Genomic DNA, 55,785 nt, shown 5'->3' on the forward strand with positions numbered 1-55,785 from the left:
GGCGTAGGCGGCGCAGACCGAGGCGAGCCCGAAGGCGGCCGCGCCCGTCAGGAGCAGCTTGCGGCGGCCGATCCGGTCGCCGAGCGAGCCCATGGTGATCAGCAGTCCGGCGAGGGCGAAGGCGTAGCTGTCGAAGATCCACAGCTGCTGGGTGGCGCTCGGGTCGAGCTCTCGGGTGATCGCCGGGATGGCGAAGTAGAGGACGGAGACGTCCATCGAGACCAGGAGCAGGGGCAGCAGGAGGACGGTGAAGGCGATCCATTCCCGGCGGCCGGCGAGAGGTGCGGCGGAGTTCGTCATGAGCAGCAATGTACAAGCGTCCTAAACGCTTGTCTAGTACGGCCGTATGGAACTGCCGTCTAGGACGGTTGTCTTGGTACGGTGAGGGCATGGGACACCGCGAAGATCTGCTCGAAGGCGCCAAGAAGTGCCTGGCCGAGAAGGGTTTCGCGCGGACGACCGCGCGCGACATCGTCAACGCCTCCGGCGCGAACCTGGCGTCGATCGGCTACCACTACGGCTCGAAGGACGCCCTGCTCTCACAGGCGTTCATCTCGATGGCCGAGGAGTGGGGCGACTCCTTCAAACCGGACGTCACGGGTGAGGGAGGCTCGCTGGAGCGCTTCCACTCGGTCTGGGACGGCATGATCGGACAGCGCGATCAGGCGGCCCCCATGTGGGCGGCCAGCATGGAGATCGCGATGAACCGAGACCGGCTGCCGGAGCTGCGGGAGATGGTCGTGGCCTCGGAGGGCGAGGGGCGCAAGGGGCTGACCGAGATGTTCACGGGCATCCCCGAGGAGCAGCTCGCAGAGCGGGACGTCCGGACCCTGGGCGGGCTGTACCAGGTGCTGGTCGCCGGGATGATGGTGCAGTGGCTGTACAACCCCGAGAACGCCGTCACCGCCGAGGAGTTGACCGAGGGCATGCGCCGCGCCGCGCAGATGATGGTGAACGGCAAGGACGCAGACGCCGATGCCGGCGCCCCCGCCTGAGCCGTCACCTCGTTCAGCCGTACAGGCGGGCCGCCTTGAGGGCCATGTGGAGCAACAGCCGGTCCTCGCCCTCGTCCAGGTCCAGGCCGGTCAGCTGCTCCACCCGGGCGAGCCGGTAGTACAGGGTCTGGCGGTGGATGCCCAGGGCCGCCGCCGCCCGCCCCGCCTGGCCCGCGCAGTCCAGGAACAGCTCGGCGGTACGGGCGAGTTCCCGGTGCGCGGGCCCCAGCAGGACCCGGGTCGCGGGGTCGCCCGCGGGGTCGCCCGCCGGATCGGCGGCCGCCAGGGCCGCCAGCATCCGGTACGGGCCGATCGCCGACCAGTGGGCCACCGGACCGAACCGGGGCTGCGCCGCGGCCGCCTGAGCCGCCGCCGAAGCCTGGGACCAGGCGTCGGCCAGCGCCGCCAGCCCCCTGCGGGGCTCCGCGATCCCGGCGGTCGCCGCGCCGCCCGCCAGCAGCCGGGCCGCGACGCCCTCGGCGGGGGCGAGCACCTCCGCCGAGCGGAGCCTGACCAGTACGGCGAGTGCCTGGCCGGCCTTCCGCTCCGGCCGGGCTCCGAGGTCCCCGGCCGGAGCGGAATCGGCCGCCGACCCGCTCCCCGCCCCGCGCCCGGGCCGGCTGACCGTGCACACGGCGGCCGTGCCCGGCACCGACGCCGGGGCCTCGCCGGACCACGGCTCCACGCACACCACCGCGTGCAGCCCCTCCGCCCCCGGGCCCAGCGCCACCCGGAGCGCGGCCACCGCCATGTCCTGCTGCCAGCCCCGTCCGGCCGTGAGCACCTCCCGGAACTCCCGGGACAGGTCGGCCCCCGCCTTCGCCTCCTCGGCGAGCAGGATCCCGATGCGCTCGGCCACCTCCATGGCGGCCGCCAAGGCGTCCGGCCCGGGGCCGGGCTCCTGGTCGAGGAGCCACACGTACCCCTGCACGATCCCGCGGTAGCGCACCGGCAGGCAGATCCGCCCCCGGAAGACCCCCGCGTCGGGCGCCGCCGGGATCCGGACCGGCCCGGTCGCCCGCGCGATCCCGAACCCCTCGAACCAGGCCCGCACGGCCGCCGTCGACTGCCGGGTCAGGATCGAGCGGGTGCGGACGGGGTCCATCGCGAGATCGTCGTCGCTGTCGTGCGCGCCGAAGGCGATGAGGCGGAAATCCCGGTTCTCCAGGGTCGCCGGGGCGCCGAGGAGCGCCGAGATCTCATCCACCAGGTCCTGGTAATCGCCCTTCACCCGGACATTCTCCCACCCGGAAAGCCGGTCTTCAGACAGATGTATGAGATCGGGGACACGGATGCGTGACAGCTGTCGATGGCAGAGGATCAAAGCGATCCTTAGGTTTCACGGTGGTTTTACTTGCGTTTTCTTTACGGCCCCGCCCACCCCCCGCGCGGACCGTATGCCTGCTTCTGCCACCTGTTGGAGGTGCCCCGTGCTGGGTCCCGCGATCCTCGCCGCTTCGCGCAGCGACAAGATGCGCCGAATCGTCTCTGCCGCCCCGGTGACCAAGCCCGTGGTGAACCGGTTCATCCCCGGCGAGACGGTCGACCAGGTCATCCCGATCGTCGTGGACCTCACGGAGAAGGGCCTGGAGCTCACGCTCGACGTGGTGGGCGAGGACATCACCACGGTGGAGCAGTCCCACGCCGCGCGTGACGCCTACCTCGAGCTCATCGAGCACCTGGCCGGCCTGGGCCTCGGCGAGAAGGCCGAGATGTCGGTCAAGCTGTCGATGTTCGGCCAGGCGCTGGAGGGCGGCCACGAGCTCGCGCTCGCCAACGTCCGCCCGGTCGTCGAGGCCGCCGCCGCCATCGGCACCACCGTCACGCTGGACGCCGAGGACCACACCACCCTCGACTCGATGTTCGCCATCCACGAGGAGCTGCGCCGGGACTTCCCGCAGACCGGCTGCGTGATCCAGGCGTACCTCTTCCGCACCGAGGCCGACGCCCGCCGCCTGGCCGCCGCCGGCAGCCGCGTCCGCATCGTGAAGGGCGCCTACAAGGAGCCCGCCGAGGTCGCGTACCAGGACAAGGCCGAGATCGACAAGGCGTACGTCCGCATCCTGAAGACGCTGATGGAGGGCGAGGGCTACCCGATGATCGGGTCGCACGACCCGCGCCTGATCGCCATCGCGCAGGAGCTCGCCCGCAAGGCCGGGCGCAAGCTGGACGAGTACGAGTTCCAGATGCTGTACGGCATCCGCAGCGAGGAGCACCTGCGGCTCGCCGCCGAGGGCCACCGCATGCGCGTCTACACCGCGTACGGGACGGACTGGTACGGCTACTTCATGCGGCGCCTCGCCGAGAAGCCGGCCAACCTCCTGTTCTTCCTCCGCTCGATGATCACCAAGAACTAGCCCAGAACCAGGTCAAGGAGTTACCAGCCCCATGGATGCTGTGACCCAGGTCCCCGTGCCGGTCAACGAGCCGGTCCACTCGTACGCCCCCGGCACCCCGGAGCGCGCGCGCCTCGAAACGCAGCTGAAGCAGCTGTCCGAGAACCCGATCGACCTGCCCATGACGATCAACGGCGTCAAGCGGATGGGCGGCGGCGAGCGCTTCGACGTCGTGCAGCCGCACGACCACAAGTCGGTCATCGGCACGTACGCGAACGCCACCCAGGCCGACGCCCAGGAGGCTGTCGACGCCGCCCTGGCCGCCGCCCCGGCCTGGCGCTCGATGTCCTTCGACGACCGCGCCGCGATCATCCTGCGCGCCGCCGAGCTGCTGTCCGGCCCGTGGCGCGAGAAGCTGGCCGCCTCCACCATGCTGGGCCAGTCGAAGACCGCGCAGCAGGCCGAGATCGACACCCCGTGCGAGCTCGTCGACTTCTGGCGCTTCAACGTCCACTTCGCCCGCCAGATCCTGGCCGAGCAGCCGGTCGCGAACTCCGCCGGCGTGTGGAACCGCAGCGACCACCGCCCGCTCGAGGGCTTCGTCTACGCGATCACGCCGTTCAACTTCACGGCGATCGCCGGCAACCTGCCGACCGCCCCCGCCCTCATGGGCAACGTGGTCGTGTGGAAGCCGTCCCCGACGCAGACCCACTCCGCGGTCCTCCTGATGGAGCTCCTGGAGGAGGCCGGCCTGCCGAAGGGCGTCATCAACCTGGTGACGGGCGACGGCATCGCCGTCTCCGAGGTGGCCCTGAACCACCCCGAGCTGGCCGGCATCCACTTCACCGGCTCGACCAAGACCTTCCAGTACCTGTGGAAGACGGTCGGCAACAACATCGAGAACTACAAGTCCTACCCGCGCCTGGTCGGCGAGACCGGCGGCAAGGACTTCGTCGTCGCGCACCCGTCCGCGGACCGCGCCGTCCTGAAGACCGCCCTGACCCGCGGCTCCTTCGAGTTCCAGGGCCAGAAGTGCTCGGCGTCCTCGCGCGCCTACGTCCCGGCCTCGATCTGGAACGACGGCTTCAAGGAGGCCTTCGCGGCCGAGGTCGACGGCATCACCATGGGTGACGTCCGCGACCTGACCAACTTCATCGGCGCCGTCATCGACGAGCGGTCGTTCGCCAAGAACAAGGCCGCGATCGACCGTGCGATCGCCGACCCGACCTGCGAGATCATCGCCGGCGGCACGTACGACGACTCGGAGGGCTACTTCGTCCGCCCGACCGTCATCGCGTGCACCGACCCGGAGAACGAGGTCTTCACGACCGAGTACTTCGGCCCGATCCTGGCCATTCACGTCTACGAGGACGCCGAGTTCGACGCGATGCTGGCCCAGATGGAGTCCGTCTCGGCGTACGCGCTGACCGGCTCGATCATCGCCGGTGACCGCTACGCGGCCGCCGACGCGATGGAGAAGCTCCGCTTCGCGGCGGGCAACTTCTACATCAACGACAAGTCGACCGGCGCCGTGGTCGGCCAGCAGCCCTTCGGCGGCGGCCGTGCCTCGGGTACGAACGACAAGGCGGGCGCCGCGTCGAACCTGATGCGCTGGACCTCGACGCGCTCCATCAAGGAGACGCTGGTCGCGCCGACGGACTACGCGTACCCGCACATGGGCTGATCCCGGCCCCCTTCTGAACCCCGCCCCCGTTCCGGTACCCCCAAGTCCGGATCGGGGGCGGTCCCAGTTCCACCCCCGTTCGGTCAGGGGATCAGGACCACCTTGCCGAGATTGCGCCGCTCCTCGATCAGCGCGTGCGCACGGGCCGCCTCGGCCAGCGGGATCTCCCCGTGCACGGCGGGGCGCAGCGAGCCGTCCGCGTACGCCTCCCACAGCTCGCGCCGCCAGCCCTCGAAGACCTCGGGCCGGCCCTGTGCGACGGCCCGGATCTGGAAGCCGGTCACCGAGGCGCCGCGCACCAGCAGCTCGTACGCCTCCACCGTGCCGCCGCCCGAGCCGTACGCGACCAGCCGGCCGCCCGTGGCCAGGGCCCGCACGGCGGGGCCGAGCAGTTCGCCGCCGACCCCGTCGAGGACCACGTCGTACGGGTCGCCCCAGGCGGCCGGGTCCTCGTAGAGGACCACCTCGTCGGCGCCGAGGCCGCGTACGAAGGCGGCTTTCTCGGGACGGGAGACGGCGGCGACCAGCCGCCCCGCCCCGCCCGCCCGGGCCAGTTGGAGCGCGAGGCTGCCGACCCCGCTCGCGGCGGCCGTGACCAGCACGGACTCCCCGGGCCGGATCTGCCCGGCCTCCCGGACGCCCTGGGCGACGAGCCCGCTGCGCACGAGCGCGACGGCGTCCGCGGAGCCGGCCCCGTCGGGGACGGCGGAGGCGAAGGGCGCCGCGAGGAGCGCGTACTCGGCGTACCCGTGGCCGAAGCACAGCCCGGTGACCCGGTCGCCGATCGCGAAGCCCCGCACGCCCTCGCCGAGAGCCGCGACCGTCCCCGCGACCTCCCCGCCGAGCGGTGTCGCCCCGGCGCCCTCCCGCACCTTGCGCACGACGGGCAGCGTGACCCCGACGGCCTCCACGGCGACGAGCAGCTCCCCGGGGCCGGGCGCGGGCACGGCCGCCTCCTCGGCGAACAACACGTCGGGGCCGCCGTTGACTTCGTGGCGGATGCGCAGCACAGGACCTCCCGGACCGGGCGTATTCGTTGGGAGTCCCAACGATATACGAGATCGTGGGGACTCCCAACGAATTGCTAGGCTGGGTCCATGACCTCGGCCCTCGCACACATCCAGACCCTCCCGAGCTGGCTCGTCGGGCGGGTCGCGGCGCGCGGCCGCGCCCTGGTCGCCGAGGCGCTCGCCGCGGAGGGCCTGAAGCTCGCGCACCACGCGGTGCTGGCGGCCACCGACGAGTACGGCCCGGTGGCCCAGGCCGAACTCGGCCGCCGGCTCGGGATCGACCCCAAGGACCTGGTCGGGCTCCTCAACCACCTCGAAGGCGCCGGCCTCCTCCTGCGCACGCCGGACCCGGCGGACCGCCGCAAGAACGCCGTCACCCTCACCCCGGCGGGCGAGGCCGCCCTCACCCGGTGCGCCGCCCTGGCCGAAACGGCGAACGCCGCGTTCCTCTCCCCCCTGACCCCGGCGGAACGCGAACAGCTGACCGCCCTCCTGACCCGCATCCACGAGACCGCGGCCGGGTCTAGACCTCGGTCATGACCTGGTCGAGGGATTTGCGGGTCAGGTCCGGGACCTCGCAGTCGTCGGACGGGTAGCCGATGGGGATGACCGCGAAGGCCTTCTCGTTCTCCGGGCGGTGCAGCACGTGGGAGAGGAAGCGCATCGGGCTCGGGGTGTGGACCAGCGCCGCGAGGCCGCTGAGATGGAGCGCGGTCAGGAGCATGCCGACCGCGATGCCGACCGATTCGTCCACGTAGTAGTGCTTGCGCCTGGCGCCGTCCGGGCCGAGCCAGTAGCGCTGCTGGAAGACGACGAGCAGGGCGGGGGCGTCGGTGAGGTGGGTCTTGACCGCGTCCGTGCCCAGCGGGCGCAGGGCGGCGAGCCACTCGTCGCCGAGGCGGCCGTCGTAGGACAGCTGCTCCTCCTGCTCGGCGGCCGCGCGGATCTGCCGGCGCACCGCCGGGTCCTTGACCAGGACGAAGGTCCACGGCTGCTGGTGGGCCCCGGAGGGGGCGGTCGCGGCGCAGGCGACCGCGTCGCGTACGACCTGCTCGGGCACGGGGTCGGGGGAGAAGTGCCGCACGGTGCGCCGTGCGTCCATCCGCCCGCGCAGCTCCGCGGCCCGCGCGAGCGATTGGGCGCCCGGCATCCGCGCGGGCCGGTAGGCGGCGGGGCGGTACGGCTCGCCGTGGGTCGGGGTCCACTGCTGTTCGGTCTCGGGCGGCATGGACCGATCCTCACGCGGGGACCGGGACCGCGCCAGGACCCGTTCCGGTCGTCCTCGCGCATTTCCGGCCTTTCCCGGGACCGTTGATAGCTTCGCCGTATGGACGTACTGCTGAAGCACACCTCCCAGCTCGGGAACGGCGAGCTCGACGAGGTGCGGGAGCTGCTCGACACGGCCTTCGGCGGGGACTTCGCCGACGAGGACTTCGAGCACGCGCTCGGCGGCATGCACGCCCTCGTCCGCGAGGGCGGGGAGATCGTCGCGCACGGGAGCGTGGTGCAGCGGCGGGTCCTCCACCGGGGCCGGGCGCTGCGGACCGGATACGTCGAGGCCGTCGCCGTACGGCCGGACCGGCGCGGCCGGGGCCTCGGCGGGCGGGTCATGGACGCGCTGGAGGGCGTCATCGGGCGGGCCTACGCACTCGGGGCGCTGTCGGCCTCCGAGGACGGGGCCCGGCTGTACGCGGCGCGCGGATGGGCCGTGTGGGGCGGGCGGATCGGGGCGCTCTCACCCGCCGGGCCGGTGCGGCTGCCCGACGAGGAGGGGTCGACGTACGTGTGGCTCCCGCCCGGCGGGGTCCTGGAGGATCCCGCCGGGCGGCTCGACTTCGACTGGCGTGACGGGGACGTGCTGTAGACCGTCAGCCCGAGATGCTCGGCGCGCCCGTCTCGATGTGTCCCGTGTAGCGGCGCGACCAGGTGCCGTCGTTGTCCGCGAGGATCGTGAAGTCGTACCAGCCGTTGTTGTACGCGACCGCGTTGAAGTAGTCCTCGCGCGAGGAGTTCGCCGGGACGGTGTACGTCCACGGGCCGTCCGAGCGGTACGCGTTCGAGCGGATCGTGAAGGTGACCGGCGCGGCCGAGGTGTTCGTCATCTTGAAGTAGACCGCCGTCTTGCCCGTGCCGGGCTCCACCGCGAAGCGGGCCGCCGCCTCGATCGCCTTGCCCGCCTTCGACGCGTCGCCGATGAAGCGGCGCAGGAAGCGGTTCGGGCCGTACATCGAGATGTCGTACTTGCCCGAGCCGCTGCCGAGCCCGATGTTGAAGTAGTCCGTCGCCGTCGCGCCCGCGTCGACCGTGTACTGCCAGGCCGCGGTGTCCCGGTACTGGTGCGGGTGGATCGAGAAGTGCGCCGCCTGCTGCGCCTGCGCGCCCTGGTTGGTCATCGAGAACCAGGCCAGGATCTTGCCGGCCGCCCCGAACTCGAACCGGTCCAGGTTGCCGTTCACCTGGTACGGAAGGGCCCGCGCCGGACGGGTGCCGGCTTCCTGGGCCGGGAGCGCGTTGTCCTGCGGCGCCGGGTTGGGGAGCGGGCCGCAGGTCGACTGGCCGATGACCTTCGCGGTCGAGGGCAGCCCGGCCGGCACCCCGTACACCGGGCGCGCGAAGTCGAAGACGCCGGTCAGGTCGCCGGTCACCTTGCGGCGCCAGGCGCTGATGTTCGGGCAGCTCGCCGGGGTGCCGAGGGCCGCCGTCCACTTCTCCATGAAGCGCAGCACCGAGGTGTGGTCGAAGACCTCCGAGCTCACCCAGCCGCCGCGCGTCCACGGGGACATGACGATCATCGGTACGCGGAAGCCGAGGCCGATCGGGGTGCCGTCGATGTACTCGCCCGGGGTGCCGGGCGGGGCGACGGGCGGCGGGACGTGGTCGAAGAACCCGTCGTTCTCGTCGTAGTTGAGGAAGAGGACGGTGGAGTCGAAGACCTCGGGGTTCGCGGACAGTGCCCGGTAGACCAGGTCCACGAAGTGCGCGCCGTCGCCGGGCGGGGCGTACGGGTGCTCCGAGAAGGCCTCGTTCGCGACGACCCAGGAGACCTGCGGCAGGGTGCCCGCGACGACGTCCGCGCGGATGGCGGCCGCGATGTCGTCGGGGGTGGAGCCGGTGACCTTCGGGACGGAGCCCATGCCGCGGTCCCACAGCGGGTTGCCGGGCGCCGCGTCCGTGAACTTCTTGAAGTAGGCCAGACCGTTGTCGCCGTAGTTGTCCTGGGCGTTCTGGTAGACCTTCCAGCTCATGCCGGCCCGCTGGAGGGCCTCCGCGTACGTCTCCCAGGTCAGCCCGGACTCGTCGCCGCCGTCCTTGCTGCCCGCGTCGACCTTGCCGCTCCACAGGAAGGTGCGGTTGGGGCCGGTCGCGCTCAGCGTGGAGCAGAAGTACGCGTCGCAGACGGTGTAGTTGTCGGCGAGCCCGTAGTGGAAGGGTATGTCCCCGCGGTCGAGGTAGCCGAGGGTGCGGGTGTTGCCGACGCCGGTGACCCAGTTGTCCATGCGGCCCTTGTTCCAGGCGGCGTGCTGCGAGGTCCAGCTGTGCGGGAGGTCGCCGTTGCACTGGGCGAGGGTCTCGCCGTCGACACCGCCGGCAGCGGGGGTGGAGCTGAGCTTCCAGGGGTACTGGCGACCGCCCCAGTTGGGCTGGTTGAACGTGCCCCAGCCGCCCGGGATGTTGCCGGCGGCGCGGTCACCGAAGCCGCGGACACCCTTCAGCCTGCCGAAGTAGTGGTCGAAGCTGCGGTTCTCCTGCATCAGGATCACCACGTGCTTCACGTCGGTGATCGTGCCGGTCGCGGCGGCAGCGGCCGCCGACGTCGGCGCGATCGCCGGCAGGGCGGCCCCGGCCATCAGCCCGGCGCCGATTCCCACGAAACCTCTGCGGCTGATCGGTGTCACTGGCTACTCGCCTCCAACTCAAGTGCCCCGCTGGCACATTGACGGAAAGAGTGGCGGGCGCCGGGCCAAAGGTCTACATCCGTGCGGTAAGAAGTCGGTGAACATCCGGTTGGCTGGATTCAGTCCCCGAGACGGACCAGCATTTTGCCCAGATTGTCGCCTCGGAGCATGCCCAGGAAGGCGTCCACCGTGTGATCGATTCCCTGGACAACGGTGGTGTCGGTGCCGATCCGGCCGCTCTGCAGGTGCGGGACCAGGAAGTCTTCCATCTCCTCCTGCAAATTGGTGTGATTTCGAACCAATACCCCTTCAAGGCGCAGCGACTTGTGGACGACCTCGAAGAGGTTGCGCGGCGCCGCCGGCGAGCGGTCCCCGTTGTACATCGAGATCCCGCCGACCCAGGCGATCCGCCCGTACTCGCGCAGCACGTCGATCGCGCCCGCCAGGTGGTCCCCGCCGACGTTGTCCACGTACACGTCGATGCCGTCGGGCGCGGCCGCGGCGAGCTGCTCGCCGACCGGCCCGTCGTGGTAGTCGAACGCCGCGTCGAAGCCGAGCACGCCGGTCAGGTGGCGGACCTTGGCCGCCGAGCCCGCGCTGCCGATGATCCGGCCGGCGCCCAGCAGGCGCGCGATGTGCCCGGTGGCGGTGCCGACCCCGCCCGCCGCGGCCGAGACGAACAGGTCCTCGCCCTCGCGCAGCGCGGCGGTCCGGGTGAGGGCCGCGTACGCGGTCAGGCCGGTGCCGCCGAGGATGCTCAGGTACGCCTCCAGCGGGACGCCCGCGTGGCCGCGGAGCTTGCGGGTGCCGTTCGCGCCGAGGGTGACGAGGGCGTGCGTGCGCCATCCCTCGCGGTGGAAGACGAGGTCGCCCTCGCGCAGTCCCGGATCGCGGGAGGCCAGCACCCGGCCCACCGAGCGGCCCTCCAGCGGGGTGCCGAGCTCGAAGCCGCCCTCGCCGCCGTCCATCAGCCCGCGGTGGTACGGGTCCACCGAGAGCAGGAGGTTCTGCACCAGGGCGGTGCCCGGAGCGGGGGAGGGGACCGGGGTCTCGACGTACGCGAAATCGGTCGCGACGGGGAAGCCGGCGGGGCGGGCGGTCAGGTGGACGGCGTGAGCGGTGCGGTTCGTGGTCATGGCGAGGACGCTAGGAAGGAATCACCGGCCCGGGCAGGGGGTTGCGTTCATGGAAGCCGCACATCCATGAACACCGCTCATAGAACGAGGTGAGAGCCACTGTGGCCGAGCTCGCTCCGCACGAACTGCGGGTCCTGGTCGCCGTCGCCGAGACCGGCGGCTTCTCCGCCGCGGCCGCCCGGCTCGGCCTCACCCAGTCGGCCGTCTCGCACTCGGTGCGCGGCAGCGAGGCCAAGGTCGGCGCGGTCCTCTTCGAGCGCGGGCGCACCGGAGCCTCGCCCACCCCGGCGGGGGAGCGGGCGGTCGCCCTCGCCCGCCGGATCCTGCGCCTGTACGAGGTCCTCGGCGCGGAGGTGCGCGGCGCCGGCGGCCGGGCCGGGGACACCGCCGAGGGCGTGCTGCGCATCGCCGCGTTCCGCAGCGCGGCCCTGCACCTGCTGCCCCCGGCCCTGGAGCGGCTCACGGCCCGCCACCCCGGCATCCGCCCCGAGGTCCGGGTGGTGCGCGAGCTCGGCGCCGGCACGGCGGGGGAGGTGGCCGCCGGCCGCGCCGACCTGGGCATCGCGACGCTGAACGGGACCGGGACCGGGACCGGGACCGCGGCGCCGGGCGGGGGAGCGGCCGGCCTGCTGACCGGGGTGCTCCGGGAGGAGGCGTACGCCCTGGTCCACCCGGCCGGACACCCGGACCCGAAGGCGCTGCCCCTGCTGGACTGGGACGAGAACTGCGGCTCGTACACCCGCGACTGGTGGCGCGCCCAGGACTGGATCCCGCGCGCCACGGTCAAGGCGGAGGACGACGGGATGGTGCTGACCATGGTCGGGCGCGGGCTCGGCATGGCGATCCTGCCCGAGCTGTCGCTCCGGGAGGCCACGGACGCCGTGGACATCACCGGACTGGGCCCTTCGGGGCCGGTGAGACGCGTGGGATACGTCACCACGCCGGAATCCGCCTCGACTCTCGCTGTACGGGCTCTGATCAGGGAACTTCGCTCCGAGAAGGCCTGAATCGGAGCTCCGCGAAGGGGCCTTCCGAGGGCTTGCCCGTCTCAGATAGTAGGAAGCCCGACTAATTGCGGAGACATACAACGGGAGCTGCCCTAGCTTTGTAGAAGCCGAACGTCTCGCCGATCCGGCGAATGGCGGTCGAGAGCGCGCGCCCTTGGGCAGGCAACCCCTGCCGCGCACCGCTCCCCGCCTCTTCCGGCGCCTTGAAGGAACCCCTCATCCGTGGCCCCGCCACGCCGTGATCTCAAGGAGTCGATCACCATGACCGCATCCACCGCAGCCCGCCGCGTCCGCCACTCCTCCACCGCCGACGCCGACCGCAAGAACGCCGCGGCCGCCCTCCAGCGCGCCCTCGACCGCCGGGACAACGGCGGCTCGACCGGCCACTGAGCAGCCCCCGGCCCTCGGTCGGATTGGTCCACATGGTGGACGCAATATGACCGAGGGCTGGGACCGGGAGTACGGTTCCGACATGTCGACCAGCATCAATCTCGCAGTGATCCCCGGTGATGGCATCGGCCAGGAAGTCGTGGCTCAGGGCCTCAAGGTCCTTACCGCGGTCCTGCCCCAGGATGTGAAGCTGGAGACCAAGGAGTACGACCTCGGCGCCCGCCGCTGGCACCGCACCGGTGAGACCCTCCCGGACGCGGAGCTCGAAGCCCTCAAGCACCACGACGCGATCCTGCTGGGTGCCATCGGCGACCCGTCGGTCCCGTCCGGCGTGCTGGAGCGCGGCCTGCTGCTGAAGCTCCGCTTCGCCTTCGACCACTTCATCAACCTGCGTCCGTCGAAGCTCTTCCCCAACACGGCCACCCCGCTCGCCGGCCGTCCGGAGATCGACTTCGTCGTGGTCCGCGAGGGCACCGAGGGCCCGTACACCGGCAACGGCGGCAGCCTGCGCACCGGTACGCCCGCCGAGGTGGCCACCGAGGTCAGCATCAACACCGCGTACGGCGTGGAGCGCGTCGTCCGCGACGCGTACGAGCGGGCCAACTCCCGCCCCCGCAAGAAGCTGACGCTGGTCCACAAGAACAACGTCCTCGTGTACGCGGGCCACATGTGGAAGAACATCTTCGACACGGTCGGCCGGGAGTACCCCGAGGTCACCACCGACTACCTGCACGTCGACGCCGCGACGATCTTCTTCGTCACGCAGCCCGAGCGCTTCGACGTCATCGTCACGGACAACCTCTTCGGCGACATCCTCACCGACCTGGCCGCCGCCGTGACCGGCGGAATCGGCCTCGCCGCCTCCGGGAACATCAACCCGACCGGCACCTTCCCGTCCATGTTCGAGCCGGTCCACGGCTCTGCCCCGGACATCGCCGGCACCGGCAAGGCGGACCCGACCGCGACGATCCTGTCGGTCGCCCTCCTGCTGCGCCACCTCGGCCACGAGGACCGCGCCGCCCGCATCGAGGACGCGGTCTCCGCCGACCTCGCGGAGCGCGACGGCACCTTCCGCTCCACCGAGCAGATCGGCGACGCCCTCGCCGCCCGAGTAGCCGGCTGACCCGGCAGCTCCACCTCAGGAAGCCGCCGGGTCGCGCGCACGACGCACCCGGCGGCTTTTCCTGTGCGGTCCCGGGTGCCACCATCTCCCCTGGGCCGCATTCACTCCGCTTCACCCCTGCTTCTCCGAAGGCACCTCGCGCGCGATAATCGAACGCGAGACCGCGGAATGCGGGGAAGCTCGGACGTCCTGGTACGCCGTGAGCGCGGTCCGCCCTACGAAACCGGTGAAGGACAAGCACTCATGACGACGCCCACGATCGAGCTCAAGCCCTCCTCGAACCCGCTGTCCGATGCGGAGCGCGAGGCGATCCTGGCCAGCCCCGGCTTCGGCCGCCACTTCACCGACCACATGGTGACGATCAAGTGGACCGAGGGCCGCGGCTGGCACGACGCCGAGCTGGTCCCGTACGCGCCGCTGTCGATGGACCCGGCGAACATGACCCTGCACTACGCGCAGACGATCTTCGAGGGCCTCAAGGCCTACCGGCAGCCCGACGGCACCGTCGCCACCTTCCGCCCGCGGGCCAACGCCGAGCGCTTCCAGGCCTCCGCCCGCCGCATGGCCATGCCGGAGCTGCCGGCCGACCTCTTCATCGAGGCCTGCGACGCGCTGATCAAGCAGGACCGCGCCTGGGTCCCGGACTCCGGCGAGGCCTCCCTGTACCTGCGGCCCTTCATGTTCGCCTCCGAGGTCGGCCTCGGCGTCCGCCCGGCCAACGAGTTCCTCTTCATGGTCATCGCCTCGCCCGCCGGCGCGTACTTCCCCGGTGGCGTCAAGCCCGTCTCCGTCTGGCTCTCGGAGGAGTACGTCCGCGCCGTCAAGGGCGGTACGGGTGCGGCCAAGACCGGCGGCAACTACGCGGCCTCCCTCGTGGCCCAGGCCCAGGCCGCCGAGCACGGCTGCGACCAGGTGGTCTGGCTCGACGCCGTCGAGCACCGCTGGATCGAGGAGATGGGGGGCATGAACCTGTACTTCGTGTACGGCGACCGCATCGTCACCCCGGAGCTCACCGGCTCGCTCCTGCCGGGCATCACCCGCGACTCCCTCCTCACCATCGCCCGCGACCTCGGCTACACCGCCGAGGAGGGACGTATCTCCACCGAGGACTGGAAGCGCGACAACGAGAACGGCACCCTGACGGAGGTGTTCGCCTGCGGCACCGCCGCGGTCATCACCCCGGTCGGCTCGGTCAAGTCCGAGCGCGCCAACTGGACCCAGGGCACCGGCGAGCCCGGCGAGGTCACCATGAAGCTCCGCAAGGCGCTGCTGGAGCTCCAGACCGGCCGCACCGCCGACACCCACGGCTGGATGCACCCGCTCGGCTAGGTCCGCGGCGCGCCCGTCACGAAGAAGAGGTCCCGGCCGGTCGGCCGGGACCTCTTCTTCGTCCGGGGCCCGGCCGGGCGGTGCGGGCAGGCCGCCTCACCCGTACGGGGGTACGCCGCCGCTGTCGGCCGGCGCCGCCCGCCGGGGGCCGCGGGGGCCGCCCGCGCCAGTGCCCGCCGGTGTCGCGGCCCCGCCCGCCGCCGCGCGGGGGCGCGTGGGCGCGGTCCGTTCGGAAGTGCGGTGGACGTACCGGCGTGCGACGTTGATCGCGCCTGCCCATGCGGTGCCGGACCCCGGTCCCGGGCGGCACGGTACGTCCCAGTGGCGTGAATCTCTCGTGCGTCGGCCGATGCGGCCGGCGGGAAGGCGGATCCCCATGAAGCGGTTCGTTGCCTCCGGCCTGCTGTGCGCGGCCGTGGTACTCGGCGCCTCGGCATGCTCCAGCGACGACGACACGACGCCGGCGGAGGCAGCCTCGTCGGCCAGTGCCGCGCTGTGCACCAACCTCGTCCAGTTGAAGTCGGACAACGCCGCGCTCAAGGCGCTGAACCCGGCCACTGCCACCAAGGACCAGCTGAAGTCGGCGTACGACGCCGTCCAGGCCGACTGGAAGAAGGTCAAGGAGAGCAGCTCGGCACTGAAGTCGGCCGAGAAGGACGCCGTCACGACGGCCGCGGAGAACCTGAAGAAGGCCTACGAGGACCTTCCGGGCGACACCACGGGCAAGGACGCGATCACCCAGCTCCAGCCGCAGATCCAGGCGCTGGACACCGCGGCCGCCCAGGCGACGACCGCGAACAACTGCCGTTAGCGCGCGACGGCGACGGCCACGCGGGCCCCGGGAGGACGTCCTCCCGGGGCCCGCGCCGCGCACCGGTCCCGGTGCCCGCCGTCAGTCGGCGGCGACCGCGACCCGGTCGGCCGGTGCGGCCGGCTCCGCGGCCGGGGACGCGGTGGGGGAGCGCCGTGCGGTCAGGGCCGTGTAGACCAGGCCGCCGACCAGACCGGACAGGACGAAGGAGCAGTCCACACCGCCGGTCAGGGCGAGCAGCGGGCCCTCGTAGAAGGGGGTGGTCACGGCGAGCAGGCCGGTTCCGGCGCCCACGGCCCAGGAGGCGGTGGCGGCCACGTTCCAGCCGGCGCGGTACCAGTAGATCCCGCCCACCGAGCGGCGGTTGAAGACCTGGAGCGCGTCGGCGTCGTACTGCCCGCGGCAGCGGACGTAGCCGATCAGGGTGATCACGGCCCACGGGGTGCCGATCGCGGTCAGCAGCAGGACGAACGAGGTCATCGCGGACTGCACGTCCCACTCGAAGGAGCCGATGAAGACGAACGCGGTGGCCACGGCGGCCGCGACCAGCGTGGCCTTGGCGCGGGTGGCCCGGGGCACGATGGCGTCGAGGTCGAGGCCCATGGAGTAGAGCATCAGCCCGGCGTTGCCCACCGAGCCGGCCGCCGCGGCGGCGAGCAGCGGGAGCAGGTACCAGAACGGCGCGGCCTCGACGAGGGGCCCGGCGTAGTCGGCACCGGCCTTGGCGGCGAGCGCGGTGTAGGTGCCGAACAGCTGCGGGATCAGCAGGCCGATCAGCAGGCCGAGGGCCGTGGACCAGAACACCTTGCGCGAGCCGTGCCTGCGGGGGGAGATGTAGCGGGTGTAGTCGCCGAGCAGGGTGATGAAGGCGACGGGCCCGCTGAGCCCGGCGGCGACGGCGGCGAGCAGCCAGGTCGGCCAGAAGGAGCCGAGCAGGTACGAGGTCTGCGGCGGGGCGGCGGTGGTGAAGTCGGGGGCGTAGGCGAAGAGGCCGATGGCGAGCAGGACCACCATGCCGATGGAGAGCACCTTGCTCATGCGCAGCAGCAGCCGGTAGCCGAAGACGGCCCCGACGACGGTACAGGCGGCCAGTACCCCGTACATCACCGCCCGCGAGACGCCGGTGTCCGGCAGCCCGGTCAGCCGGGACAGGACGCCGACCATGACGTCGCCGCCGATCCACAGGGTGAGGGCGGTGTAGCCGAGCGAGAGCAGCAGGCCGACCACCGAGCCGACGAGCCGGCCGCGGACGCCGAACTGGGCGCCGCTGGAGGTGGAGAGGTTGGTCGCCGTGCGCAGGGACACCAGCGCCAGCGGCGCGGTGAAGGCGATGCCGACGAGCGTGCCGGTCACGATGGCGGTGACCGAGGGCCACAGACCCAGTCCGAAGGACGGGGGCAGCCAGCCGAACACGATCACACCGAGGCAGAGGTTGGAGCCGAGCAGGATCGAGATCAGGTCACGGGGACCGCTCGTCCGCTCCTCCTCGGGGATGGTGTCGACTCCGCGCTGTTCTATGGGCATGGGGGGACTCCCTTGGCAGGGCGGGGGGTGGTTCACATGTGTTTGAGCGACACTCAATGTGACCCAACCCCTGGTCCCAGGTCAATGCTTCATTGCAGGGAAATGAAGAGTTAGAGTGATGCTCTAACCCATCGACTCAAAAGGTGGTGGATCGGCGTGCGGCTGACCCCTACGGAGCGCGACCGGCTGCTGCTGCGCAGCGCGGCGGAACTGGCCAGGGCCCGCAGGGCCCGCGGACTCAAGCTCAACGTCCCGGAGGCCACCGCGCTCATCGCGGACACGGTCTGCGAGGCCGCGCGCGACGGCAAGCGGCTCGCGGAGGCCATCGAGGAGGCCCGCAGCGTGCTGGGCCCGGCGGACGTGCTGCCCGGCGTGGCCGACGTGGTCACCGAGGTGCACGTGGAGGCCGTCTTCGACGACGGCTCCCGCCTCGCGGTGGTCTCGGCCCCGATCCGGGGCGCGGTGCCGCTCGGCGAGAACGCCCCGGGAGCGGTCGTACCGGGCCCCGGCGCCCCCCAGCCGGAGCCGGCGCTCCACCTGCACGTGCGCAACACGGCCTCCGTGCCGGTGAGCGTCACCTCCCACTTCCACTTCTTCGAGGCCAACCCCCGCCTCGACTTCGACCGCGCCGCGGCCTACGGCATGCGGCTGTGCGTGCCCGCGGGCTCGTCCGTACGGTTCGACCCGCACGGCGAGGCCGAGGTCGGCCTCGTCCCCATCGGCGGCGACCGCATCGCGATCGGCTTCGCCGGACTGGTCGACGGCCCCCTGGACGCCCCCGGGGCCAAGGACGAGGCCCTGCGCCGCGCCGCGGCCTGCGGCTACCTGGGTACCGGAATCGGCGACGCGGCAGAGGGAGAGCAGGCGTGAGCAAGCAGACCAGGCACAGCGACCACTGTGCGCCGGGCAGCCGGCACATCGACCCCCACGAGTACGCCTCCGTCTTCGGGCCCCGCGCCGGCGACCGGGTCCGGCTCGGCGACTCCGGGCTCACCGTCCGGGTCGAGTCCGACTCCCAGAAGCCCGGCGACGAGTTCCTGGCCGGCTTCGGCAAGACCGCGCGCGACGGGCTGCACCTGAAGGCCGCCGCGGTCCGCGAGACCTGCGACGTCGTGATCAGCAACGTGCTGGTCATCGACGCCGTCCTCGGCATCCGCAAGGTCTCCGTCGGCATCCGCGAGGGCCGCATCCACGCGATCGGCCGGGCCGGCAACCCGGACACCCTCGACGGCGTGGACGTGGTCGTCGGCACCGGCACGTCGATCGTCTCCGGCGAGGGGCTGATCGCCACCGCGGGAGCCGTCGACACCCACGTCCACCTGCTGTCCCCGCGGGTCATGGAGGCCTCGCTCGCCGCGGGCGTCACCACGATCATCGGCCAGGAGTTCGGCCCGGTGTGGGGCGTCGGCGTCAACTCCCCCTGGGCCCTGAAGCACGCCTTCAACGCCTTCGACGCCTGGCCGGTCAACATCGGCTTCCTGGCCCGCGGCTCCTCCTCCGATCCGGCCCCGCTCATCGAGGCGCTGGCCGAGGGCGGTGCCTCCGGGTTCAAGGTGCACGAGGACATGGGCGCGCACACCCGCGCCCTGGACACCGCGCTGCGCGTGGCCGAGGAACACGACGTCCAGGTCGCCCTGCACAGCGACGGCCTCAACGAGTGCCTGTCCGTCGAGGACACCCTGCGCGTCCTGGAGGGCCGCACCATCCACGCCTTCCACATCGAGGGCTGCGGCGGCGGACACGTCCCCAACGTGCTCAAGATGGCGGGCGTGCCGAACGTCATCGGCTCCTCCACCAACCCCACCCTGCCCTTCGGCCGGGACGCGGTCGCCGAGCACTACGGCATGATCGTCTCCGTCCACGACCTGAAGCCGGACCTCCCCGGCGACGCCGCCATGGCCCGCGACCGGATCCGCGCGGGCACCATGGGCGCCGAGGACGTCCTGCACGACCTGGGCGCGATCGGCATCACCTCCTCCGACGCCCAGGGCATGGGCCGCGCCGGCGAGACCATCCGCCGCACCTTCGCCATGGCCGCGAAGATGAAGGGCGAGCTCGGCCCGCTCGAAGGCGACGGCGAGGGCGACGACAACGCCCGCGTCCTGCGCTACATGGCCAAGCTGACCATCAACCCGGCCATCGCCCACGGCCTGGCCCACGAGATCGGCTCCATCGAGGTCGGCAAGCTCGCCGACATCGTCCTGTGGCGCCCCCAGTTCTTCGGCGCCAAGCCGCAGCTGGTGCTCAAGTCAGGCTTCCCCGCGTACGGGGTCACCGGCGACCCCAACGCGGCCACCGACACCTGCGAACCGCTGGTCCTCGGCCCGCAGTTCGGCTCGTACGGGGCCACCGCCGCCGACATCTCCGTCGCCTTCGTCTCGGCCGCCGCGGCGGCCCTCGGCGCCGACGAGATGCCGACCCGCCGGCGCCGCGTCGCCGTCCGCGGCACGCGCGGCATCGGCCCCGGCAACCTCCTGCTCAACTCCCGGGTGGGCGCGGTCGACGTGGACGCGCGCAGCGGTCTGGTCACCCTCGACGGCGACCCGCTGCGCTCCGAAGCGGCCGACTCGGTCTCCCTCAACCGCCTGTACTTCCTGTAAGCCCGTAAGGACCCCTGCCATGACTGCAAAGCCCACGGACCACGGCTTCCGGATGCCCGCCGAGTGGACGCCCCACGAGCGCACCTGGATGGCCTGGCCCAGCCCCAACCCCACCTTCACCAACGAGCAGGAGCTCGCCGAGGCCCGCGAGGCCTGGGGCGCCGTCGCCCGCGCGGTGCGCTCGTACGAGCCCGTGACCCTCGTCGTCTCGCCCGGCGACGCCGAGAGCGCCCGGGCGGTGGTCGGCGAGGACGTACAGCTGGTCGAGCGCGAGCTCGACGACGCCTGGATGCGCGACATCGGCCCGACCTTCGTCACCAACGGGGCCGGCGAGCTGGCCGCGGTGGACTGGACCTTCAACGGCTGGGGCGCCCAGGAGTGGGCCCGCTGGGAGCACGACTCCAAGATCGCCCGATACGTCTCGGACCTGGCCGGCACCCGTACGTACAGCACCCCGCTGGTCAACGAGGGAGGTGCGATCCACGTCGACGGCGAGGGCACCGTGCTCCTCACCGACACCGTGCAGCTGGGCGCCGGGCGCAACCCCGACTGGACCCGCAGGCAGGTCGAGGAGGAGATCCACGCCCACCTCGGCACCACCAAGGCGATCTGGCTGCCGTACGGCCTGGCCGGCGACTACGGCACCTACGGCACCCAGGGCCACGTGGACATCGTGGCCGCCTTCGCCCGCCCCGGCGTGGTGATGGTCCACACCCAGCCCGACCCGGCCCACCCGGACCACGAGCGCTGCAAGACCATCGCCGCCGTCCTGCGCTCCTCCACCGACGCGCAGGGCCGGCTGCTGGAGGTCGTGGAGATCCCGGCGCCGACCGTGCTGGAGGAGGACGGGGAGTGGGTGGACTACTCCTACATCAACCACTACCTGTGCAACGGCGGCGTGGTGCTGTGCTCCTTCGACGACCCGCGCGACGAGGAAGCCGCCGAGATCTTCCGCGGGCTGTTCCCCGAGCGGACCGTGACACTGGTTGACGCACGTACGATTTTCGCCGGGGGTGGCGGTATCCACTGCATCACCCAGCAGCAGCCGAAGGTCTGACCTGCGGCGGATCGACGAAGGAGTGGCCCATGGCGGCGGGTGGAGTGCGTGCGGTACGGAAGAACGCGCCGCCGCGCGAGGACGTACTCGTCGCCGCCATGGCCACGATCGCCGAGCGCGGCCTGGAGGGCCTGACCATGGCCGGGCTGGGCCGGCAGGTCGGCATGAGCAGCGGCCACCTCCTCTACTACTTCGGCAGCAAGGACGAGCTCCTGCTGCAGACGCTGGAGTGGAGCGAGGCGGCCCTCGGAACCCGCCGCCGCGCCCTGCTCGCCCGCAGCGGCTCGGCGCGCGAGCGGCTCCAGGCCTACGTGGACCTGTACGTGCCCGAGGAGGCCCGGGATCCGCACTGGACCCTGTGGCTGGAGGTCTGGAACCGCTCGCAGAACGCCGGCCCCCAGGAACGCGAGCGCCAGGCCGCCATCGAGGGCGCCTGGCACCGCGACCTGGTGGCCCTGCTCGCCGAGGGCATCTCGCGCGGGGAGTTCAAGCCCGTGGACCCCGACCGCTTCGGCGCCCGGCTGCGGGCCCTGCTCGACGGGTTCAGCATCCAGGTCGCCGTGGGCCTGCCCGGGATAGGGCGGGCGGACATCCTGGCCCACGTCTCGGAATTCCTCGACGAGGCTCTCGTATCGTGAGACGCGATGCTCCCGCGGTGAGACGATGTGACACACTGCGGGCGTGCCTGCTCAGCTCATGATTATGGACAGCAGCGCGCCGGTCCGCAGTGGCCGCTGAACCGTGGAAACCCTACGGGCAGGCGGCCATCGTGCCCCAGACCCGCGCGCAGACCTCTCGCACCCGCGAGGGGTCTTTTCGTTTCCCCGCTCCATTCCTGCCGGGGCCGGACCGCGCGCGATGATGGGGGCAGTGGCGGCGCCCTCCCCTCGGGGCGGGAATCCGGAACCACTCATCCGACAGGAGTCAGATCAGCATGACGACGACAGAGGCGACAGCGGCCGCTCAGGGCCCCGACGACAGCTTCCACGTCTTCGACACCACCCTGCGCGACGGCGCCCAGCGTGAGGGCATCAACCTCACCGTCGCCGACAAGCTGGCGATCGCCCGGCACCTGGACGACTTCGGAGTGGGCTTCATCGAGGGCGGCTGGCCGGGCGCCAACCCCCGCGACACCGAGTTCTTCGCCCGCGCCCGCGCCGAGATCGACTTCAAGCACGCCAAGCTGGTCGCCTTCGGCGCCACCCGGCGGGCGGGCGGCTCGGCCGCCGCGGACCCGCAGGTGCGGGCCCTGCTGGAATCGGGCGCCCCGGTGATCACCCTGGTCGCCAAGTCCCACGACCGGCACGTCGAGCTCGCCCTGCGCACCACGCTCGAGGAGAACCTGGAGATGGTCCGCGACACCGTCTCCCACCTGGTCGCCCAGGGCCGCCGCGTCTTCGTCGACTGCGAGCACTTCTTCGACGGGTACCGGGCCAACGCCGAGTACGCGAAGTCGGTCGTGCGCACCGCCCACGAGGCCGGCGCCGACGTCGTCATCCTCTGCGACACCAACGGCGGCATGCTGCCCGCCCAGGTGACCGCGGTCGTCGCGACCGTGCTCGCCGACACCGGCGCCCGCCTGGGCATCCACGCCCAGGACGACACCGGCTGCGCCGTCGCCAACACCCTGGCCGCCGTCGACGCGGGCGCCACGCACGTCCAGTGCACCGCGAACGGCTACGGCGAGCGCGTCGGCAACGCCAACCTCTTCCCGGTCGTCGCCGCGCTGGAGATCAAGTACGGGCGCCGGGTCCTGCCCGAGGGCGCGCTCGCCGAGATGACCCGCATCTCGCACGCCATCGCCGAGGTCGTCAACCTGACGCCGTCCACGCACCAGCCGTACGTCGGCGTCTCCGCCTTCGCGCACAAGGCGGGCCTGCACGCCTCGGCCATCAAGGTCGACCCGGACCTCTACCAGCACATCGACCCCGAGCGGGTCGGCAACACCATGCGGATGCTGGTCTCCGACATGGCCGGGCGCGCCTCCATCGAGCTCAAGGGCAAGGAGCTCGGCGTCGACCTCGGCGGGGACCGCGCGCTGGTCTCCCGGGTCGTCGAGCGGGTCAAGGAGCGGGAGCTCTCGGGCTACACGTACGAGGCCGCCGACGCCTCCTTCGAGCTGCTGCTGCGCGCCGAGGTCGAGGGCCGCGCCCGCAAGTACTTCCGTACGGAGTCCTGGCGCGCCATCGTCGAGGACCGCCCCGACGGCACCCACGCCAACGAGGCCACGGTCAAGCTGTGGGCCAAGGGCGAGCGGATCGTCGCCACGGCGGAGGGCAACGGCCCGGTCAACGCCCTGGACCGGGCGCTGCGGGTGGCACTGGAGCGCTTCTACCCCCAGCTGGCCAAGTTCGAGCTGGTGGACTACAAGGTCCGCATCCTGGAGGGCAAGCACGGCACGGAGTCCACGACGCGCGTCCTGATCGCCACCACGGACGGCACCCGCGAGTGGTCCACGGTGGGCGTCGCCCCGAACGTGATCGCCGCGTCCTGGCAGGCCCTGGAGGACGCCTTCACGTACGGGCTGCTGCACGCGGGCGTCGAACCCGCCGAGTAGCGGGCGAAACCCCACCGCCCCGGCCGTCGCGGCCGGGGCGGTGGGGTTTATGTCCAGCTCACACAGGAAAGAGCCGGTTCCGGTAGCGTCGAGGCATGAGGACCAGGCTGATATCCGTACGTCCCGGTCGGCTGCTGGCCGCTCTGCTGCTGGCCCTGTCCGCGACCGCCCTCGTGGCCGCCCCGCAGGCGTCGGCGGCCACCGGGCCCGCCGCCGTGGCGGAGGCCCTCAAGCAGGGCCCGGTCTACGTGGATCCCCGGGCCGAGGCGCAGCTGTCGAAGGACCAGGCGGACGCGCTCGCGAAGAAGATCAAGGACGCCGGCAAGCCGGTGTTCGTCGCCGTGCTGCCGGCCGGCTCCGAGTTCCCCGCCGACAGCGTGCTGCGCACGGTCCGGACCGAGACCGGCATCACCGGGCTCTACGCGATCCGGCTCGGCGACGGCTTCAACGCGGGCGCCGACCGGGCGGTGATGTCCCCGGGCGCCGTCCGCAACCTCACGGACGCGGTGAAGGCCGGCGGGCCGGTGGGCGCGAGCACCGAACTCAACAACTTCGTGGACCAGGCGCTGACGCAGGTCAAGGGCAGGGCCCCGGCCTCCTGGGGTGACACCGGCGGCGACGGCGGGACTCCGGTCGGCGGCCTGGTCGCCCTCGGCGCGGTGGCCGTGATCGGCGGCGGCGGTGCGTACGCGCTGGTGCGCCGGAACCGAAAGAAGAAGGAAGAGGCCGAGCGCGAGGCCATCGAGAAGCTGCGCGTAGTCGTGGACGAGGACATCACGGCCTTCGGCGAGGAGCTCGACCGGCTGGACTTCCACCCCGGTGAGCCCGGAGCGGACGACGCGATGCGCGCGGACTACGAGAAGGGCCTCGACTCCTACGAGAAGGCCAAGGACATCATGGCCTCGGTCCGACACCCCGAGGAGGTCAAGGGGGTCACCCAGGCCCTGGAGGACGGCCGGTTCGCGCTGGCCGGCCTCGATGCCCGCCGTCAGGGCAAGCCGCTGCCCGAGCGCCGCGCGCCCTGCTTCTTCGACCCGCGGCACGGGCCGAGCACGCAGGACGCGGCGTGGTCGCCGGCGGGCGGGTCGGTGCGTACCGTCCCCGTGTGCGCGGCGGACGCCGTCCGGCTGCGCGACGGCAAGGACCCGATGGTCCGTACGGTCGACACCGAGTACGGGCCGCGCCCGTACTACGACGCGGGCCCGGCGTACGGGCCCTGGGCGGGCGGGTACTTCGGCGGCGGCATCCTGCCCGGCCTGCTCGTGGGCACGGTGCTCGGTTCGATGATGTCGAGCCCCGCCTACGCCTCCGACATGGGCGGCTACGACGGCGGGGACTACTCCGGCGCCGACTTCAACTCCTCCGATTTCGGGGGAGGGGACTTCGGCGGCGGTGGTGGATTCGACGGCGGCGGCGGGTTCGACGGTGGGGGCGGCTTCTAGGGGGGTCACCCCCCGGTGCCGCCCCCGGGACCCGGCGGCGTCAGGCGGTTCAGGCCTGCTTGATGGCCGAGATGTCGAAGGTCAGCTTCACCTTGTCGCTGACCATGACCCCGCCGGCCTCCAGCGCGGCGTTCCAGGTCAGGCCCCAGTCGGAGCGCAGGATCTCGGCGGAGCCCTCGAAGCCGACGCGCTCGTTGCCGTAGACGTCGGTGGCCGAGCCGTTGAACTCCAGGTCGATGGAGAGCGGACGGGTGACGTCCTTGATCGTCAGCTCGCCGGTGATGCGGTACCGGTCGCCGCCGAGCTGGGCCGCCTCGGTGGAGCGGAAGGTCATCAGCGGGAAGGCGTCGGCGTCGAAGAAGTCGCCGCTGCGCAGGTGGCCGTCGCGGTCGGCGATGCCGGTGTCCACGGAGGCGATCTTCACCTCGATGGAGGCGGCGGAGCGGGCCGGGTCGCCGCCGTCGAGCTGCAGGCTGCCGGAGTAGTCGGCGAAGCTGCCGCGGACGTTGGTCACCATCGCGTGGCGGACGGTGAAGCCGATGCTGCTGTGGGCGGCGTCGATGACGTAGTCGCCGGTGAGGGCGGCCAGGGCCGGGTCCACGTCGAGGGTGGCGACGGTGGTGGCGCCCTCCTGGATGTCGGCGGTCTGGCTGCGGCGGTTGAAGAGACCCATGATGTGCTCCCTGTTGCTGGCGGGGCGGTCGAGCCCCGCTTTGGTTGAACTTTCAACGAGAACGACGCTAGACCTATTCCGTTCAAATTTCAACATCTACGCGGGGTGTGTCGGCGTTTTGTGGAACCTCGACAAAGGAGAGGGGTCCGGCCTGGTGGTGTCCGCGCATCGTGTGGCGGTTCTGTCCGGCCCGGACAGCGGAACACTTCCGAGACTGTGTGGAATCAACGGAGGTTTTTCTTCGACCGCTTCGTAAGGTCGATACATGACCGTTGTGGACCAGACTCCGAGCGAGCCGACGGACGCCCGCGGGCGCGTGGCCGAGCTGCACTCCCTGCGCGAGCAGGCGCGGCGTGGACCCAGTGACCGGGCGACCGAGGCGCAGCACGCCAAGGGCAAGCTGACCGCGCGCGAGCGCATCGCGCTGCTGCTCGACGAGGGTTCCTTCAAGGAGGTCGAGCAGCTGCGCCGCCACCGTGCGACCGGCTTCGGCCTCGAAGGCAAGAAGCCGTACACCGACGGTGTCATCACCGGCTGGGGCACGGTCGAGGGCCGCACGGTCTTCGTCTACGCGCACGACTTCCGCATCTTCGGCGGCGCCCTGGGCGAGGCCCACGCCACGAAGATCCACAAGATCATGGACATGGCCATCGCGGCCGGTGCCCCGCTGGTCTCCCTGAACGACGGCGCCGGCGCCCGTATCCAGGAGGGCGTCTCCGCGCTCGCCGGCTACGGCGGCATCTTCCAGCGCAACACCAAGGCCTCGGGCGTCATCCCGCAGATCTCGGTGATGCTGGGCCCGTGCGCCGGTGGCGCCGCCTACTCCCCGGCCCTGACGGACTTCGTCTTCATGGTCCGCGAGACCTCGCAGATGTTCATCACCGGCCCCGACGTCGTCCGCGCCGTCACCGGTGAGGAGATCTCCCAGAACGGCCTCGGCGGCGCCGACGTGCACGCCGAGACCTCCGGCGTCGCGCACTTCGCGTACGACGATGAGGAGACCTGCATCTCCGAGGTGCGCTACCTCATCTCGATGCTGCCCTCCAACAACCGGGAGAACCCGCCGGTCCACGAGACCTCCGATGCCGCCGACCGGCGCTCGGACGTCCTGCTGGACCTGGTCCCCGCGGACGGCAACCGCCCGTACGACATGCACAAGGTGATCGAGGAGCTCGTCGACGAAGGCGACTTCCTGGAGATCCACGAGCGCTGGGCCCGCAACATCATCTGCGCCCTGGCCCGGCTCGACGGCCAGGTCGTCGGCATCGTCGCCAACCAGCCCGCCCACCTCGCCGGCGTCCTCGACATCGAGGCCTCCGAGAAGGCCGCGCGCTTCGTCCAGATGTGCGACGCCTTCAACATCCCGATCATCACGCTGCTGGACGTCCCCGGCTTCCTGCCGGGCGTCGACCAGGAGCACGGCGGCATCATCCGCCACGGCGCCAAGCTGCTGTACGCGTACTGCAACGCCACCGTCCCGCGGATCTCGCTGATCCTGCGCAAGGCCTACGGCGGCGCGTACATCGTCATGGACTCGCAGTCCATCGGCGCGGACATCACCTACGCCTGGCCGACGAACGAGATCGCGGTCATGGGCGCCGAGGGCGCGGCCAACGTCATCTTCCGCAAGCAGATCGCGGAGGCCGAGGACCCCGAGGCGATGCGCGCGCGCATGGTCAAGGAGTACAAGGCCGAGCTGATGCACCCGTACTACGCGGCCGAGCGCGGTCTCGTCGACGACGTCATCGACCCGGCGGAGACCCGCGAGACCCTGATCAGCGCCCTGGCGATGCTCCGCAGCAAGCACGCCGACCTGCCGTCCCGCAAGCACGGCAACCCGCCGCAGTAAAGCGAAGGAGACCTGCCACCCATGACCAAGACCGCCGACACCCTGCTGCGCGTCGAAAAGGGCCACGCCGCCCCCGAGGAGCTGGCCGCGATCACCGCGATCCTGCTGGCCCGCGCCGCCTCCGCCCCCGAGGGCCGTCCGGTGCACCGCATCGGCTCCCAGGCCCGCTGGCGGCGCCTGGAGCGCACCCCCGGCTTCCGCGCCCCGCACAGCTGGCAGGGCTAGGAGCGCAGGGAGCGTCCGGCGGACCCGCCGGACGCCCCGCTCCTCACCGGATCTTCCCGGAGCAGACCGAAAAGGCCCCCGCACTCCTCGGAGTGCGGGGGCCTTTCGCGTGCGTACCGCGGTGCCTACCGCAGGCGGGCCATGAGGGCGTGCTCGACCAGGGTGATGAGCGCGCTCTTGGCGTCCGCGCGGTGGCGGGCGTCGGTGGTGATGATCGGGGCGTCCGGGCCGATCTGCAGGGCCTCGCGGACCTCCTCCGGCGTGTACGGCTGGTGGCCGTCGAACCCGTTGAGGGCGATGACGAACGGCAGGCCGCTGTTCTCGAAGTAGTCCACGGCCGGGAAGCAGTCCGCCAGGCGCCGCGTGTCGACCAGGACGACGGCACCGATGGCGCCGCGGACGAGGTCGTCCCACATGAACCAGAAGCGGTCCTGTCCGGGGGTGCCGAACAGGTACAGGATGAGGTCCTGGTCCAGAGTGATGCGGCCGAAGTCCATGGCGACCGTGGTGGTCGTCTTGTCCCCGGTGTGGGTCAGATCGTCGATGCCGGCGGACGCGGACGTCATCACGGCTTCGGTGCGCAGCGGGTTGATCTCGGAGACCGCGCCGACGAACGTGGTCTTGCCCACGCCGAAGCCGCCCGCCACCACGATCTTCGCGGAGGTGGTGGAGCGAGCCGCTCCGCCGTTAGAGCTTGCGAAGTCCACTGAGCACCCTTTCGAGCAGTGTCACATCTGGCTGGCCGCCGGCAGACTCGTCGCCGCCGGGCTGGTGAATGGCGACAAGGCCCGCCTCCGCCAGGTCGGCGACGAGGATGCGGGCGACACCAAGAGGAATGGAGAGAAGTGCCGAGATCTCCGCGACGGATTTGATCTCCTGGCACAGGCGGCAGATGCGCTGGTGCTCGGGCAACTGCCCTTGCAGACGCGCGGGATCCGCCGTGGTACTGACCAGCGCCTCGATGGCGAGCTGGTAGCGCGGCCGGGTACGGCCGCCGGTCATCGCGTACGGACGCACCAGCGGGTTGTGTGCCTTGGGGGCCTGCTGCTGCTGGCCCCGGAGGGGCTGCTGCGAGGGCCGGTGGGGCGGCTGGGCCTGCTGGGGCTGGCCGTACGGCTGCTGCTGGTAGGGATTGTGCTGCTCCGGAACCGGCCGGCTGGGAGCGGAGGGGAAGTTGAAGCGGTTCTGGTCGTGCTGCCCACCCTGCGGCTGCTGCGCGCCGCCATAAGGATGTCCTCCGGGTGTTGTCACGTTTCCTCCTCCGACTCCAAGAACGCAGTACTCCCTGTGGAACCGCGCCACCGCACCCTATGGTGCGATGACGCGAAACGCACTGCCTGTCTGCTAGTTGAGAAGACTTCCCTGCAGCTCCGAGCGCAGTTCCGGAGTGAGAACACTGCCTGCTCGGTCCACGAGGAGGGCCATCTCGTAGCCCACGAGACCGATGTCGCACTCGGGGTGCGCGAGCACCGCGAGGGACGATCCATCGGACACGGACATGAGGAAAAGGAACCCGCGGTCCATCTCCACAACGGTCTGGTTGACGGCGCCACCCTCGAAGATGCGGGAGGCTCCTGCGGTCAGCGACGTCAGACCGGAGGCCACGGCCGCCAGCTGATCGGCGCGGTCGCGCGGGAATCCGTCGGACATCGCCAGAAGAAGGCCGTCGGCGGAGACCACCACCGTGTGGGACACCCCTGGGGTGTTGTCCACGAAGTTGGTGATCAACCAGTTCAGGTTCTGTGCCGCCTGGCTCATCGGGCTCACACTAACGCTCCTGGTCATAGCTGTTACTTGACTGCTCGGAACCCGCGCTGCGCCCCTGCTGGACACCGCGCCGCAGGTTGCTCAACCTGCCGCGGACGTCCTCCGGTGCGCGGGAGACCTGGGGGCCGCCCTGCGGGGTCGTCTCCGCCGCACCCTCGACCAGGTTGGCCTTGGGTACGCGCCGAGGGAGACCGGACGGGGTGACCCCGCCCGCCTTCGGCTCACGGAGCTTGGCGGCCTGCTGCCAGCGCTCGTCGTTGTTCGAGCGCCACGCTTCGCTGCCTTCCTCGTCCCGCTCCGGGGCGGCGGGCTGCTGCTGTCGCTGCGGCCGCTGCTCGAAGAGGGATCCGGTGGACTCCGCTTCCTTCCGTGCCGGCTGCCACTGCTGCTGGCTGCCGCGGCGCGGCAGGCCCGCTCCGGTCACTTCGTGGCCGGTGTCGGCAGCGGCGCCCGGACGGTCGAAGCCTACGCGGTCCGGGGCGGGTTCGGGAGCGGCCGGGAGTTCCGATTCGGTCCCGTAGCCCTGCTGGTAGCCGCCCGAGTAGGTGTTCTGCTCGGGCCACTCCGCCTGCGGGGACTGGGGCGCATAGCCGCCGTCGAACGCCGGGGCGTCCTGCTGACGATCCTGGTATCCGGCTTCCGGATAACCGTAGTCCTGCTGCGGGTACGCCTCGTAGCCCTGCTGGGCGACGGGGGCCTGCCGGGAGTCGTACGAGGTGTCGTAGCCCTGCTCGGGCTGCTGCTCGTAGCCCTGGTACGGCTGGTACCCGTGCTCCGGCTGGGGTTCCGCATACTCCTGCTCGGCGAAGTCGCCCTGCTGCTCCTGCCCGTAGCCCACCTGGGCCTCGAGCGCGGCACGGCGCTCCTGCTGGGCCAGGGAGCGGCCCACCGGGTCCAGCCCGGTGCCGTCGCCCTGCTCCTCGGCGCCCCTGCCCTCGTAGCGGGAGTCGTCGAAGCCCAGCTCGGCGGCCGTACGCATCGGGACGGCCTGCTGCGCCTGCTGCTGCGGGATCATCGACGACACCGTGAAGTCGTCGTCCGGGATCCCCTCGCCGCCACCACCATGGGTGATCGCGTCCGGGAGCATGACCAGCGACGTGGTGCCGGCGGCCTCGCCCGAGGGGCGCAGCTGGACGCGGATGCTGTGGCGGTCCGCCAGCCGGCCGACCACGAACAGACCCATGCGCTGGGAGATCGCGGCGTCCACGGTCGGCGGGTTGGCCAGCTTGTGGTTGATGTCCGCGAAGTCCTCGGCGGTGAGGCCGATGCCCTTGTCGTGGATCTCGACCATCACGCGGCCGTCGGGCAGACGCGTGGCGTTGACGCGGACCTTGGTCTGCGGGGAGGAGAACGTGGTGGCGTTCTCCAGGAGCTCGGCGAGCAGGTGCACGAGGTCGGTCACGGCCTGGCCGTGGATCTCGGCCTCGGAGACGCCCGAGAGCTCGATGCGCTCGTACTGCTCCACCTCGGAGGAGGCGGCGCGCAGGACGTCGACGAGGGGGACCGGCTGGTCCCAGCGGCGGCCAGGTTCCTCACCCGCGAGGATGAGGAGGTTCTCGCCGTTGCGGCGCATACGGGTGGCCAGGTGGTCCAGGCGGAAGAGGTTCTCCAGCTGGTCCGGGTCGGCCTCGTTGTTCTCCAGGTCGGTGATGAGGGTCAGCTGGCCCTCGATCAGCGACTGGTTGCGTATGGAGAGGTTGGTGAAGATCGCGTTGACGTTGCCTCGCAGCAGCGCCTGCTCGGCCGCGAGCCGGACCGCTTCCCGGTGGACCTGGTCGAAGGCGCGGGCGACCTCGCCGATCTCGTCCTGGGAGTTGATCGGGATCGGCGCGACACGGGTGTCGACCTTGCCCGGGTCGGTGCGCGAGAGCTGGTCGACGAGCATCGGCAGGCGCTGCTCGGCCACGTCGAAGGCGGCGGTGCGCAGCCGGCGCATCGAGTTGCTCATCTGGCGGGCCATCATGCCGGCCAGGATGAACGCGGCGAGCAGGGCCACGACCACGATGGCGCCGGTCCAGATGGCGTCGGTGCGGGCCTCGTCGGAGACGGCGACCGAGTCGGTCACGGCCTTGGCGAGGAGGTCCTTCTCGATCTCGGCGTAGCCCTCGAACTTGGCGGTGGCGCCGGCCTGCCAGGCCTGGGGGGTGGTGCCGCCCGCGATGACCTTGTTCTTGGGCTCGCCGCTGGCGATCGCCTCGGTCATGCCGGTGAGGGCGGAGTTGTTCACGATCGGCGGCGCCTTGAAGGGGGTGCCGGCCTGCTCGGCCGCCCGCTTGGCCGCCGCGAGCTTCTCGGCGCCCTCCTGGGACTTCTTGCCCATCACGTCCTGGAGGCGCTTCACGTCCTCCTCGGTGCCGGCCGCGACGTACTCGCCGATCGCGATGTCCTCGAGGTAGGCGTACGAGGAGAAGGCGACGAGCTGGGCCTTGCGGATGTCCTCGTTCTCGTTCGGGCGCACCAGCAGGTGGGTGCCGACCGAGCGCTGGAGCGAGTTCGCGGCCTTGGCCAGCTCGACCGCGTAGACCATGCGGCCGTAGCTGGTGACGTTGCCGGTGCCCAGGCCGAGCTCGTTGGAGAAGGTCATGAGGTAGTGCTGGACCAGCACGTACCCCTCTTCGGTCGGGATCGGACCGTTCGCGCTCGGCGGGTTCTTCTTCGCGGTCTCCTGCGCGGCGTACGCCGACTGCCGGACGGCCGCGAGCTTGGGCTCCTCCTGGCGGAAGAGCTCCAGGCGCCGTTCGAGTCCCGAGTTGGCGGGGAGGTCCTTCGAGGCCTGGGCGAACTTCTCCTTGGCCGCGTCGGTGGCCGCGTAGGCCTTCGCGACGGACTCGTTGTTCCGGTCGCCCTTGAGGAGGGGTTCGGCCGTCAGGTCGCGCTCGTTGAGGAGGGCCTGGCCGTATTCGGCCGCCGCCTGGACGATGCGGGCCGTCTTCTCGGCGTCCTTGGCCTCGTTCCAGCGGTCGACCGAGCCCTTCACCTGGAAGCCGCCCATCACCAGTCCGACGAGGACGGGGACGAGCAGGATGGCGTTCAGCTTGGTCGGCACGCGCCAGTTGCGGGGGGAGAACCTGCTGGTGCTGCCGCTCTTCGCCGGCGGGTCGACGGGTACGTCGACGGACGACGTGCCCGCGCGCTGCGGCGGGGTGAAGTTGCCGCGCGCGGGTTCATCCGCGGGGCTTGAGTTGCTTCGCCTCACTCGACCAACAACCTTCCGGCGGTGCTACTAGCTAGTTAGTTGAATTCCAGCACGCTTAACGGCCGTGTTCCAAACAGTTGAAATCGGCCATTCCCAGAGCCTTATGTCACGCATAAAACGGACATAAGGAGCGAGCTGCGGCAAAAATGGAGCCAGTTGTGAGCGCAGCGGCACCGCCCGACCGCGCCCTGTGTCCAAGTGGCGGCAATTCACTGTCGAAACGTTATGAACCGAGAGGGCGGGCCGTGTCCTATGACACAGCCCGCCCTCTCACGTTGTGAAGAACCCGTGGTACTTGAGTGGTGCCCCTTGAGCGCCGTTACCCGAGTCGTGTTACTTGAGTCGGGCCATGAGGGCGTGCTCGACGAGCGTGATGAGCGCACTCTTGGCGTCCGCCCGGTGGCGGGCGTCGGTGGTGATGATCGGGGCGTCCGGCCCGATCTGCAGGGCCTCGCGGACTTCCTCGGGGGTGTAGGGCTGGTGTCCCTCGAAGCCGTTGAGGGCCACGACGAACGGCAGCCCGCTGTTCTCGAAGTAGTCGACCGCGGGGAAGCAGTCGGCGAGCCGGCGGGTGTCGACGAGCACGATCGCACCGATGGCGCCGCGGACGAGGTCGTCCCACATGAACCAGAAGCGGTCCTGTCCGGGTGTGCCGAACAGGTACAGGATGAGGTCCTGGTCCAGGGTGATGCGGCCGAAGTCCATGGCGACCGTGGTGGTCGTCTTGTCCCCGGTGTGGGTCAGATCGTCGATGCCGGCGGACGCGGACGTCATGACGGCCTCGGTGCGCAGCGGATTGATCTCCGAGACGGCCCCGACGAACGTGGTCTTGCCCACGCCGAACCCGCCCGCCACCACGATCTTCGCGGAGGTGGTGGAGCGGGCGGTTCCGCCATTAGAGCTTGCGAAGTCCACTGAGCACCCTTTCGAGCAGCGTTACATCCGGCGTGCCGCCGGCCTCTCCATTGCCCGGCTGGTGGATGGCCACCATTCCGGCCTCGGCCAGGTCGGCGACGAGGATCCGGGCGACACCGAGCGGCATCGACAGCAGTGCGGAGACCTCCGCGACCGACTTGACCTCGCGGCACAGCGTGCAGATGCGCTGGTGCTCGGGAAGCAGGCCGGACAGGTGCATCGGATCGGCCGTGGTGCTGACCAGCGCCTCTATGGCGAGCTGGTAGCGGGGCCGGGTCCGTCCGCCGGTCATCGCGTACGGGCGAACGAGCGGCTGATCGCCTTCCGAGTACGACGAGTCGCCGTACGAATCGGAGTAGGCGGGGGGCGGGGTCATTGATCCTCCGGGCTGGACAGCAGTGGTCAGCGTGCCGTCTGACGGGGCGGCCGGTGGGGGGAAGGTATGACGGCCTGTCGGGGGTACTGGGTTCCGGGGCTGGCGCCCGGTCCCCCGGCCGGAAGTACCGTCCGGCCGGGAGATGTGACGTCAGATGAGCAGGCTTCCCTGCAGCTCCGCGCGGAGGTCCGGGGTGAGGACGCTGCCGGCGCGGTCCACGAGGAGGGCCATCTCGTAGCCGACGAGGCCGATGTCGCACTCGGGGTGCGCGAGCACGGCCAGGGAGGAACCGTCCGAGACGGACATGAGGAAGAGGAATCCCCGGTCCATCTCGACCACGGTCTGGTTGACGGCGCCACCCTCGAAGATGCGGGAGGCTCCTGCGGTCAGCGACGTCAGACCGGAGGCCACGGCCGCCAGCTGATCGGCGCGGTCCCGGGGGAAGCCCTCGGACATCGCCAGAAGGAGGCCGTCGGCGGAGACCACCACCGTGTGGGACACCCCGGGGGTGTTGTCCACGAAGTTGGTGATCAACCAGTTCAGGTTCTGTGCCGCCTGGCTCATCGAACTCAACTAACGCTCCTGCTGGTAAGTGGGGTCGATGTGGTAACTGCCGGTCGCCGGGCCGTTGTTGCCGGCCTGACGGCCCTGCTGGATACCCCGTCGGAGGTTGGTCAGACGGCCGCGGACGTCGTCCGGCGCTCGCGAGACCTGCGGGCCCGACTGTGCGTCGGACTGCTGCTGCGCGGTGCCGGCCACGAGGTTCGCCCGCGGTACTCGGCGGGGCAGCCCCGAGGTGGTGATGCCGCCGGCGGCGGGCTGGCGCACGCGCTCGGCCTGCCGCATCAGCTCGTCGTTGGGCGAGGACCGCCAGCTGACGGTCGGCGAGCTGCCGGTCGTCTGGGCGGGCTCGGCCGCGGGCTCCTGGCCGCGCTGCGGCAGCGGCTGCTGCAGGCGCTGCTGGGGAGCCGGAGCCGGGGCGGAATGCTGCGGCTGCTGGGGAACCGGCGCCGCACCGGAAGGCTGCGGGCCCTCCTGGTGGAACCAGTTCGACTCCAGCGTGTCGAAGATCGGGCTGCGCTCGTTGCCGCTGCTCGGGGCCGGCGGCAGCGCCTCCGGCTGGTGCGCCTGCGGCAGCTGCGGAGCCTGCGGCTGCTGGGCGGCGTAGCCGCCGACACCGGGACCGCCGGGCCGCGGGGCCTGGAAGTCCGGGCGGGCGAACTGGCCCGTGGTGGACGGGTCCGCCGCACCGCGCGGCTCCGGGCGCTCGAACTGGCCGGTGGTGCTGTTGCCGGCCGGCGGGCGCGGGGCGTTGAAGTCCGGACGGGGGAACTCGGCCGTCGAACCGGGGCCCGAGAGCTCGTCGTGGCCGCGCGGGACCTCGTGGCCGCCGTGGCGCGCCTGGTCGGCGCCCCAGCTGGTGGTCTGCGGGATCCCGGCGGGACCGCCGGCCGCACCCGGAAGCTCCGGACGCGCGGCGCCGCCGCGCGGCGGCAGCTGCGGCCGGGAGCCGCGCGGAGCCGGGGCGGAGGGCGCCTGGGCCGAGGGGACCGGGCCCGTCGGGGCGGGCTGCTGCTGCGGGGGCTGCGGACGCTCGAAGCCGTTGCCCTGCGGGAACCCGCCCTGGCCGGAGCCGGTGGGCGCGGGCATCGGACGGGAGGCGGGACCGCCGGCCGGACCGCGGCCCGGCAGCGGGGCACCGCCGCCGAAGGCGCCGTCACCGAAGGCACCCTGGCCCTGGGAGGTCGGGGCACCCGGCTTGCCGGTCATGCCCGGACCGCCCTGCGGACGGGCACCCGGGCCGCCCTGCTGCGGACGCGCACCGGGACCGCCCTGCGGGCCCTGCTGGCCCGGACCGCCGTCGCGGCCCGGCAGCGCGGCGCGCTGCGCGCCGCCGGAGACCTGGCCGCGCTGCTGGCCGGCGCCGACGGGCTGGCGTGCGCCGCCGCCCGGGACCGAACCCTGCGCCGAACCGCCCGGCATGCCCTGCGGAGCACCGGAGCCCGGACCGCCGGGGCCGCCCTGGCCCGGCATCGGACCCGGCTTCTTGCCGCCCTGGGCGACGTCCACCGGGAGCATGACGAGGGCCGTCGTACCGCCCGAGTCGGAGGGGCGCAGCTGGATGCGGATGCCGTGTCGCAGGGACAGGCGGCCGACCACGAACAGGCCCATGCGGCGGGAGACGGAGACGTCCACGGTCGGCGGCGAAGCGAGCCGCTCGTTGATCGCGGCGAGGTCCTCGGGGGAGAGGCCGATGCCGGTGTCGTGGATCTCGACGAGCACGCGGCCGTCGGGCAGCGCGTGACCGGTGACCTTGACCTTCGTCTGCGGGGAGGAGAACGACGTGGCGTTCTCCAGCAGCTCGGCGAGGAGGTGCACGAGGTCGTTGACCACGCGGCCGGCGACGTCGGTGCCGGGCACCGACGCGAGTTCGATGCGCTCGTACTGCTCCACCTCGGACGCGGCGGCGCGGAGCACGTCGACGAGCGGGACGGGGCGGGTCCACCGGCGGCCCGGCTCCTCGCCCGCGAGGACGAGGAGGTTTTCGCCGTTACGGCGCATGCGGGTCGCGAGGTGGTCGAGCTTGAAGAGCGAGGACAGCTGGTCCGGGTCGGCCTCGCGCGACTCCAGCTCGGAGATGAGCGAGAGCTGGCGCTGGATGAGGCCCTGCGAACGGCGCGAGAGGTTGGTGAACATCGCGTTGACGTTGCCCCGGAGGAGGGCCTGCTCGGCGGCGAGGCGGACGGCCTCGCGGTGCACGTCGTCGAAGGCCGCGGCCACCTGGCCGATCTCGTCGCGGGTGTGCAGGCCGACCGACTCCACGGACGTGTCCACGTCCTGCGGGTCGGACTCGGACAGCTGCTTGACGAGCTCGGGCAGTCGGTCCTGGGCGACCCGGGTCGCGGTGTCCTGCAGGCGGCGCAGCGAGCGGATCATCGACCGCGCCATGACGAACGCGCCGACGAGGGAGACGCCGAGGACGAGCAGGATCAGGGCACCGTTGATGATGGCGTCCTGCTGCGAGGAGTTCTTGAGCTCGCGGGCCTTCTGCTCCATGTCCTCGAGCAGGGTCAGCTCGATGACCTTCATGGCCTGGAGCTTGGTGTCGTCCGCGTCGTACCAGTCCATCCAGGACCGGTTCTTCTCCTTGCCGAACTGCCCCTGGGTGCTCAGGACGCGGCGCGCGTAGTGGTCGGCGGTGCCGATCTCCGTGTTGCCGTCGCCGAGCGCCGCGAGGAGTTCCTCGGGCTTGCCCTGGTAGACGAGTTCGAAGGTCTTCTTCGCCTGGCTCTCGCCGCGGAGCGCGGAGAGGGCGTACAGGCGGTCGTTCTCGGTGAGCGTGCCCGGCTTGTCGCTGCTCTCGGGGAGCGATGCGGCGATGACGGCGCGCTGGATCGAGGCGTACTCCTTGGCGGAGGAGAAGGCCGCCAGGGCACGCGTGCGCTTGATCATCTCCGGGCTGGAGGTGGCCTGCGCCATGTCCTGGGAGAGCGAGAGCAGCGAGACGATCAGCGCGTTGTACTCGGTGACGGTCTGCTGGGCGCCGTTCTGGTACGCCTTCTTGCGGATTTCCTCGATGCCGGTGAGCTGGCGGCCGATCTGCAGGATGTTGTTGCGGATCGACTTGAGGGTCTCGTCCTTGTCCTCCGCGCTGTCGACCTTGTCGGTCGCGGCCTGGAAGGCCTTGGCGGCGGCGTCGGTCTGATCGCGTACGCCCGCGACGAGGCTGTTGGGCTTGCCCGACCGGTCGACCGACAGCGGACCCGCCGACTTGTCCCGCTCCTCCTGGAGCATGGCGGCCAGGTTGGTGGCCTGCCGGGTCATCGTCGTGAGCAGCTGCATGTGCTCCAGCTGGCTGATGTCGTTGAGCGAGTCGTTGATGCGGAAGCCACCGAGCGTGGTGGCGGCGACGACCGGCAGGGTCAGCAGCGACACGAGTCGCGTGCTGATGCGCCAGTTCTGCATGGCGAGTCGCGAACCGGGCCCGCTGGGGGCCTTCGGTATCGCCACGTCCTTGTCGGCCGGCTCTTCGCTCTTCGTCTTGCCCCGGGGCTTGAGGCGCGCCTTCGCCTTCACCGCGTTCACCGTGGTGGAGGAGTCGGAGCCTGCGCCGTCGGCAGCCGGCCCGCGGTTCTGGGCGTGCTGGGGCGAGGAGCCACGGTCGGTCCCGCCGCGCGGCTCCTGCTCCGCCGCAGCGCTGCCATCCCTCTTGAATCGTCCCTGCACTAGCGTCGCAACCTCTGGACCAGGCGTCCCGCCGGGCGACCGGTGGGACGGTGTCGAGTCGTGGGGCATTTCGGCCCCATGGTGGTCGTCGGTGACCGGCGCGTCTCCCTCTCCTTGCCGCCGCGCGCGGCGCTGTGTCGCGCCACCTGCGCGCCGGCTGTTCCCGCGGCGGTCCCGCGAATTCCAGCACAGTGGCGGATCTCCAACAAGGTGCGCGTGTCGGCCTGGAGTGGCGGTGACGGTCCGCAATGGAGGCGTCACGCGATGTGGTACGCCTTTCGGGATGAATCGGACTTACGCCGACCAAACGCGGTGGCTGGCAAGGTGTCCCAGTCGAGATGATCAGGAGCGGAATGGCTGATTCAGTGGCGCAATGTCCGTTTCGCCACCCGAAATTGACTGCCCGTTATGCCCGTATTGCCGGGTCATGGGTGAGCAAACTCACACAGCCGTGGCCATTACTTCCCCGTTGGGCCGGGGAATCGGATGTTTAGCCTTGCCCTTTACAGGGTTGAAGGATCCGACAACCCGCACCCGACAACGAGCCGAGGGCCCGAAACACCGTGAAGACGACGATGATGTTCCGCAACATAGCCAACCCCCGCCGCACCACCCTCGCGCACCTCAAGGACGCCGAAGAGCTGCAGGCGGTCGAGGCTTCGGAGCACGCCGTCGAGCTGCCCGCCCAGACCGCGAACCCGCGCCGCACGATCCTGATGGACGCGCCGGTCGCCGCCGCGCAGTAGGCCACTCGGGAAAAGCAGCGCGAAGCGCCGCTGCCCGCCGCGTTAGCCTGGACGCGCAGACTCCAGCCAGCGGAAATACAGAGGGGCAGACGCAACACGTGCGCATCGCCAGGTTCTCCATCGACGGCAATGTCGCGTTCGGCGCGGTCGAGGGCAGCACTGCCCCCGGCGCCGAGGGTGAGCTCGTCCTCGACATCATCAAGGGCATCCCGTTCGCGGACTTCGAGCTCTCGGGCACGAAGGTCCCGCTGAACAAGGTCCGCCTGCTGCCGCCCGTGCTCCCGAACAAGGTCGTGGCCATCGGCCGCAACTACGCGGAGCACGCGGCGGAGCTCGGCAACGCCATCGTCGACGATCAAGGCCGTCCCGAGGCGCCGATCACCTTCTTCAAGCCCTCCACCTCGGTGGTCGGCCCCGGCGACCCGATCACGTACCCCTCCTTCTCCCAGGACCTCCACCACGAGGCGGAGCTCGCCGTGGTCATCGGCCGCATGTGCCGCGAGGTCCCGAAGGAGCGCGTCAAGGACGTGATCCTCGGCTACACCTGCGCCAACGACGTCACCGCGCGCGACGTCCAGCAGCGCGAGAAGCAGTGGGCCCGGGCCAAGGGCTTCGACAGCTCCTGCCCCCTCGGCCCCTGGATCGAGACCGACCTCGACCCGAGCGACCTGACCATCCAGTGCACCGTCAACGGCGAACAGCGCCAGCTCGGCCGCACCAGCGACATGGTCCGCTCCATCGAGGACCTGATCGTCCACATCACCGAGGCCATGACGCTGCTCCCCGGCGACGTCATCCTCACGGGGACCCCGGCCGGAGTCGGCCCCCTCAACGTCGGCGACGAGGTCGCCGTCACCATCGAAGGCATCGGCACTCTCACCAACAAGGTGATCAAGCGTGGCTAACGCGAACGTCCGCGTACGTTTCTGTCCCTCCCCCACCGGCAACCCCCACGTGGGCCTCGTCCGGACCGCCCTCTTCAACTGGGCGTTCGCCCGGCACCACGGCGGTACGTTCGTCTTCCGCATCGAGGACACCGACGCGGCCCGCGACTCCGAGGAGTCGTACGAGCAGCTGCTCGACTCGCTGCGCTGGCTCGGCTTCACCTGGGACGAGGGCCCCGAGGTCGGCGGCCCGCACGCCCCGTACCGCCAGTCCGAGCGCATGGACATCTACGCGGACGTCGCCCAGCGCCTGCGCGAGGGCGGGTACGCCTACGACTGCTACTGCACCACCGAGGAGCTGGACGCGCGCCGCGCCGCCGCCCGCGCCGCCGGCAAGCCCTCCGGCTACGACGGCCACTGCCGCGAGCTCACCCAGGTCCAGCTGGAGGCGTACCAGGGCGAGCACCGCCCCTCGATCGTCCGCTTCCGGATGCCGGACGAGCCGATCACCTTCACCGACCTGGTCCGCGGCGAGCTGACCTTCACCCCGGAGAACGTGCCCGACTTCGGCATCCTGCGGGCCAACGGCGCGCCGCTGTACACGCTCGTCAACCCGGTCGACGACGCGCTGATGCAGATCACGCACGTGCTGCGCGGCGAGGACCTGCTGTCCTCCACCCCGCGCCAGATCGCGCTGTACAAGGCGCTGATGGAGATCGGCGTCGCCACGGACGTCCCGCAGTTCGGCCACCTGCCGTACGTGATGGGCGAGGGCAACAAGAAGCTCTCCAAGCGCGACCCCGAGTCCTCGCTCAACCTGTACCGCGAGCGCGGCTTCCTCCCCGAGGGCCTGCTGAACTACCTCTCGCTCCTCGGCTGGTCCTTCTCCAAGGACCAGGACGTCTTCTCGATCGAGGAGATGGTGGCGAAGTTCGACATCGACGGCGTGAACGCCAACCCGGCGCGCTTCGACCTCAAGAAGGCCGAGTCGATCAACGGCGACCACATCCGCCTCCTCGACCCGAAGGCCTTCGCGGACGCCTGCACCCCGTGGCTCCGGGCCCCGCACGCCAACTGGGCGCCCGAGGACTTCGACGCCGAGGCCTGGGCGGCCATCGCGCCGTACGCCCAGACCCGCGTCACGGTCCTCTCCGACATCACGGCCAACGTCGACTTCCTGTTCCTGAAGGAGCCGGTCGAGGACCAGCCGTCGTGGGACAAGGCCATGAAGGGCGAGCCCGCGGCCCTCCTGACCACCGCCCGCGCCAACCTCGACGCCGCCGACTGGAGCGACCCCGAGTCCCTCAAGCAGGCCGTCCTGACCGCCGGCGAGGCCCACGGCCTCAAGCTCGGCAAGGCGCAGGCCCCGGTCCGCGTGGCCGTCACCGGCCGCACGGTCGGCCTGCCGCTCTTCGAGTCCCTCCAGATCCTGGGCAAGGAGCGCTCGCTGTCCCGCATCGATGCGGCCCTGGCGAAGCTCGCCGCGTAGGCGCAGCCCGTACGCACGTCCCTCGGGGGGCGGCAGCCGGAACTTCCGGCCGCCGCCCCCCGACGCGTACCGGGGACGGCCGACATAGGCAAACCCTTCAGACGGCGCCCCGCGATGTCGTAGCGTCGTAGGCATGCCGATCCGCGCAGTGCTGTGGGACATCGACGACACCCTGTTCGACTACACCGGGGCCGACAGGGCCGGCCTCGCGCGCCGGCTCGCCGAGGAGGGCGTCGCGGAGCGGTACGGGTCCCCCGCGCAGGCGCTCGCGCTGTGGCGGGAGACCACCACCCGCCACTGGGACCGCTTCGCCGCCGGAGAGGTGACGTTCCAGGAGCAGCGCCGCGACCGCGTACGGGACTTCCTCGGCGAGCCCGACATGGGCCCCGCCGAGGCCGACGACTGGTTCGACCGGTACGTCGTGCACTACAAGGCCGCCTGGACCCTGTTCCCCGACGTCGTGCCCGCACTGGACGCCCTCGCGGGCGGTTACCGCCACGGGGTGCTCTCCAACTCCTCCACGGCCAACCAGGACCCGAAGCTGCGCCATCTCGGCCTGCGCGAGCGCTTCGAGGTGCTGCTCTGCGCGGCGGAACTGGGCGTCAGCAAACCGGAGGCGCGGGCCTTCCTCGCCGCATGCGAGGCGCTCGGGCTGCCGCCGGGCGAGGTCGCGTACGTGGGGGACCAGCCGGAGATCGACGCGCGCGGCGCGCGAGACGCCGGGTTGACCGCGATCTGGCTCGACCGGGACGGCGGGCGCGGGCCGGGCCCCGAGGGCGTGCACCGGATCGCCGGTCTCGCCCGGCTCCCGGAGCTGCTGGCCTCGGATACCCGTTTTGGAGCACGGTCAGGCATCCGGTAATGTTCTTTCTGCGCCGCCGGAGCGGGCCGAAAGGCCGGACGGAGGCGCCACTCGAAAGAAAAGCCCCCCAAGGGGTTGACTTTCGGTGGGGTATAGTGTAATTGGCAACACGAGGGTTTCTGGTTCCCTTATTCTAGGTTCGAGTCCTGGTACCCCAGCGCAGTGCAGCAGTAACGCAGTGCTTAGCCCCCGTTGTGTAGCGGCCTAGCACGCCGCCCTCTCAAGGCGGTAGCGCCGGTTCGAATCCGGTCGGGGGTACAGATCCTTCCCGCAAGATCTCATTGGGTAGCTCCCGGACGTCTTGATGCAGGATCGCTAGGGCCCCCGTTGTGTAGCGGCCTAGCACGCCGCCCTCTCAAGGCGGTAGCGCCGGTTCGAATCCGGTCGGGGGTACTGGTCTGGTATAGATCACATTGGGCTATGGTGTAATTGGCAACACGAAGGTTTCTGGTTCCTTTGTTCTAGGTTCGAGTCCTGGTAGCCCAGCGCAGTACAGAGCAAGCCCCCGTTGTGTAGCGGCCTAGCACGCCGCCCTCTCAAGGCGGTAGCGCCGGTTCGAATCCGGTCGGGGGTACGCACGGAAGAGGCCCTCCGCGTTCATCGCGGAGGGCCTCTTCGCTGTTCCCGTACGCACCCGGTGCCGATGCCCGGCCCCGTACAAGTGCGGGCCCGGAGGCGCGTGTTCGGACGTGTGCGGCGTCGTACGCGCCCCCGGGCCCGGGGGAGTGGGGGAAGGGCCTGCGGCCGGGAGGGCCTCAGCCGGAGCGGCGCAGCGCCTCCGACAGGCGGGCGGCCGCGTCGATGACGGCCTGGGCGTGCATCCGGCCCGGGTGGCGGGTCAGGCGCTCGATCGGCCCGGAGACCGACACGGCGGCCACCACGCGGTTCGACGGCCCGCGCACCGGCGCGGAGACGGACGCCACACCGGGCTCCCGCTCGCCGATCGACTGCGCCCAGCCGCGGCGCCGTACGCCCGACAGGGCCGTCGCCGTGAAGCGCGCGCCCTGCAGCCCGCGGTGGAGCCGCTCGGGCTCCTCCCAGGCCATCAGGATCTGCGCGGCCGAGCCCGCCTTCATCGGGAGCGTCGAACCCACCGGGACGGTGTCCCGCAGGCCCGACAGCCGCTCGGCGGCCGCCACGCAGATGCGCATGTCTCCCTGACGGCGGTAGAGCTGCGCGCTCTCGCCCGTCACGTCACGGAGGTGGGTGAGTACCGGTCCCGCCGTGGCCAGCAGGCGGTCCTCGCCGGCCGCGGCGGCGAGCTCCGCCAGCCGCGGTCCGAGGATGAACCGGCCCTGCATGTCCCTCGCCACCATCCGGTGGTGTTCCAGTGCCACGGCCAGGCGATGTGCCGTGGGTCGTGCGAGCCCTGTCGCCGCGACCAGCCCGGCGAGGGTGGCCGGACCGGACTCCAGTGCGCTCAGTACCAGAGCTGCCTTGTCGAGAACGCCGACGCCGCTAGAGTTGTCCATGAAACGATATTCGCGTCTCACACTGTGAAACGCAAGTTCAATTTTTCCAAGAACCAGCGAGTCTGTATGTACGGGTCCACGAACCACTGGGTCCGGGACGGTGAGCCGGAGGGAAAGCGATGGGTAGGACACTCGCGGAGAAGGTCTGGGACGACCATGTCGTCCGGCGCGCCGAGGGCGAGCCCGACCTCCTCTTCATTGATCTGCACCTGCTGCACGAGGTGACCAGCCCCCAGGCCTTCGAGGGCCTGCGCCAGGCCGGCCGCAAGGTCCGGCGGCTCGACCTCACCATCGCCACCGAGGACCACAACACCCCCACCCTGGACATCGACAAGCCGATCGCCGACCCGGTCTCCCGGGCCCAGCTGGAGACGCTGCGGGCGAACTGCGCCGAGTTCGGCGTCCGCCTGCACTCCCTGGGCGATGTCGAGCAGGGCGTCGTCCACGTGGTGGGACCGCAGCTGGGCCTGACCCAGCCGGGCACCACCGTGGTCTGCGGCGACTCGCACACCTCCACGCACGGCGCCTTCGGCGCGCTGGCCTTCGGCATCGGCACCAGCCAGGTCGAGCACGTGCTGGCCACCCAGACGCTGCCGCTGGCCCGCCCCAAGACGATGGCGATCACCGTCACCGGCGAGCTGGCCGAGGGCGTCACGGCCAAGGACCTGATCCTCGCGATCATCGCGAAGATCGGCACCGGCGGCGGCCAGGGCTACATCCTGGAATACCGCGGCGAGGCCGTCGAGAAGCTCTCGATGGAAGCGCGCATGACCATCTGCAACATGTCGATCGAGGCCGGTGCCCGCGCGGGCATGATCGCCCCCGACGCGACCACCTTCGACTACCTGAAGGGCCGCGACCACGCCCCCGAGGGCGAGGACTGGGACGCCGCGGTCGCGTACTGGAAGACCCTGCGCACCGACGAGGACGCGGTCTTCGACGCCGAGGTCGTCATCGACGGCGCCGCGCTGTCCCCGTTCGTCACCTGGGGCACCAACCCGGGCCAGGGCGCGCCGCTGTCGGCCAACGTCCCCGACCCTGCTTCGTACGAGGACGCTTCGGAGCGCCACGCCGCCGAAAAGGCCCTGGAGTACATGGGGTTGACGGCCGGGCAGCCGCTGCGCGACATCAAGGTCGACACCGTCTTCGTAGGTTCGTGCACCAACGGCCGCATCGAGGACCTGCGCGCCGTCGCGGGGATCATCGAGGGCCGCAAAGTCGCCGACGGCGTACGGATGCTGGTCGTCCCGGGTTCCGTCAGGGTCGCCCTGCAGGCCGTGGAGGAGGGCCTGGACAAGGTCTTCAAGGAGGCCGGCGCCGAATGGCGGCACGCGGGCTGCTCGATGTGCCTGGGCATGAACCCCGACCAACTGGCCCCCGGTGAGCGCTCCGCGTCCACCTCCAACCGCAACTTCGAGGGCCGGCAGGGCAAGGGCGGGCGGACCCACCTGGTCTCCCCGCAGGTGGCCGCGGCCACCGCGGTGCTGGGCCATCTGGCCTCGCCCGCCGACCTGTCCGACGCCACCGCGACCGCCGGAGTCTGAACCATGGAAGCCTTCACCACCCACACCGGCCGGGCCGTCCCGCTGCGCCGCTCCAACGTCGACACCGACCAGATCATCCCGGCCCACTGGCTGAAGAAGATCACCCGCGACGGGTTCGAGGACGGGCTCTTCGAGGCCTGGCGCAAGGACCCCGAGTTCGTCACGAACCGCCCCGAGCGCCAGGGTGCGACCGTGCTGATCGCCGGTCCCGACTTCGGCACCGGCTCCTCGCGCGAGCACGCCGTCTGGGCCCTGCAGAACTTCGGCTTCAAGACGGTCATCTCCTCCCGCTTCGCCGACATCTTCCGCGGCAACTCGCTGAAGAACGGTCTGCTGACGGTGGTCCTGCCGCAGGAGACCGTCGACCGGCTGTGGGAGCTGACCGAGGCCGACCCGACCGCCGAGGTGACGGTCGACCTGGTCGCCCGCCAGGTCCGCGCGGCGGGAATCGAGGCGGAGTTCGAACTCGACGACAACGCCCGCTGGCGTCTGCTGGAGGGCCTGGACGACATCTCGCTCACCCTTCAGAACGAAGCGGACATCGACACGTACGAAAGCGCCCGACCGAGCTTCAAGCCGCGCACGATTAGGGTCTGATTCCAGCCTGATCAGCGCTTATTCACCTCCGGGTGATCACATCGACAACACTGTGCCCCCCGCCTTCAGGCGGGGGGCACAGCCGTGTGTTGAGGCCCCGTGAGGCGACAACTCGCCCCAGATGGCACAATCTGTGCATGGAACGCGACAGTCAACTTGAGCTCTACGAACTCGTCGCGGACCGGCTGAAAGAAGCACACACAAGGGTGCGCACACTGCAAGTCCCGGAGGGCGTAAGGATGGCGCTGTCCCGGAAGCTGTTGGTCGTCACGGCCGCGGCGAAGCACGATCTCGCCGATGCGGCAAGGCGCCTGGACAGGTTGATGAAGGACCTCGACGAGGGTCGATTCCCTGAAGGCGACTGATGCGAAGGAACTCCGTAACGACCTACACCGTTGCGGCACTAGGGTGATTAGCCCGTTTCGTGTTTGATTTGCGGTATATATCCGCCTAACGTGCGAAATAAGCTTGAACACATTCGTTCTGGCGAAGTCTCCGAAGGGGAAGACGTGAACAAGGCGCAGCTCGTAGAAGCGATTGCCGACAAGCTGGGCGGCCGCCAGCAGGCCGCGGACGCTGTCGACGCGGTACTGGACGCGATGGTCCGCGCTGTGGTCGCGGGAGACCGGGTCTCGGTCACGGGCTTCGGCTCGTTCGAGAAGGTCGACCGCCCGGCCCGCTACGCCCGCAACCCGCAGACGGGTGAGCGCGTCCGGGTCAAGAAGACCTCTGTTCCCCGCTTCCGCGCGGGCCAGGGCTTCAAGGACCTGGTCGCGGGCACCAAGAAGCTGCCCAAGGGCGGCGAGGTGTCGGTGAAGAAGGCACCCAAGGGCAGCCTTTCCGGCGGAGCTTCCGCGACGGTCAAGAAGGCCGCGGCCAAGAAGGCCACCACCGCCAAGAAGGCGGCGGCGAAGACCGCGGTCGCCAAGAAGACCACCGCGAAGAAGGTCGTCGCCAAGAAGGTGGTCGCCAAGACCGCCGCGAAGAAGACCACGGCGACGGCGAAGAAGACCACCGCCACGGCCAAGAAGGCCGCGACGACGGCGAAGAAGACCACCGCCACCGCCAAGAAGACGGCTCCGGCGGCCAAGAAGGCCACCGCGAAGACCACGGCGCCCGCCAAGAAGACGACGGCGCGCAAGACCACCGCGAAGAAGACCACGGCCCGCAAGAAGTAAGGCCACGAGTCACACACGCCGGGCCGGCTTCCCCCTCCTGGGGAAGCCGGCCCGCGGTGCTGTCCGTGCAGGTCAGGATGGGTGCAGTGGTACGGGTCAGAAGGTCTGCAGGGTGACCAGCGTGATCCGCAGGGCCGGCCCCTCGCCGTCCGTCTCGATCCGGACCCGCTGCCCGGGCCGCAGCAGCCGCAGGCCGCCCGCGTCGAAGGCCGGGGCCTCGAAGGGCACCGGGGTGCCGTCGTCCAGCAGCACACTGCCGCTGCGGGTCTGGGAGTCGTACGTGTACGCGGTCGCCTGCATACGGGCACTGTATCGGGCCGTGTGACGGCCCACACCGAGGGCGAGGGCCGTCCGCAGATCCGCCCCCGTGTCCACGTCCCGGCGGACGCTCTCGACGTCCGGCAGGACTATTTCCGCAGCTCCCGAGGCCGAATGCCGGGCCCGTGACGGACCTCCGAACGAGGGTGCCAATTCCACGTCCGGCGCGGCGGAAAGCAGGGTCGTGCCGATTCCCGCCGCGTCCGCCAGAAATGCCCGCGGAAATGCGGATGCGGTTTCGAGCACGCGTAGCAATTCCGGCGGCCGCAGCGCGGGCAGATCCGCGTTCATCGCCGCCACCGCCGCCCCGGGCCGGGCCCGGCGTATCTCCCGCGCCCCGTGGGCCAGCGCCGCGTTGAGCCCGGCGGCCGGGAGGTCCGGCACGACCCGCGCCCCCAGCCGCGCCAGTTCCCTTCCGGCCCCGGCGTCGTCCGTGACGACCACCACATCCGCGACCGCCGCGCAGGCCAGCGCCGCCGCCACGGTGTCCTGCGCGAACGCCAGCGCGAGCCCGGGGCGCGATGCCCCCACGGCCGCCGCCAGCCGGCTCTTGGCCTCCGCCAGGGGCTTCAGCGGGACCACCAGACTCCAGACCGCGTTCGTGGCGGCCCCCTTCCCTGCGGTGCGCGTCCGTCCATGCGCGGACCATGGCCGGGTCATGGCCCGGTCATGCGTCGGCCCATTGTCGCCTCTGCCCGGTCGACCCGGAGGTCCGGTGCTCCGGGCGGGGCGTACGGTGTTCTCGACAGAGACCGGACCTGAGGCCACACTTGTCCGGCCGAAGGGGTGCCCAAGCCGCGCACCGGTCCTAGAGGAAGGTGTCCGAGTGTCCCGCCGCAGAATCGGCTTCTGGTACCGCCTGGCCGCGGTCATCGCAAAACCGCCGCTGGTGGTGCTCTTCAAGCGGGACTGGCGGGGAATGGATCACATTCCGGCCGACGGCGGGTTTATCACGGCCGTCAATCACAACTCGTATCTGGACCCGCTCTCCTACGCGCACTTCCAGTACAACACCGGCCGGGTGCCCCGATTGCTCGCGAAGGCGGCCCTCTTCAAGGTCCCCATTGTCGGCGCGATCCTGCGCGGCTCCGGCCAGATCCCCGTCTACCGCGAGACCACCAACGCCCTGGACGCATTCCGGGCCGCCGTGGACGCGATCGAGCGCGGCGAATGCGTGGCCTTTTATCCGGAGGGCACCCTCACCCGCGATCCGGACATGTGGCCGATGGCCGGCAAGACCGGCGCGGCGCGGGTGGCGCTGATGACGAAGGCGCCCGTCATTCCGGTGGCCCAGTGGGGCGCGAACCTCGCCATGCCGCCGTACGCCAAGGAGGACAAGGTCCGCCTGTTCCCGCGCAAGACCCTCCAGGTACTGGCCGGACCCCCCGTGGACCTCTCCGAGTTCTACGACCGGGAGCCCACCCCGGACGTGCTCAAGGAGGTCACCGAGACCATCATGGCGGCCATCACGGAGCTGCTGGAGGAGCTGCGCGGGGAGAAGGCGCCCGAGCAGCCGTACGACCATCGCAAGGCCAGGCTGGAACAGCGGCGCAAGGCCGCGGGGGAGGACCACAAGTGACACGTCCCGTGAAGGCCGCCGTCTTCGGAACCGGCTCCTGGGGCACGGCCTTCGGCATCGTGCTCGCCGACGCGGGCTGCGAGGTGACCCTGTGGGGCCGCCGCGCCGAGGTCGTCGACGCCATCAACACCGGCCGGACCAACCCGGACTACTTCCCGGACGTCGAACTGCCCGCGAACATGCGCGCCACCACCGACCCGGCCGAGGCCGCGGCCGGCGCCGACTTCGTGGTCCTCGCCATCCCCTCCCAGACCCTGCGCGGCAACCTCGCCGAATGGGCCCCGCTGCTGCCCGCCGACGCCGTTCTCGTCTCCCTGATGAAGGGCATCGAACTCGGCAGTGCCAAGCGGATGAGCGAGGTCATCGAGGAGGTGGCCAAGGTCCCCGCCGAGCGCGTCGCCGTCGTCACCGGCCCCAACCTGGCCCGTGAGATCGCCGCCCGCCAGCCGGCCGCCGCCGTCGTCGCCTGCTCCGACGGGGCCGTCGCGCAGCGCCTCCAGGCCGCCTGCCACACCCCGTACTTCCGCCCGTACACGAGCACCGACGTCATCGGCTGCGAGCTGGGCGGCGCCGTCAAGAACGTCATCGGCCTCGCCGTCGGCATCGCGGACGGCATGGGCCTGGGCGACAACACCAAGGGCTCCCTCATCACGCGGGGCCTGGCCGAAGCGACCCGGCTGGGCCTGGCGATGGGCGCCGACCCGCTCACCTTCTCCGGTCTCGCGGGCCTCGGCGACCTCGTCGCCACCTGCTCCTCGCCGCTCTCCCGCAACCACACCTTCGGCACCAACCTCGGCCGCGGAATGACGCTGGAGGAGACCATCGCGGTCACCAAGCAGACCGCCGAGGGCGTCAAGTCCTGCCAGTCGGTGGCCGATCTGGCCCGCCGCCACGGGGTGGACATGCCGATCACCGACACCGTCGTCGACATCGTCCACCACGGCAAGCCGCCGCTGGTCGCGCTGAAGGAACTGATGGGGCGCAGCGCCAAACCGGAACGCCGCTGACTCCTTTCCGGACGCCCGACCGGGTATCGTCGTGGCGATATGAGCAGCGAGAACCTCCCCCAGACCCCTGAGCAGCAGGGCCGCAAGCCCCGCGTGGCCGTCGTGTTCGGCGGCCGCAGCTCGGAACACGCCATCTCGGTCGTCACCGCGGGCGCCGTGCTGCGCTCCATCGACCGGTCCAAGTACGAGGTGCTGCCCATCGGCATCACCACGGACGGCCGGTGGGCGCTGACCGCCGACGAGCCCGCGCGGATGGCCATCGCCGACCGCAAGCTCCCGAGCGTCGAGGAGCTCGCGGACTCCGAGGACGGCGCCGTCGTGCTCTCCGTCGACCCGGCCAACCGCGAGGTCGTCTACACCGAGCCGGGCGCCGTCCCCAAGGCGCTGGGCGAGGTCGACGTCGTCTTCCCGATGCTGCACGGCCCGTACGGCGAGGACGGCACCCTGCAGGGCCTCCTGGAGCTCTCCGGCATCCCGTACGTCGGCTCGGGCGTCCTCGCCTCCGCCGTCGGCCAGGACAAGGAGTACATGAAGCGGGTCTTCACCTCCTTCGGCCTCCCCGTCGGCCCGTACGTGACCATCCGGCCCCGCGAGTGGGACGCCGACCGGGACGCCGCCACGGCACGGATCCTGGACTTCGCCGGCGAGCACGGTTGGCCGCTCTTCATCAAGCCCGCCCGGGCCGGCTCCTCCATCGGCATCACCAAGGTCGACGACGCCTCCGGCCTGGACGCGGCGGTCCACGAGGCCCAGCGCCACGACCCGAAGATCATCGTGGAGGCGCTGCTGCGCGGCCGCGAGATCGAGTGCGGGGTGCTGGAGTTCGAGGACGGGCCGCGCGCGAGCGTGCCCGCGGAGATCCCCCCGGTCTCCAGCCACGACTTCTATGACTTCGAGGCGAAGTACATCGACTCCGCCTCCGGTCTGGTGCCCGCTCCGCTCACTCCGGAGCAGACCGCCGAGGTGCAGCGGCTCGCCATCGAGGCGTTCGACGCCGCGTCCTGCGAGGGCCTGGTGCGCGCCGACTTCTTCCTCACCGAGGACGGCACGTTCGTCATCAACGAGATCAACACGATGCCGGGCTTCACCCCGATCTCCATGTACCCGCGGATGTGGCAGGAGTCGGGCATCGAGTACCCGGAGCTGGTGGACCGCCTGATCCAGGCGGCCCTGCGCCGCTCCACCGGTCTGCGCTAGCCGCAGCCGGCGCCCGTACATGCCGACCGCCCGCCGGGATTCCCGGCGGGCGGTCGGTGTGCGAAGGGGCGTCCGGCCCCCGTCAGTACGAGGAGATGCCCTCGGGGACGGTCCTGGCCACCACGGCGGACAGTCCGACGAGCATCCCCGCATCCGTGGCATGCTCCTTGTCGACCCGGACCTCGGTGTAGGCGAGCCGCATCCCGGTGATGAACCGGAACCCCCCGCCATCGCTGTCGGGGATCTGCTTCAGCAGCCAGCGGACGCCGTTGACCTCGACGCCCTCCTGCTTCGGATCAGCCATCTCGGGGGGTTTGGGGATACCGCACCGCAGTACGATCGCCGAGCCGCCCCACGCGGCGGTCAGATCCGACTTCGGCGCTGCCTCGGCCCGCGCCAGGCCGGCCACCGTCTCCGGGAGCTCCTTGTGCAGTGCTGCACAGAACCCCGCGACGTCGGCGGGCGGCGTGGGCGGCGGGTCCACCCGGGCTTCGGAATCACCCGGGGTACAGCCCGCGAGGGCCAGTACCGCGACCAGTACGGGCAGGGCGGGCAGACGCAGGGGCCGGCGGTGGTGGGTCATCACCGGCCAAGAGTAGACGGGGGCTACAGATGGACCACCGGGCAGGTCAGGGTGCGGGTGATGCCCTCCACCTGCTGCACCTTGGCGACGACCATGCGGCCGAGCTCGTCCACGGTGTCGGCCTGGGCGCGCACGATCACGTCGTACGGGCCCGTCACGTCCTCGGCCTGGATCACCCCCGGGATCTGGCTGATGGACTCGGCGACGAACGACGCCTTGCCCACCTCGGTCTGGATAAGGATGTACGCCTGTACCACGGAACCTCCAGGGCGGCCACGAGGATCGATTCCCCTAACCTTCGGGTGGGCCCAGGGATTCGGGTGGGCCCGGGGAAGAAGGGACGCCACGGTACCGCGTTGCCGAGCACCACGGGGAGACCCGGGGGCACGGCGCCACGCACAGCGGGGCGTACGGAGAGCAGAAGTTGACGTATCTGTTGACGGTACCCAGAGCTGTGACGGCTCGCGACCGCAAGCGGACTGGGCAAGAAGGGGCACAGCGATGAAGGGCACTGTGGGCGAGCTGGGGGAGTTCGGGCTCATTCGGGAGCTCACTTCACGGCTCACCACCACCCCGGCGGTCCGGCTCGGACCGGGCGACGACGCCGCGGTCGTGTCGGCCCCCGACCGGCGGGTCGTGGCGAGCACCGACATCCTGCTCGAGGGCAGGCACTTCCGGCGCGACTGGTCCACCGCGTACGACGTCGGCCGCAAGGCCGCCGCGCAGAACCTCGCCGACATCGCGGCCATGGGCGCGGTGCCGACGGCGCTGCTGCTCGGCCTCGTCGTCCCGGCCGAGCTGCCGGTCACCTGGCCCACCGAGCTGATGGACGGCATCCGCGACGAGTGCCAGGTCGCCGGCGCGGCCGTGGTCGGCGGCGACGTCGTCCGCGGGGACACCATCACCGTGGCCATCACCGCCCTCGGCGACCTGCGCAACCACGAGCCCGTGCTGCGCTCCGGCGCCCAGCCCGGCGACGTCGTGGCCGTCACGGGCTGGCTGGGCTGGTCCGCGGCCGGATTCGCCGTGCTCTCGCGCGGGTTCCGCTCCCCGCGGGCCTTCGTCGAGGCGCACCGGCGCCCCGAACCCCCGTACCACGCGGGCCCCGCGGCCGCCGGACTCGGCGCCACCGCGATGACCGACGTCAGCGACGGCCTGATCGCCGACCTCGGGCACATCGCCGAGGCCAGCAAGGTACGGATCGACCTGCGCTCGGCGGCCGTCGACATCCCGACGCAGATGCACGACATCGGGCAGGCCGTCGGGGTTGACCCCTTGCAGTGGGTGCTCACCGGAGGGGAAGATCACGCCATCGTGGCGACCTTCCCGCCCGACGTGAAACTGCCGGCCCGGTGGAAGGTCATCGGGGAGGTGCTGAACCGGTCCGCGCTGCCCCAGGTGACCGTGGACGGCGCCCCCTGGACGAGCACCGGCGGCTGGGACCACTTCGGCTCCGACCCGTCCACCGAGGAGACCTCCAGATGACCGACGCGCCACCGCTGTGCCTGACCGTCGCCGGATCCGATTCCGGCGGTGGCGCCGGGATCCAGGCCGACCTCAAGACGATGCTGGCACTCGGCGTGCACGGGATGAGCGTGGTGACCGCCGTGACCGCGCAGAACTCCCTCGGGGTGCAGGGGGTCTGGGAACTGCCCGCCGAGGCCGTGAAGGCCCAGTACCGGGCCGTCGTGGACGACATGGGCGTGCACGCGGTCAAGACCGGGATGCTGGCCTCCACCGCGCTCGTGGAGACGGTGGCGGAACTGCTGGCCGCCACCTCCGCCCCCGCCGTCGTCGACCCGGTCGGGGTCTCCAAGCACGGGGACGCGCTGCTCGCCGCCTCGGCGCTGGACGCCGTACGCAAGGAGCTGCTGCCGCGGGCCACCGTGGCCACTCCCAACCTGGACGAGGTGGCCCAGCTCACGGGCGTGGTCGTGGAGAGCGAGGACGACATGCGGCGGGCCGCCGACGCCGTGCTCGCGTACGGGCCCGAGTGGGCGCTCATCAAGGGCGGGCACCTGGCCGCCCACGGCGGCGAGGCCGCCGACCTGCTCACCGACGGGGACACGCTGCTGTGGCTGCGGGCACCGCGCCACGACAACCGGCACACCCACGGCACCGGCTGCACCCTCGCCGCCGCGATCGCCGCGGGGCTCGCCAAGGGCCAGGACGTGCCGCAGGCCGTCATGGAGGCCAAGGAGTACGTGAGCGGCGCCATCGCGGCCGGCTTCGCCCTCGGCGGCGGCATCGGCCCGGTGGACCACGCCTGGCAGTGGAACCGCTGACGGCGCTGGAACGGCAGAAGACCACCGCGTCATGCGACGCGGTGGTCTTCACATGCCCGGTCGGTCCAGGCAAGCGGAAGGCAAAAGGCCGGCCCACGAGGTGGACCGGCCTTCTTGGCAACCGGAAAGGGCTGCGCTACGACGGTTGGCGTCAGCGCGAGACCTTGCCGGCCTTGATGCACGAGGTGCAGACGTTGAGGCGCTTCGGCGTCCCACTGACCATGGCACGAACGCGCTGGATGTTCGGGTTCCAGCGACGCGAGGTGCGGCGGTGCGAGTGGGAGATGTTGTTGCCGAAGCTCGGCCCCTTGGCGCAAACGTCGCAGTTGGCAGCCACAGGTCACTCCAAAGACTTCAGATGCACTTACAGTGAAATCCGGCGCACCGGATCAGAAGTCTGGAGAAGTCTGAGTGGTTTGCCGGGGGAATTGGCCCGACTCTCATCGGGCAACCGGAGCAGCATACAACGACTGCGCCCGTCCAAGAAAACTACCATGGCCGCCGCCGATCCCGCCCGGGGCCCCTGACACCCCGCAGTCCTTGGTTACCCTGCGGTGAACCCTGGCCCGCACAAGGAGGAACGCCCGGTGCAGCACGAGCCGCAGCCGCAGCGCCCCGACGAGCTCGACGCCGAAGCGGTGCGCACCTGGAGCTCGCTGGCCGTGGCCGCGCTGGGCCGGGCCCGCGAGGACATCGACGCGATCAACGTCTACCCCGTCGCGGACGCGGACACCGGGACCAACCTCTACCTGACCGCCGAGTCCGCCGACCGCGCCCTGGCCGAGGCCCTCGGAACACCACCCGCGGGCGTGAGCGAGACCACAGCCGGCGACCCGGATTCCGCGGTCGCGGCCGCCTCCCTCTCCCACGCCGTACGGGCCTACGCGCACGGCGCCCTCATAGGCGCCCGAGGGAACTCCGGAACGATCCTGGCGCAGCTGCTGCGCGGAGTGGCCGACGTGCTCGGCGACGGGCCGGGGGAGCGCGGGTCCGGCCCGCTGCTGGCCGAGGCGCTGACCCGGGCCGCCGAGGAGGCCTACCGGGCCGTCGCGCACCCGGTGGAGGGCACGATGCTCACCGTCGCCGCCGCGGCGGCGCGCGCCGGCGAGGCGGTCGGGGCGGCCGCCGGGACCGCCGCCGACGTGGCCCGGGCCGCCTACGACGCGGCCCGCGCGGCCCTCGCGGACACCCCGGGGCAGCTGGCCGAGCTCGGCCGGGCCGGAGTGGTCGACGCCGGGGGCTGCGGGCTGGTCGCCGTACTCGGGGCCCTGTGGCAGGCGCTGTCCGGCCTGCAGCCCGCCGCCGAGGCCGTACGCGGCCGGGCCGTGCCCGTACCGCGGCCGCCGCAGCCCTGCGAGGCCGAGGAGCAGGGCGGGCCCGCGTACGAGGTCATCTACCTGCTGGAGGCCGCCGAGCCGGCCGTGGCCCTGCTGCGCGAGCGCCTCGACGGACTCGGGGAATCCCTGGTGGTGGTCGGCGGCGACGGACTGTGGAACGTGCACGTCCACGTCGACGACCCCGGCGCCGCCGTGGAGGCCGGCGTGGTCGCCGGGCGGCCGTACCGGATCCGCATCACCCACTTCGGCGACGAGCGGCGCAGGGCGCGCGGTGAACGCGTCCAGCGGGCCGTCGTCGCCGTGGTCCCGGGCGAGGGGCTGGCCGGGCTGTGCGGGGAGGCGGGAGCGACCACCGTGCTCGCCCGCCCCGGGGAGGTCCCCGAGGCCGCCGCGCTCGTCGACGCCATCCGGCGGGCGCACGCCCGCGAGGTGGTGCTGCTGCCCGGCGGCGCCGACCAGCGCGCCGTCGCGTCCGCCGCCGCCGAACAGGCCCGCGCCGACGGCGTACGGGTGGCCGTCATCCCCACCCGGTCCGCAGTCCAGGCCCTGGCCGCCCTCGCCGTCCACGATCCGGAGGGCAGC

Annotated in this window: 52 protein-coding genes, 5 tRNA genes and 1 pseudogene (2 of these 58 only partly in view); 37 read left to right on the plus strand and 21 right to left on the minus strand. The window is 71.2% G+C overall.

Annotated features, from left to right (window positions below; translation table 11 throughout):
- Window positions 1-300, minus strand: partial view of an MFS transporter gene (locus tag ACFYZS_RS03105; protein ID WP_389006136.1) — the beginning only. It extends 1,242 nt beyond the left edge of the window; the window shows 300 of its 1,542 coding nt (coding positions 1-300); it begins with the start codon at window positions 298-300; its stop codon lies beyond the left edge, outside the window.
- Window positions 301-389: 89 nt separating this feature from the next.
- On the opposite strand from ACFYZS_RS03105, the gene ACFYZS_RS03110 reads away from it, so the two are divergent.
- The gene (locus tag ACFYZS_RS03110; protein ID WP_389006138.1) at window positions 390-995 is read left to right on the plus strand and encodes a TetR/AcrR family transcriptional regulator; all 606 of its coding nucleotides are present in this window, start codon (window positions 390-392) and stop codon (window positions 993-995) included.
- Between the two features lie 13 nt (window positions 996-1,008).
- Here the strand turns inward: ACFYZS_RS03110 and ACFYZS_RS03115 are convergent, their stop codons facing one another.
- Window positions 1,009-2,226 (minus strand): helix-turn-helix domain-containing protein, encoded by a 1,218-nt coding sequence (locus tag ACFYZS_RS03115; protein WP_389006140.1) that lies wholly within the window; start codon window positions 2,224-2,226, stop codon window positions 1,009-1,011.
- Window positions 2,227-2,425: 199 nt separating this feature from the next.
- Between ACFYZS_RS03115 and ACFYZS_RS03120 the strand changes: the two genes are divergently transcribed.
- The gene (locus ACFYZS_RS03120) at window positions 2,426-3,352 is read left to right on the plus strand and encodes a proline dehydrogenase family protein (RefSeq protein WP_389006142.1); all 927 of its coding nucleotides are present in this window, start codon (window positions 2,426-2,428) and stop codon (window positions 3,350-3,352) included.
- 31 nt (window positions 3,353-3,383) lie between these two features.
- Window positions 3,384-5,015 (plus strand): L-glutamate gamma-semialdehyde dehydrogenase, encoded by a 1,632-nt coding sequence (gene pruA, locus ACFYZS_RS03125; RefSeq protein WP_389006144.1) that lies wholly within the window; start codon window positions 3,384-3,386, stop codon window positions 5,013-5,015.
- A gap of 83 nt (window positions 5,016-5,098) precedes the next feature.
- On the opposite strand, the gene ACFYZS_RS03130 is transcribed toward pruA, so the two are convergent.
- Entirely contained in the window at window positions 5,099-6,025 is a 927-nt protein-coding gene (locus ACFYZS_RS03130) for a zinc-binding alcohol dehydrogenase family protein (protein WP_389006146.1), read from the minus strand.
- An 87-nt stretch (window positions 6,026-6,112) separates the two neighbouring features.
- Between ACFYZS_RS03130 and ACFYZS_RS03135 the strand changes: the two genes are divergently transcribed.
- Entirely contained in the window at window positions 6,113-6,565 is a 453-nt protein-coding gene (locus tag ACFYZS_RS03135; protein WP_389006148.1) for a MarR family winged helix-turn-helix transcriptional regulator, read from the plus strand.
- Here ACFYZS_RS03135 and ACFYZS_RS03140 read toward each other — a convergent pair.
- Window positions 6,549-7,253: a nitroreductase family protein gene (locus ACFYZS_RS03140; RefSeq protein WP_389006150.1), complete on the minus strand. Its 705-nt coding sequence runs from the start codon at window positions 7,251-7,253 to the stop codon at window positions 6,549-6,551. The two genes, ACFYZS_RS03135 and ACFYZS_RS03140, sit on opposite strands and share 17 nt — an antisense overlap.
- A 99-nt stretch (window positions 7,254-7,352) precedes the next feature.
- Between ACFYZS_RS03140 and ACFYZS_RS03145 the strand changes: the two genes are divergently transcribed.
- Entirely contained in the window at window positions 7,353-7,889 is a 537-nt protein-coding gene (locus ACFYZS_RS03145; protein WP_389006152.1) for a GNAT family N-acetyltransferase, read from the plus strand.
- Between the two features lie 4 nt (window positions 7,890-7,893).
- Here the strand turns inward: ACFYZS_RS03145 and ACFYZS_RS03150 are convergent, their stop codons facing one another.
- On the minus strand, window positions 7,894-9,921 hold the full coding sequence (locus ACFYZS_RS03150) for a phosphocholine-specific phospholipase C (protein ID WP_389006154.1): 2,028 nt from the start codon (window positions 9,919-9,921) through the stop codon (window positions 7,894-7,896).
- A gap of 119 nt (window positions 9,922-10,040) precedes the next feature.
- Entirely contained in the window at window positions 10,041-11,057 is a 1,017-nt protein-coding gene (locus ACFYZS_RS03155) for an NADP-dependent oxidoreductase (protein ID WP_389006156.1), read from the minus strand.
- 101 nt (window positions 11,058-11,158) lie between these two features.
- Between ACFYZS_RS03155 and ACFYZS_RS03160 the strand changes: the two genes are divergently transcribed.
- From ACFYZS_RS03160 to ACFYZS_RS03180, 5 genes are all read left to right on the plus strand, one after another.
- On the plus strand, window positions 11,159-12,064 hold the full coding sequence (locus tag ACFYZS_RS03160) for a LysR family transcriptional regulator (RefSeq protein WP_389006158.1): 906 nt from the start codon (window positions 11,159-11,161) through the stop codon (window positions 12,062-12,064).
- Window positions 12,065-12,325: 261 nt separating this feature from the next.
- The gene (locus ACFYZS_RS03165) at window positions 12,326-12,454 is read left to right on the plus strand and encodes a hypothetical protein (RefSeq protein WP_266625109.1); all 129 of its coding nucleotides are present in this window, start codon (window positions 12,326-12,328) and stop codon (window positions 12,452-12,454) included.
- 82 nt (window positions 12,455-12,536) lie between these two features.
- A complete protein-coding gene (locus tag ACFYZS_RS03170) occupies window positions 12,537-13,577 on the plus strand; it encodes a 3-isopropylmalate dehydrogenase (RefSeq protein ID WP_389006160.1) in 1,041 nt (346 codons plus the stop codon).
- 243 nt (window positions 13,578-13,820) lie between these two features.
- Window positions 13,821-14,906, plus strand: coding sequence for a branched-chain amino acid aminotransferase (locus tag ACFYZS_RS03175; RefSeq protein WP_389006162.1), 1,086 nt, complete (start codon window positions 13,821-13,823; stop codon window positions 14,904-14,906).
- Window positions 14,907-15,282: 376 nt separating this feature from the next.
- Window positions 15,283-15,717: a hypothetical protein gene (locus ACFYZS_RS03180; protein ID WP_389006164.1), complete on the plus strand. Its 435-nt coding sequence runs from the start codon at window positions 15,283-15,285 to the stop codon at window positions 15,715-15,717.
- Window positions 15,718-15,798: 81 nt separating this feature from the next.
- Here ACFYZS_RS03180 and ACFYZS_RS03185 read toward each other — a convergent pair whose 3' ends face one another.
- Window positions 15,799-17,241 (minus strand): cytosine permease, encoded by a 1,443-nt coding sequence (locus tag ACFYZS_RS03185; protein ID WP_389006166.1) that lies wholly within the window; start codon window positions 17,239-17,241, stop codon window positions 15,799-15,801.
- Window positions 17,242-17,397: 156 nt separating this feature from the next.
- Between ACFYZS_RS03185 and ureA the strand changes: the two genes are divergently transcribed.
- From ureA to ACFYZS_RS03215, 6 genes are all read left to right on the plus strand, one after another.
- A complete protein-coding gene (ureA, locus tag ACFYZS_RS03190; protein ID WP_389006168.1) occupies window positions 17,398-18,111 on the plus strand; it encodes an urease subunit gamma in 714 nt (237 codons plus the stop codon).
- Entirely contained in the window at window positions 18,108-19,841 is a 1,734-nt protein-coding gene (locus tag ACFYZS_RS03195) for an urease subunit alpha (protein WP_389006170.1), read from the plus strand. The genes ureA and ACFYZS_RS03195 overlap by 4 nt, the downstream gene beginning before the upstream one ends.
- 19 nt (window positions 19,842-19,860) lie before the next feature.
- Window positions 19,861-20,898, plus strand: coding sequence for an agmatine/peptidylarginine deiminase (locus ACFYZS_RS03200; protein ID WP_389006172.1), 1,038 nt, complete (start codon window positions 19,861-19,863; stop codon window positions 20,896-20,898).
- 29 nt (window positions 20,899-20,927) lie between these two features.
- Window positions 20,928-21,536 carry a TetR/AcrR family transcriptional regulator gene (locus tag ACFYZS_RS03205; RefSeq protein ID WP_389006174.1) on the plus strand — a complete coding sequence of 203 codons (609 nt, stop codon included), beginning with the start codon at window positions 20,928-20,930 and terminating at the stop codon, window positions 21,534-21,536.
- A 296-nt stretch (window positions 21,537-21,832) separates the two neighbouring features.
- Window positions 21,833-23,455: a citramalate synthase gene (gene cimA, locus ACFYZS_RS03210; protein WP_389006176.1), complete on the plus strand. Its 1,623-nt coding sequence runs from the start codon at window positions 21,833-21,835 to the stop codon at window positions 23,453-23,455.
- Between the two features lie 95 nt (window positions 23,456-23,550).
- A complete protein-coding gene (locus ACFYZS_RS03215) occupies window positions 23,551-24,897 on the plus strand; it encodes a hypothetical protein (protein WP_389006178.1) in 1,347 nt (448 codons plus the stop codon).
- A gap of 49 nt (window positions 24,898-24,946) precedes the next feature.
- Here ACFYZS_RS03215 and ACFYZS_RS03220 read toward each other — a convergent pair whose 3' ends face one another.
- Window positions 24,947-25,570, minus strand: a complete 624-nt coding sequence (locus ACFYZS_RS03220) for a YceI family protein (RefSeq protein ID WP_389006180.1) — start codon at window positions 25,568-25,570, stop codon at window positions 24,947-24,949.
- Window positions 25,571-25,835: 265 nt separating this feature from the next.
- Between ACFYZS_RS03220 and ACFYZS_RS03225 the strand changes: the two genes are divergently transcribed.
- Window positions 25,836-27,419 (plus strand): acyl-CoA carboxylase subunit beta, encoded by a 1,584-nt coding sequence (locus ACFYZS_RS03225; protein ID WP_389006182.1) that lies wholly within the window; start codon window positions 25,836-25,838, stop codon window positions 27,417-27,419.
- A 21-nt stretch (window positions 27,420-27,440) separates the two neighbouring features.
- On the plus strand, window positions 27,441-27,644 hold the full coding sequence (locus ACFYZS_RS03230) for an acyl-CoA carboxylase subunit epsilon (RefSeq protein ID WP_389006184.1): 204 nt from the start codon (window positions 27,441-27,443) through the stop codon (window positions 27,642-27,644).
- Window positions 27,645-27,769: 125 nt separating this feature from the next.
- Here ACFYZS_RS03230 and ACFYZS_RS03235 read toward each other — a convergent pair whose 3' ends face one another.
- From ACFYZS_RS03235 to ACFYZS_RS03270, 8 genes are all read right to left on the minus strand, one after another.
- Window positions 27,770-28,351 (minus strand): ATP/GTP-binding protein, encoded by a 582-nt coding sequence (locus ACFYZS_RS03235; protein ID WP_037792108.1) that lies wholly within the window; start codon window positions 28,349-28,351, stop codon window positions 27,770-27,772.
- Window positions 28,332-28,895: a DUF742 domain-containing protein gene (locus ACFYZS_RS03240; protein ID WP_389006186.1), complete on the minus strand. Its 564-nt coding sequence runs from the start codon at window positions 28,893-28,895 to the stop codon at window positions 28,332-28,334. Before ACFYZS_RS03240 ends, ACFYZS_RS03235 begins: the two co-directional genes overlap by 20 nt.
- Before the next feature lie 93 nt (window positions 28,896-28,988).
- The gene (locus ACFYZS_RS03245) at window positions 28,989-29,402 is read right to left on the minus strand and encodes a roadblock/LC7 domain-containing protein (protein WP_008739857.1); all 414 of its coding nucleotides are present in this window, start codon (window positions 29,400-29,402) and stop codon (window positions 28,989-28,991) included.
- 10 nt (window positions 29,403-29,412) lie between these two features.
- Window positions 29,413-32,607, minus strand: coding sequence for a nitrate- and nitrite sensing domain-containing protein (locus ACFYZS_RS03250; RefSeq protein WP_389006188.1), 3,195 nt, complete (start codon window positions 32,605-32,607; stop codon window positions 29,413-29,415).
- A 333-nt stretch (window positions 32,608-32,940) separates the two neighbouring features.
- Entirely contained in the window at window positions 32,941-33,522 is a 582-nt protein-coding gene (locus tag ACFYZS_RS03255; protein ID WP_048475966.1) for an ATP/GTP-binding protein, read from the minus strand.
- The gene (locus ACFYZS_RS03260) at window positions 33,503-33,898 is read right to left on the minus strand and encodes a DUF742 domain-containing protein (RefSeq protein ID WP_048475965.1); all 396 of its coding nucleotides are present in this window, start codon (window positions 33,896-33,898) and stop codon (window positions 33,503-33,505) included. Before ACFYZS_RS03260 ends, ACFYZS_RS03255 begins: the two co-directional genes overlap by 20 nt.
- 150 nt (window positions 33,899-34,048) lie before the next feature.
- Window positions 34,049-34,462: a roadblock/LC7 domain-containing protein gene (locus tag ACFYZS_RS03265; RefSeq protein WP_008739864.1), complete on the minus strand. Its 414-nt coding sequence runs from the start codon at window positions 34,460-34,462 to the stop codon at window positions 34,049-34,051.
- 9 nt (window positions 34,463-34,471) lie between these two features.
- Window positions 34,472-38,125 (minus strand): nitrate- and nitrite sensing domain-containing protein, encoded by a 3,654-nt coding sequence (locus ACFYZS_RS03270; RefSeq protein WP_389006190.1) that lies wholly within the window; start codon window positions 38,123-38,125, stop codon window positions 34,472-34,474.
- A 563-nt stretch (window positions 38,126-38,688) separates the two neighbouring features.
- Here ACFYZS_RS03270 and ACFYZS_RS03275 point away from each other — a divergent pair.
- From ACFYZS_RS03275 to ACFYZS_RS03315, 9 genes are all read left to right on the plus strand, one after another.
- The gene (locus ACFYZS_RS03275) at window positions 38,689-38,871 is read left to right on the plus strand and encodes a hypothetical protein (protein WP_389006192.1); all 183 of its coding nucleotides are present in this window, start codon (window positions 38,689-38,691) and stop codon (window positions 38,869-38,871) included.
- Between the two features lie 98 nt (window positions 38,872-38,969).
- Complete coding sequence (locus tag ACFYZS_RS03280) at window positions 38,970-39,776, plus strand: fumarylacetoacetate hydrolase family protein (protein ID WP_389006194.1); 807 nt, start codon at window positions 38,970-38,972, stop codon at window positions 39,774-39,776.
- Complete coding sequence (gene gltX / locus ACFYZS_RS03285; protein WP_389006196.1) at window positions 39,769-41,244, plus strand: glutamate--tRNA ligase; 1,476 nt, start codon at window positions 39,769-39,771, stop codon at window positions 41,242-41,244. Before ACFYZS_RS03280 ends, gltX begins: the two co-directional genes overlap by 8 nt.
- A 133-nt stretch (window positions 41,245-41,377) precedes the next feature.
- On the plus strand, window positions 41,378-42,106 hold the full coding sequence (locus ACFYZS_RS03290; protein WP_389006198.1) for an HAD family hydrolase: 729 nt from the start codon (window positions 41,378-41,380) through the stop codon (window positions 42,104-42,106).
- Between the two features lie 86 nt (window positions 42,107-42,192).
- Window positions 42,193-42,264 (plus strand) — tRNA-Gln (locus tag ACFYZS_RS03295).
- 27 nt (window positions 42,265-42,291) lie between these two features.
- Window positions 42,292-42,364: transfer RNA gene (locus tag ACFYZS_RS03300), tRNA-Glu, on the plus strand.
- Between the two features lie 62 nt (window positions 42,365-42,426).
- Window positions 42,427-42,499: transfer RNA gene (locus ACFYZS_RS03305), tRNA-Glu, on the plus strand.
- A gap of 21 nt (window positions 42,500-42,520) precedes the next feature.
- Window positions 42,521-42,592: transfer RNA gene (locus tag ACFYZS_RS03310), tRNA-Gln, on the plus strand.
- A 15-nt stretch (window positions 42,593-42,607) separates the two neighbouring features.
- Window positions 42,608-42,680 (plus strand) — tRNA-Glu (locus ACFYZS_RS03315).
- A gap of 181 nt (window positions 42,681-42,861) precedes the next feature.
- Here the strand turns inward: ACFYZS_RS03315 and ndgR are convergent.
- Entirely contained in the window at window positions 42,862-43,578 is a 717-nt protein-coding gene (ndgR, locus tag ACFYZS_RS03320) for an IclR family transcriptional regulator NdgR (protein WP_037837458.1), read from the minus strand.
- A gap of 119 nt (window positions 43,579-43,697) precedes the next feature.
- On the opposite strand from ndgR, the gene leuC reads away from it, so the two are divergent.
- The 4 genes from leuC (at window position 43,698) to ACFYZS_RS03340 (ending at window position 46,897) form a co-directional block, all read left to right on the plus strand.
- Window positions 43,698-45,122, plus strand: coding sequence for a 3-isopropylmalate dehydratase large subunit (gene leuC, locus ACFYZS_RS03325; protein ID WP_389006200.1), 1,425 nt, complete (start codon window positions 43,698-43,700; stop codon window positions 45,120-45,122).
- A gap of 3 nt (window positions 45,123-45,125) precedes the next feature.
- A complete protein-coding gene (leuD, locus tag ACFYZS_RS03330; protein ID WP_048475959.1) occupies window positions 45,126-45,719 on the plus strand; it encodes a 3-isopropylmalate dehydratase small subunit in 594 nt (197 codons plus the stop codon).
- Between the two features lie 137 nt (window positions 45,720-45,856).
- Window positions 45,857-46,084 (plus strand): hypothetical protein, encoded by a 228-nt coding sequence (locus ACFYZS_RS03335; RefSeq protein ID WP_008739877.1) that lies wholly within the window; start codon window positions 45,857-45,859, stop codon window positions 46,082-46,084.
- 144 nt (window positions 46,085-46,228) lie between these two features.
- On the plus strand, window positions 46,229-46,897 hold the full coding sequence (locus ACFYZS_RS03340; protein ID WP_389006203.1) for an HU family DNA-binding protein: 669 nt from the start codon (window positions 46,229-46,231) through the stop codon (window positions 46,895-46,897).
- Between the two features lie 303 nt (window positions 46,898-47,200).
- Here ACFYZS_RS03340 and cofC read toward each other — a convergent pair.
- Window positions 47,201-47,875: pseudogene (gene cofC / locus ACFYZS_RS03345) on the minus strand (2-phospho-L-lactate guanylyltransferase); the annotation flags it as partial.
- 166 nt (window positions 47,876-48,041) lie between these two features.
- On the opposite strand from cofC, the gene ACFYZS_RS03350 reads away from it, so the two are divergent.
- From ACFYZS_RS03350 to ACFYZS_RS03360, 3 genes are read left to right on the plus strand one after another with little or no spacing between them, the layout of a single operon-like run.
- The gene (locus tag ACFYZS_RS03350) at window positions 48,042-48,794 is read left to right on the plus strand and encodes a lysophospholipid acyltransferase family protein (RefSeq protein ID WP_389006205.1); all 753 of its coding nucleotides are present in this window, start codon (window positions 48,042-48,044) and stop codon (window positions 48,792-48,794) included.
- Window positions 48,791-49,801, plus strand: coding sequence for an NAD(P)H-dependent glycerol-3-phosphate dehydrogenase (locus ACFYZS_RS03355; protein WP_389006207.1), 1,011 nt, complete (start codon window positions 48,791-48,793; stop codon window positions 49,799-49,801). The genes ACFYZS_RS03350 and ACFYZS_RS03355 overlap by 4 nt, the downstream gene beginning before the upstream one ends.
- Before the next feature lie 39 nt (window positions 49,802-49,840).
- Window positions 49,841-50,998 carry a D-alanine--D-alanine ligase family protein gene (locus ACFYZS_RS03360; protein WP_389006209.1) on the plus strand — a complete coding sequence of 386 codons (1,158 nt, stop codon included), beginning with the start codon at window positions 49,841-49,843 and terminating at the stop codon, window positions 50,996-50,998.
- A gap of 82 nt (window positions 50,999-51,080) precedes the next feature.
- Here the strand turns inward: ACFYZS_RS03360 and ACFYZS_RS03365 are convergent, their stop codons facing one another.
- Together ACFYZS_RS03365 and ACFYZS_RS03370 are read right to left on the minus strand one after the other, a co-directional pair.
- Entirely contained in the window at window positions 51,081-51,581 is a 501-nt protein-coding gene (locus tag ACFYZS_RS03365; protein WP_389006211.1) for a DUF3515 domain-containing protein, read from the minus strand.
- A 23-nt stretch (window positions 51,582-51,604) separates the two neighbouring features.
- Window positions 51,605-51,838 (minus strand): Lrp/AsnC family transcriptional regulator, encoded by a 234-nt coding sequence (locus ACFYZS_RS03370; protein ID WP_030162831.1) that lies wholly within the window; start codon window positions 51,836-51,838, stop codon window positions 51,605-51,607.
- Between the two features lie 244 nt (window positions 51,839-52,082).
- Here ACFYZS_RS03370 and ACFYZS_RS03375 point away from each other — a divergent pair, with 244 nt between their 5' ends.
- Window positions 52,083-53,066, plus strand: coding sequence for a thiamine-phosphate kinase (locus ACFYZS_RS03375; RefSeq protein WP_030162829.1), 984 nt, complete (start codon window positions 52,083-52,085; stop codon window positions 53,064-53,066).
- Window positions 53,063-53,866, plus strand: a complete 804-nt coding sequence (gene thiD, locus ACFYZS_RS03380) for a bifunctional hydroxymethylpyrimidine kinase/phosphomethylpyrimidine kinase (protein WP_389006214.1) — start codon at window positions 53,063-53,065, stop codon at window positions 53,864-53,866. The genes ACFYZS_RS03375 and thiD overlap by 4 nt, the downstream gene beginning before the upstream one ends.
- Window positions 53,867-54,017: 151 nt before the next feature.
- Here thiD and rpmB read toward each other — a convergent pair whose 3' ends face one another.
- Window positions 54,018-54,203, minus strand: a complete 186-nt coding sequence (gene rpmB, locus ACFYZS_RS03385; RefSeq protein WP_030298506.1) for a 50S ribosomal protein L28 — start codon at window positions 54,201-54,203, stop codon at window positions 54,018-54,020.
- 250 nt (window positions 54,204-54,453) lie between these two features.
- On the opposite strand from rpmB, the gene ACFYZS_RS03390 reads away from it, so the two are divergent.
- On the plus strand, window positions 54,454-55,785 hold the 5' portion of the coding sequence (locus ACFYZS_RS03390) for a DAK2 domain-containing protein (protein ID WP_389006216.1). It continues 360 nt past the right edge of the window; 1,332 of the gene's 1,692 nt are visible here — the first part of the coding sequence; its start codon is at window positions 54,454-54,456; its stop codon lies off the right edge, out of view.

Origin of the sequence: Streptomyces sp. NPDC001903, assembly GCF_042891345.1 — a bacterium.
In the GTDB taxonomy this organism is placed as follows: Bacteria; Actinomycetota; Actinomycetes; order Streptomycetales; family Streptomycetaceae; genus Streptomyces.

What these genes read in the sequence shown, in the direction of transcription:
- ACFYZS_RS03110 (WP_389006138.1), top strand. Translation starts at nt 390, where the DNA reads ATGGGACACCGCGAAGATCTGCTCGAAGGCGCCAAGAAGTGCCTGGCC.
- pruA (WP_389006144.1), top strand. Translation starts at nt 3,384, where the DNA reads ATGGATGCTGTGACCCAGGTCCCCGTGCCGGTCAACGAGCCGGTCCAC.
- ACFYZS_RS03135 (WP_389006148.1), top strand. Translation starts at nt 6,113, where the DNA reads ATGACCTCGGCCCTCGCACACATCCAGACCCTCCCGAGCTGGCTCGTC.
- ACFYZS_RS03140 (WP_389006150.1), bottom strand. Translation starts at nt 7,253, where the DNA reads ATGCCGCCCGAGACCGAACAGCAGTGGACCCCGACCCACGGCGAGCCG.
- ACFYZS_RS03145 (WP_389006152.1), top strand. Translation starts at nt 7,353, where the DNA reads ATGGACGTACTGCTGAAGCACACCTCCCAGCTCGGGAACGGCGAGCTC.
- ACFYZS_RS03155 (WP_389006156.1), bottom strand. Translation starts at nt 11,057, where the DNA reads ATGACCACGAACCGCACCGCTCACGCCGTCCACCTGACCGCCCGCCCC.
- ACFYZS_RS03165 (WP_266625109.1), top strand. Translation starts at nt 12,326, where the DNA reads ATGACCGCATCCACCGCAGCCCGCCGCGTCCGCCACTCCTCCACCGCC.
- ACFYZS_RS03170 (WP_389006160.1), top strand. Translation starts at nt 12,537, where the DNA reads ATGTCGACCAGCATCAATCTCGCAGTGATCCCCGGTGATGGCATCGGC.
- ACFYZS_RS03175 (WP_389006162.1), top strand. Translation starts at nt 13,821, where the DNA reads ATGACGACGCCCACGATCGAGCTCAAGCCCTCCTCGAACCCGCTGTCC.
- ACFYZS_RS03180 (WP_389006164.1), top strand. Translation starts at nt 15,283, where the DNA reads ATGAAGCGGTTCGTTGCCTCCGGCCTGCTGTGCGCGGCCGTGGTACTC.
- ACFYZS_RS03185 (WP_389006166.1), bottom strand. Translation starts at nt 17,241, where the DNA reads ATGCCCATAGAACAGCGCGGAGTCGACACCATCCCCGAGGAGGAGCGG.
- ACFYZS_RS03200 (WP_389006172.1), top strand. Translation starts at nt 19,861, where the DNA reads ATGACTGCAAAGCCCACGGACCACGGCTTCCGGATGCCCGCCGAGTGG.
- ACFYZS_RS03205 (WP_389006174.1), top strand. Translation starts at nt 20,928, where the DNA reads ATGGCGGCGGGTGGAGTGCGTGCGGTACGGAAGAACGCGCCGCCGCGC.
- cimA (WP_389006176.1), top strand. Translation starts at nt 21,833, where the DNA reads ATGACGACGACAGAGGCGACAGCGGCCGCTCAGGGCCCCGACGACAGC.
- ACFYZS_RS03215 (WP_389006178.1), top strand. Translation starts at nt 23,551, where the DNA reads ATGAGGACCAGGCTGATATCCGTACGTCCCGGTCGGCTGCTGGCCGCT.
- ACFYZS_RS03220 (WP_389006180.1), bottom strand. Translation starts at nt 25,570, where the DNA reads ATGGGTCTCTTCAACCGCCGCAGCCAGACCGCCGACATCCAGGAGGGC.
- ACFYZS_RS03225 (WP_389006182.1), top strand. Translation starts at nt 25,836, where the DNA reads ATGACCGTTGTGGACCAGACTCCGAGCGAGCCGACGGACGCCCGCGGG.
- ACFYZS_RS03230 (WP_389006184.1), top strand. Translation starts at nt 27,441, where the DNA reads ATGACCAAGACCGCCGACACCCTGCTGCGCGTCGAAAAGGGCCACGCC.
- ACFYZS_RS03245 (WP_008739857.1), bottom strand. Translation starts at nt 29,402, where the DNA reads ATGAGCCAGGCGGCACAGAACCTGAACTGGTTGATCACCAACTTCGTG.
- ACFYZS_RS03260 (WP_048475965.1), bottom strand. Translation starts at nt 33,898, where the DNA reads ATGACCCCGCCCCCCGCCTACTCCGATTCGTACGGCGACTCGTCGTAC.
- ACFYZS_RS03265 (WP_008739864.1), bottom strand. Translation starts at nt 34,462, where the DNA reads ATGAGCCAGGCGGCACAGAACCTGAACTGGTTGATCACCAACTTCGTG.
- ACFYZS_RS03290 (WP_389006198.1), top strand. Translation starts at nt 41,378, where the DNA reads ATGCCGATCCGCGCAGTGCTGTGGGACATCGACGACACCCTGTTCGAC.
- ndgR (WP_037837458.1), bottom strand. Translation starts at nt 43,578, where the DNA reads ATGGACAACTCTAGCGGCGTCGGCGTTCTCGACAAGGCAGCTCTGGTA.
- leuC (WP_389006200.1), top strand. Translation starts at nt 43,698, where the DNA reads ATGGGTAGGACACTCGCGGAGAAGGTCTGGGACGACCATGTCGTCCGG.
- leuD (WP_048475959.1), top strand. Translation starts at nt 45,126, where the DNA reads ATGGAAGCCTTCACCACCCACACCGGCCGGGCCGTCCCGCTGCGCCGC.
- ACFYZS_RS03335 (WP_008739877.1), top strand. Translation starts at nt 45,857, where the DNA reads ATGGAACGCGACAGTCAACTTGAGCTCTACGAACTCGTCGCGGACCGG.
- ACFYZS_RS03360 (WP_389006209.1), top strand. Translation starts at nt 49,841, where the DNA reads ATGAGCAGCGAGAACCTCCCCCAGACCCCTGAGCAGCAGGGCCGCAAG.
- ACFYZS_RS03365 (WP_389006211.1), bottom strand. Translation starts at nt 51,581, where the DNA reads ATGACCCACCACCGCCGGCCCCTGCGTCTGCCCGCCCTGCCCGTACTG.
- ACFYZS_RS03375 (WP_030162829.1), top strand. Translation starts at nt 52,083, where the DNA reads ATGAAGGGCACTGTGGGCGAGCTGGGGGAGTTCGGGCTCATTCGGGAG.
- thiD (WP_389006214.1), top strand. Translation starts at nt 53,063, where the DNA reads ATGACCGACGCGCCACCGCTGTGCCTGACCGTCGCCGGATCCGATTCC.